We start from the raw sequence: 54,821 nt of genomic DNA on the forward strand, positions 1-54,821 counted from the left end.
GAGGGCCCATTGGGGGTGCCACTGCGTGCTGATCTTGCGGCTTTGCGTGCCGTTGGTGAGCGGCAGGCTGACACCATTGGTCAGCACGCCTGAGCACGTGGCCGTGTTGGGCAGGCCTTCTACTCGGGTGATCTCCAGGTTACCCACGCTGGTGGCACTGGCCGTGCTGTGGGCATAACACGTGCGGTGGCCGTTGAAGTCGTCATAGAACCGCACATTGCCGTTGTTGTCGTAACTCGTGTTGCTGGTTGCCTGATCACAGCCCGATCCTGCAGGCTGACTGTAACCAGCGAAGCGCAGCGAACTGCACTTGCCTGAGCCGTTAGCGCTGACATCGCCTGGAATTGAGAAAAACAGCAGGCCCAAATTGCTCCCGTTTGGTTGCATCACTTGTGCATTTGCTGGCGCCGCCCACTCATGGCAACGCCATATCACCTCAGCTTGATAATCAGGATATTCATTTACAACAGGCTTCGGCGCGCTATCGTAGCTTGCAACAAAAGAATACACAGAACCTGATTCAATATTGTACTGAGTGCTCTTTGCCCACCCATCAGGCATATATGAAAAAGTCGCGTATCGCTTGCCAACTTCGTCTTTAACGCCCGTCAACGCCCAGGCTTGACCAAGGTTGGGGCTGTCGTAAATAAACTGCCGTACGTTGCCATCCTGCCAGGTGAGCGACGTCAAATTGGCATTTAAGTCATAGTTGCCAACAATAGAACGTCCATCGGGAAGTGTGGCCGTATCAAGAACCACCATTGCAGGACTGACGCTCAAAATGGTTTTGTAGGTAAAATTGATCTTTCTACTGAACTGATCACTTAACGAAAGCACATAACCACCCGCAGGCGCAGCCGTGGACGAGGTTGTACTAATTTCGGTCTTCAGGAAGGCCCCACTAGCAAACTGAGTGGCCTTCAACGGGCCCAGACGAGCCTTATAAGAACCCCGATCAAAATACTCCAGCGCCAGATTGGATTGGTTTCGCAATATGTACTGATATTGATAATAAGTAAGCGAATCTTTAGCCCCCCTTGCTGGAGTCCATGACGTTGAATCAGAGCCGCTGAACGAAGCTACTGCTCCGTTTGGCTGCGTGATACTCAAAGAATTGATACTCGCGCCTTCTGTGAAGGTGACTGTGGGATGAAGCGAGCTATACCACAGAGTACCTAGCACCCCTTGGGCGGAGGCATCTCCAGGAGATCCATCCACGTTGGCGCCCCAAGGTGCTCTCTGGGTGTCATATGTCAGCTCAAAAGGAACGCCGGCCAAACTCACGCCCGTGCTCACCGTCTCTCGCTTAGTTCCGGTTATAGGGTAAATAGGGTTGCCTTGCCCCCCTTTACAAACCTTAGGGGGATGCGCGTACGCATCTACGAACCCGACGCACTTTTGGAGAAAATTATCGAATACTTGACCTACAGAACAAACGGACTCGTAAATTGTGTGATTATATGTTTGATTCCAAGGCGAAGATCCATTTATAAATGTTGCTGTTTCTACGCAAGTTCTTTTGTAGTAATGATTGTACGTATTGACGTCCGTGACAATGTGATCCAACACAAACGGCGGACAGGTGACCGTATAATTAAAAGAGTTACCAGAAGCGTAAACGCATGCATTCAAATTGAATTCACACGCTTTTTTTGCGCTATCGGCGACAAAAGCTTGCTGCGCATCCTGAACGGTTTCAAATTTCTTGTTTCCAAGCTCAATGCTTCCACCTGATGCCGTAAAGTAACTTCTCTGACGGGTTGCAGCCCCCCCGCTAACAGAGAAGAATATTGCCAGAACAGCAATTGAAGTTACTCGCATTATTTCAATCATTGTCACACCAAAATTTAATAGAAACCAAAGCCAATATATAACAGTTAAACCAATCGGCTTGCTTAAGCAGCGCAGAGCAAACCACGCCAACCAGACCCAAAACAAAAGATCACCAGCGCGGTCGATCAATTTACTCACCCTGCACGCCGCAACACCAAACGGGGCAGTAATTTAGGCATTCAAACGTCAATTCTGAGAGTAATCAGAGATATCAGATCGTCATCACGACGGCTACTTGGCCTTCAACCACAAGAAATCCATCGAGTCAGCTGACAGTGTTCCGCCACGATCGTCCGGCATCAACGTAACGGTAGCCCCAGCGCACACCGAATTTGTAGAAGCTTGAAATGAACCTAAAAGAAAGCCATCTGAAGGCGGTGGTGTAGTTTGATTCACCTTCACAATCTGTGTCACCGGATAGCATACAGTTTGATATACCCATGCCCCACCCACGAGTCTGTGTTCTTGTGTCGCAAATTTGGTATTTACCAGGTAAGAAACATTCGAGGATCTAGACGTATCAGTAACCCAATTTGCATATATATCTACCAATCCGGTTGTGGTTGGCGAACTCCATGCAGCAGTAGGAAGCGTACCGGAAGGTACATAAGCGATTGCATCGGCAAGTAGATACCCGCCGCCAGAAAAATGTTCTAGTTGAACAAAGTTCTTCTGAGATCCATTGGCATCCAATGACCCAACATATCGCCAGTGCCCGCTGAACTCTCGCTCTGACACTGTTTCTACAATTTTGCCGCCAGTGCCACCAACGAGAATCCATGCAGGATAGACCTCGGCATAGTCCACCTTGGGCCAGCGAGCATAGATGTCATATACACCTGTTAAGTTGGCGGGCAAGGTCCAGCGAGCCAAATTGGATTGCGCCAAATTGGCGGATTCAATTTTTACTGCATCTGCAGCAACAACGCCGTCAGCCCCTGTAGCATCGAATACGATGGAGCCTGCTTGGGCGCTCGTCAACTCACCCAAAAAATACCATTCACCAGACGCAAGTTTCTGATTAACCGTGTATGTCGCCCTGACATTGTTGTATGCATCTTTGACATAGACTCGGGCATTGCTCGCATGGGTAGCGCTTGCTGGCCAATGTGCATAAAAGCGCACTGGATAATCCCCGGCTGAGTTTGCCGCCATTTTTGTTACATACGAGAATTTGCATGTGGTGGCAGACGAATTGGGCACTAATCGAACATAGTTTTGGCCATACATGTCCGGAAGCGTCGTCGATGACGGTGTGCCACACCCTTGAGCTGCCGAGCCCTGCTGAGTGGTGTTGTCTATGATAATTGAGGCGTAGACGCCAAGCGTTGGCGAAATGGGATTTGCAATTTTGTAATTACCACCCAATGCCGACTCCAGCGCTGAAGTCCCTGACTGCCAATTACCTTGCGAATAAAACTGTGGGGACGTGTTATCAATCACATTGAGCACAATTGTGCTGACCTGATGATTTGCACCCACAAACTGGCCACTGGTCGAGTTGGTCCACTTTCCGGTCGACTGAAAGCCGCTCGCCCCGTTATCAACAAGGTTTTCTAGAACTTGAGCCTTAGCGCCACCTGCGGCCAGCGTTGCGCAGACAAAAGGCGCAACCAGACGCCCACATCCAACTTTAGATGTCATCTGATTTCCCGTAATTTAATATTTGATGAAATGAATCAAGAAAGTTGGCATTGAGTTCAATGCTGCCCATCTTGGTCGCAACTGAATTGTGCATGACCAGAGGCACTCAGCCCTGATTTCCCGCAAAAAATGCAAGCTGTTTGCCGGCCGGTCGCACGCATGAACTGATCCACAATGGCAGCAGCAAATGGAAGCCATCACCCAACTACCCAAGGGCGCGCCAACGCTTCGTGACCAAGACGCTACGAAACGTACTGGCCCGAGCGGCCAACCGCTAAAAGAAAAGAGGGCTGTCATGACGACATTGGAAGTCAAGCTCGACTTGCCCGACCGTCTAGCCCACAACCGAGGCGGGTGATTGAAACGAATGCCCTGGTGTCGGCCTTCTTGATCGGCTTGCAGAAGAAGCCGCCCTGCGGCACATTGGTCACGCGCATGGCGTTGCGCTGGCTGCAGCCAAACAATCACATCAGCTCCGGCACCAGTTCGCGCCGCCGCGAAGGCCCTAGGTATTTTTTGAGGTGAGGTGTTGCAGCATTGCCTTGCCCAGACTCAGATCGGCCACGATCTGTTTGAGCTTGCGGTTTTCCTCCTCAAGCTGACGCATGCGCCACAACTCAGATGAACCACCCCCCCGCGTACTTCTGGCGTCACTTGTAGAACGTGGCACTACTGATGCCCATCTTGCGACAGACTCCATAAACGCTAATGCCCAACTCCGCTTGCTTCAGCGTATAGGCCATCTGCTCCTCGGTGAACTTGCTCTTCCTCATGGCATGCCCCCCCTGGCCCTCTAATGGCCCATCATGCCGGGCCATTCTATTACTGAACGGTACGGAAACCTGGAACAGGGTTAAGGTGAAGATGGGATCCATATAACCCGTGTTCTGCTCAGCCATGACATGCTTGACCAGAAGCATCCCAAGCAGATAGATCGCGTACCTTTTGAAGGTAGTGAATCCCATGCATTCAAATTGTGATGGCCTTACCGTGCAAATCAATATCGCAAGGAACAGTTACACCAATTGTGACCAACATATTTCATGGCATCTAGTTTACATTTGATTTTCACCGAACCAAGCACACCCATCTTTCAGCATACATGATACGACATACCCCCCCATTGAGAGGGGACTGATCATATTCAGCTTGCTGCCATGACGGCCCTACCTAATACTGCTATATGCAGCGCTCAAGCGTCGCATATTGACAAACATCAAGAGGACTCATTTATGGCTAGAGATTTCGCTTCTCGCAAACTTATCCCAGCAACGGCAACCTTGCTCTGCATGCTGGGAGTCGCCGCAAACACGCAGGCACAGGTTCTGCAATCAACCATTGACAACGATAGCCCCAACTTCCATACAACCGGCGCTTGGGCGAACTCCCTGACCGGCTTATTTGTTGGTGGCAATCACATCATCGCGCAGTCTCTGAGTGTCGTTGACAACGCTTCGGCGTCGTTCACCAGCAACGGTAGCTGGTCAACATCCACGAGCATGCCAGGCTTTTTCGGGGCTAATTACGCGACAACACCCATGCCCGCCTATCATGCCCCTCAAAATTACTACAGTGTAATTATCGATAATAAGACATCTCTGGCAGGCGTCAGAGGATGTATGCAGCAAACATCGAGCCAAGTTCCTGGCTACTACGGGGCCAACTATGTTCCCCTTGATCCCAAAAGCTATGCCACGGCCAAGTCATGCACCTTCCTGTTCTATGGCAGCAATTTGCCTGGCAACTGGGGTGGGACTTTTTCAATAAATATATATGCACACTGGCCTTCTAGCCAACAAAACGCCAGCAACGCCAAGATAAAAGTTACAGACTCCTCAGGACAAACAGTGTATGCAACGTACTCGGTTAATCAGAAATCACCCTCAGGCGAGTGGTATTTTCTTGGGGCAATACCATACAATGGATCGTCATTACAATTCATCTTTGATTCAAATGGCGCAGACGGTGTTGTCATGGCTGACGCCATTAAAATGGAGGCCACCAACCTCTCTTCAGACAACACGGCAAAATGGTCACTGCCAAGCGGCCTTAGCGGCAAATACGATATATACGCAAGATGGCCGGAATCATCCAATACTGCAGAGGCGTCCCCTGCATGGATCGTAGTGGGAGGGGACGGAAGTGTCCCTATCACAAACAAGTCGCAGCGAGAATCCACCGCCCGCTGGAATCAGCTTGCCACCATTGACACAACTGGCACACAAAAGAACTACGTGCAGCTAGAACAATTTAGCTCGACGGGCTATTTACTAGCCGACGCCATCGCCTATGTGCCCACCTCAATGTTTCCCAGCGCCACATGGATCAATCCCGATGTCGTTGGCGCCGTTGATATATATCTGACCTGGTCTGCCGACAGTTCTCGCGCATCCAAAGCAAGCTATATCATAGAAACACGAAAACTAGCCGCGAACGGCTATTGCGACACGACCAGCACATTAGTTTCCGTCAATCAAACGATACAACCCTCGCTCGACGGATATCTGCTTGGCAGTTTCAATACAGCTTCCAGCAGCCTATGCAAAGGCGTGTCCGTCACCCTTGTTCCAGACGGAGCAGGGACCTTGTCTGCAGACTCAGTAACCTTCATGTGGCTCAAGCCTAAAGGCAACTAAATTTGCCGTGCGCCCAATGGTTCACCTATCGAACTCATTGGGCTTCTTCCTACTTGCCCTTGCGCTTGTCTTCCAGCGTCCTGCGGCTGCGCTCATTGATCATGCGCAGCTCGGCCAGGGAGGCGTCGATCTGGGCGCGCTTGGCCTCCAGCTCGGCAATGGCCCGGTCGGTCTTCTCGACCACATAGGTCAGCTGCTGGATGCGGCCCTCGCCATGCTGGCCGTACATGTCCAGGTAGTGCTTGATCTCCGACAGCGGCGAGCCCAGTGACTTGGCGCGCAGGATGCGCTTGAGGCGCGCCCGGTCGATCTTGCTGTACACGCGGGTGCCGTTGATGCGGCGCGGTGCCAGCAGGCCCTTGGTCTCGTAAAAACGCAGCGCGCGGGGCGAAACGCCGTAACGCTCGCAGACCTCGGCGATGCCCATTAGCGAGTCGGCCGCGTGCTCGTCTTCGTCGGCCTCGAACGCCCAGGTTGGCACCGGCCCGGTGTCGTCACCGTACTCGTCCAGCATTTCTTCTTGGGGTTTGGCTTTCACTTGGGACACGGCAGCACCAGCAGGCTAGATAAGGGCAAAGGGAGGCGGTGCAGTGCACGACACGTGACTGACCACTGGCCGCATTATCGCCGAACGCTGACGTTTGTCATAGGGGATTCACCCATGCATCATTCAGTTGACGTTAACGTCAAGCAAGATTACAGTGCGCTCAGTGGCCTCATGGCTGACGTCCAAGGATTCGACTCCACATGCCCGCTCTGCGCACCGCCCTCAACACCAAATCCGAGTCTTACCGCGCCGCCGTGGCGCGCATGACCGAGCGCCTGGACCAGGTGCGCGCCCTTGAAAAACAGGTGCGCGATGGTTCGGCCGACAAACGCGCCAAGTTCGAAAAACGCGGCCAGTTGCTGCCCCGTGAACGCGTGGCCCGCCTGCTAGACCGCGACTCGCCCTTCCTCGAAATCAGCACCCTGGCCGGCCTGGGCATGCACGACGACGACGGCAAGAAGAGCGTGCTGGGCGGCGGCACCATCATCGGCGTTGGCCTGGTGGCTGGCAAGCGTTGCCTGGTCACCGCCAGCGACAGCGCCCTCAAAGGCGGCACGATTTCACCGATGGGCTTGAAGAAGGGCCTGCGTGCGCAAGAGATTGCCCGCGAGAACAAGCTGCCCCTGGTCTGCCTGGTCGAATCGGGCGGCGCCAACCTGATGTACCAGGCCGAGATCTTCGTGGACGGTGGCCGCAGCTTTGCCAACCAGGCGCGCCTGTCGGCCATGGGCATCCCGCAGATCGCCGTGGTGCACGGCTCGTCCACCGCGGGTGGCGCCTACCTGCCCGGCCTGTCTGACTATGTGATTTTGGTGAAGGGCCGCTCCAGCATCTACCTGGCCGGCCCGCCCCTGGTGAAAGCCGCCATCGGCGAAGACGCCACCGACGAAGACCTGGGCGGTGCCGAGATGCACGCCAGCGTCACCGGCCTGGGCGAGTACCTGTCCGACAACGACGCGCACGCGATCGCCATGTGCCGCGACCTGGTGGACAAGCTGCAGTGGGACACGGTCGAGACCGAAGGCAAGAAGCCCGTCATCGCGCCGCTGTTCAATGAAGAAGAACTGCTGGGCTGCGTGCCTGCCGATGACCGCGAGCCCTTTGACAGCCGCGAGATCATCGCCCGCATCGTCGACGGCTCGGACTTCCTCGAATTCAAGGCCAACTACGGCAGCGAGACCTTGTGCGGCCATGCCCGCATCAACGGCCACCTCGTCGGCATCCTGGGCAACAACGGCCCCATCCAGCCGCAAGGCTCGACCAAGGCCGCGCAGTTCATCCAGTTGTGCGACCAGTCCGGCACGCCACTGGTCTTCCTGCAGAACACCACGGGCTACATGGTGGGCTCGGCCGCTGAACACGGCGGCGCCATCAAGCATGGCTCCAAGATGATCCAGGCCGTGGCCAATGCCCGTGTGCCCAAGTTCACCATCACGCTCAATGGCTCGTTTGGCGCCGGCAACTACGGCATGTGCGGCCGCGGCTTTGACCCGCGCTTCATCTTCTCGTGGCCCTCGGCCCGTACCGCCGTGATGGGTGGCGCGCAGGCCGCCAAGGTGATGGAGATCGTCACGCGCGGCAAGATGGAACGCGCCGGCATGCCCGTCAACGACGCGATGCTCGAAGGCATGTCTGCCGAGATCAAGAAGCGCCTGGACGCCGAATCCAATGTGCTGTTCGGCACCGCCCGCCTGTGGGACGACGGTGTCATCGACCCGCGCGACACCCGCCGTGTGCTGGCCATGTGCCTGGACATGGCCCTGGAAGCCGACAAGCGCCAGCTGCGCGGCAACACCTTTGGCGTGGCCCGCATGTAAGCCGCGCCGCACGCCTGGCCCAACCCCACACACACCCCACACCGCATCCCGAGGAGACCACCATGCAATTCACCGCCGAACACCGCCAGATCGCCGAGACCGTCAAGCGCTTCTGCGAAGCCGAGATCAACCCCTACGTCAAGGAATGGGAAGCCGCCGAGACCTTCCCCGCCCATGAAGTCTTCAAGAAGATGGGCAACCTGGGCCTGCTGGGCGTGAAGTACGACACCGCCTACGGTGGCCTGGGCCTGGACTTCTCCTACTCGATGGTGGTGGCCGAAGAGCTGGGCGCCATCCCCTGCGGCGGCGTGCCCATGGCCATTGGCGTGCAAACCGACATGTGCACCCCCGCCCTGCACCGCTTCGGCACCGATGAACTCAAGCGCGAGTACCTGGCCCCGGCGATTGCCGGCGACATGGTGGGTTGCATCGGCGTGTCTGAAACCGGTGGTGGCTCCGACGTCGCCGCGCTGAAAACATCGGCCCGCATCGAAGGCGATGACTACGTCATCAACGGCTCCAAGATGTGGATCACCAATGCCACGCAAGCCGACTGGTGCTGCCTGCTGGCCAACACCTCCGAAGGCCCGGTCCACAGCAACAAGTCCATGATCATCGTGCCCATGGATGCCAAGGGCATCACCACGCAGAAGATCAAGAAGATCGGCATGAACTCGTCGGACACGGCGCAGATCTTCTTTGACAACGTGCGCGTGCCCCGTCGCAACCTGGTCGGCACCGAAGGCGCGGGCTTCATGATGCAGATGATCCAGTTCCAGGAAGAGCGCCTGTACGGTGCGGCCAACTCCCTGAAGATGCTGGACAAGCTGATCGACCTGACCATCGAGTACTGCAAGGAACGCCACACCTTCGGCCAGCCCTTGATCAACAACCAGGTCATCCACTTCCGCCTGGCCGAGCTGCGCACCGAAGTCGAGCTGCTGCGCTCGCTGGTCTACCGCGCGGTGGACGAATACGTGCAAGGCAAGGACGTGACCCGCATGGCCTCGATGGCCAAGCTCAAGTGCGGCCGCCTGATCCGTGAAGTGGCCGACAGCTGCCTGCAGTACTGGGGCGGCATGGGCTTCACGTATGACAACCCCATTTCGCAAGCCTACCGTGACGGCCGCCTGGTCTCCATCGGAGGCGGTGCCGATGAAATCATGCTGGGCATCATCTGCAAGTTCGAAGGCACGCTGCCCAAGAAGGCCCGCAAGTAAACAGCCCAGGCGCCACACGCGATGACCACCTCCACCATCCAGGTCCAGCTCGACAAGGGCATCTGCACCATCACGCTCAACCGGCCTGAAGTGCGCAATGCCATGTCCCTGGCCATGATCAATGAGCTGCTGACCACGCTGCGTCAGGCAGAAGAAGACGCCAGCGTGCGCGTGATCGTGCTGCGCGGCGCGGGCGGGCACTTCTGTGCTGGCGGCGACATCAGTGACATGGCCCAGGCCCGCATGAAGCTGGCTGTGCAACAAGCCGAAGAAGCCAAGACCGGCGTCAAGACCACAGGCCCCAGCCCGGTGGCCGCGGTCAACGCGCAGTTCGGCCGCTTGTGCCTGGCCTTTGCACGCACCACCTTGCCCGTGGTCACCGTGCTGGAAGGCACCGTGATGGGTGGTGGCTTTGGCCTGGCCTGCGTGTCCGACGTCACCCTGGCGCTGGACAACGTGAGCTTTCGCCTGCCCGAGACCTCGCTGGGCATCATTCCTGCGCAGATCGCGCCCTTCCTGGTCGAGCGCCTGGGTTACGCCGAGGCCAAGCGCCTGTCGGTCACCGGCGCCAAGGTCAATGCACAAGAAGCGCTGACCATCCGCCTGGCGCACGAGGTGCATGGCAGCGTGGACGCACTCAACGATGCGCTATCCAACACCATCGCCAGCATCATGGCCTGCGGCCCCCAAGCCATTGCCACCACCAAGAACCTGCTGGCCCACGCCCGCCTGACCACGCCCGAGAACCTGATTGATGACGCGGCCGACATGTTCGCCCGCGCCGTGCTCAGTGACGAAGGGCAGGAGGGCACCAGCGCCTTCATGCAAAAGCGTAAGCCCTCCTGGGTTTCGCAAGCATCTTGAAGCGCTTGAGTTGACATCACCATGATCAAAAAAATCCTGATTGCCAACCGCGGTGAAATCGCCTGCCGCGTGATCCGCACGGCACGCAAGCTGGGCTACCGCACCGTGGCCGTGTTCAGCGAAGCCGATGCGCAAGCCCCGCACGTCAGCCTGGCCGACGAAGCGGTGTGCATCGGCGCCGCGCCTGCCGCCGAGTCCTACCTCAAGGTCGAGGCCCTGCTGGCCGCTTGCCACCAGACCGGTGCCAATGCCATCCACCCGGGCTACGGCTTCCTGTCCGAGAACGCGGGCTTCGCACAAGCTTGCTTGGACGCTGGCGTGATCTTCATTGGCCCCTCGCCCGAAGCCATCCGCGTGATGGGCGACAAGGCCGGCGCCAAGAAGGAAATGATCCGCGCCGGCGTGCCCACCGCCCCCGGCTACCTGGGCGCCGATCAAAACGACGAAGTGCTGATTGCCGAAGGCAAGCGCCTGGGCTTCCCGCTGCTGGTCAAGGCCGTGAGCGGCGGCGGTGGGCGCGGCATGCGCCTGGTCCATCAGGCCGACGAGCTGCAGCAAGCCATCACCAGCGCCCGCCGCGAAGCACAAAGCGCCTTTGGCGACGGCACGCTGATGCTGGAACGCCTGGTGCTGGACGGCCGCCACATCGAGATCCAGGTCTTCGCCGACAGCCACGGCAACGCCGTCTACATCGGCGAGCGCGACTGCACTGCCCAGCGCCGCCGCCAAAAGGTGATCGAAGAGTCCCCCTCGCCGGTGGTGAGCCCTGCCATGCGCGAGGCCATGGGCCGCGACGCGGTGCTGGCCGCCAAGGCCATCAACTACTGCGGTGCCGGCACCATCGAGTACATCGTCGACCAGGACCTGAACTACTACTTCCTGGAGATGAACACCCGCCTGCAGGTGGAGCACCCCGTCACCGAAATGATCTCGGGCCTTGATCTGGTCGAGTGGCAACTGCGTGTGGCCGCCGGCCAGCCGCTGCCGCTCAAGCAAGACGAGATCAAGCTGCAAGGCCATGCCATCGAAGCGCGCCTCTACACCGAAGACCCGTATGCCGGCTTCGCCCCGCAGACCGGTGACATCGCGTGGTGGCGCCCTGCCCAGGCCATCCATGAGGGTGTGCGCATCGACGATGGCATCGTGGAAGGCGGCACCGTCACGCCGCACTACGACCCCATGGTGGCCAAGCTCATCGTGCACGGCCGTGACCGCGACGACGCCATCCGCCGCCTGATCGCCACGCTGGACGACGCGCCGCTGCTGGGCCTCAAGAACAATTCGCGCTTCCTGCGTGATCTGGTGGACCACCCGCGCTTCCGCGCCGGCACGATGACGACCACGCTCATCGACCAATGGCAGACCGACAACGAAGCCATCCTGCAGCGCCCCGTCGCCACCGACGAGGCCTGGCTGGTGGCCGCCGCCGTGATCGCCGCCCGCGCCCAGACCCGTGATGTGGGCATCCAGGCACCAGCCCTGCGCGCCGACAGTGTCAGCGGCTTTGATGTGCCTCTGACTTGTGATGGCAGCCAGCGCACGCTGCGTGTGCAAGGCCAGCGCAACGGCCGCTTCCTGGTCGGCCTCACCCCCACCGATGTGCAACACGATCTGCGCCTGATCAGCCATGACACCAACGCGCGTGGCGGCGTGCTGAGCTACGAGCTCGATGGCGTGCAACGCCGCCTGCTGGCCGTGTGGTGCGAGACAGTGCAAGGCAGCGAGCTGCACGTGGTCCAACAAGCTTCAACCTTCGTGTTCAGCGAGGTCTCGGCCTGGCCCGATGCGGGCAATGCCGCAGACCCCAGCCGCGCCCTGTCTCCCGTGGCGGGCACCGTGGCGCAGGTCCTGGTCAAGGCCGGTGACACGGTGGTGGCGGATCAGCCGCTGCTGAGCATCGAAGCCATGAAGATGGAAATGTGGTTGTCCGCTCAGGCCCCGGGCGTGATCAAGGCCGTTTACGTGCAAGCGGGCGAACAAGTGCAGGCCAAGACCCTGCTGATCGACATCGAACTCACAACGAAGGAATCGTGATCATGGACAAGGCCATTCTGACCTGCGCCCTCACCGGCGTGCTCACCGACCCGGCTCAACACCCCGTGCCGGTGACGGCCGCCCAAATGGCCGCTGCCGCACGCGAAGCCTTCGATGCCGGCGCGTCCATCATGCACGTGCACCTGCGCCGCCAGGAGCCCGGCATGGGCCGCTTCCCCAGTTGGGACCCGCAAGTGGCCTCCGAGATCGACACGGCCATCCGTGCGGCCTGCCCCGGTGTCATCATCAACCTGACGACCGGTGTGGTTGGCCCGGACATCTCCGGCCCTTCGGCCTGCATCCGCGCTGTGCGCCCCGAGATCGCAGCCTGCAATGCCGGCAGCCTGAACTACCTGAAGATCAAAGAGAACGGCCAGTGGGCCTGGCCCCCGATGCTGTTCGACAACCAGGTCGACAAGGTCAAGGCCATGATCGACGTGATGAACGAAACGGGCACGCGCCCCGAGTTCGAGTGCTTTGACGTGGGCATCGTGCGCTCGGTCGAGATGTACCAGAAGGCCGGCATGGCCGACTACCTGGAGTACAACTTCGTGATGGGCGTGGCCTCGGGCATGCCGGTGGACGCCGACCTGCTCAAGCTGCTGGTGAAGTACCGCAAGCAGGGGACGACCTGGCAAACCACGCTGATCGGCCGCGAAGAGATCTGGGCCGTGCACCAGGCCACGGCCGAGCTGGGCGGCATGCTGCGCACGGGCGTGGAAGACACCTTCTACTTGCCGGGTGGCGAACGCACATCAGGCAACGGCCAGTTGATTGAAGCGCTGGCGCAGTGCGCGCGCAATGCGGGGCGTGAGGTGGCATCGCCTGCTGAAGCCCGTGCAATGCTGGGCTTGAAGGCGGCGTCGGAGCATGGCGTCAAGGCTTGATGGTTGATTGAGCGGGACAGGGACGCGGGGCGGCCAACTTCGCTCATGTCATCCGGATCGGGCTCTGCCCGATCCTCCTTCTTTACTTCGCTGCGTTGGCCACCCCGCGTCCCTGTCTGGTGAGTGAGGTGGTGCGCCACAACCCTGTGGCCGAGCCGCTCCCCTCGCACAAGGCATGGGCGTTGGCAGACCAACGCAGCGAAGTCAAGGGGGAGGGACCGGCGCAGCCGGTCACGGAGGACATGAGCGGAGTTGGTCTGCCAACACCCATGCCTCGCTCATCCCTCAAGCTCACGCGCGAGGCGCCATCTGCAAACGCCGCGCCATGCCCGGCGTCATCCACCGCGACTGATCCCGCTCGAAGATCAGCACATCGGCCTGGCCTTTGAGCTCACGCAAGATCACATCCCGCTGGGCCGTTTGTGCGCCCATCAGGGCTGCACCCCGACCATTGACCACCTCGGTGCCACGCGCCACCAGCACCACGCCATGCGGCCCCTGTGTCGGCAGGCCGCTTCGGGGATCGAGGATGTGGTGATAGTGCCGCCCATTGCGCTCGAAACTGCGTTCGTAGTCACCCGATGAGGCCACGATGCCATCGCGCATGGCCACCACGCCCAGCAGCCGCGCGGGCGCGTGCGCATCACGGATGCCAATGCGCCAATCGCGGCCATGCAGTGAACCCGCCGTGATCACGTCGCCACCACCATTGATCATGGCGTTGCACACGCCGTGTGATGTCAACACCGCCATGCCCGCTTGCAAGATGGGTAATTTGGCGATGCCGCCCAGGTCCAGCCGCATACCCGATTGCTTCAGGCTCGCCTGGCTGTGCACCGTGTCCAGCAACAGATGCCGGTGGTTGACCAGCGCACGCTCGGCGGCCAGCTCGGCCGGTGTCGGCATGTCAACATGGCCGGGCTCGAACCGCCATTGCGCATAAGCCCCCACAGTGACGTCGAAAGCGCCGTCGCTCAAACGGGCCACCTGCTGGGCCTGCCGCAACACCGCCATCAATTCAGCTGGAACAGGCACCGGCACACCACCTGCCGCGCGCTGCAGCATTGCCACGCCACTGCCCGCTTCATAGCGGCTCATCATGCGCACCAGCCGCGTCATCTCGGCCCACGCTGCTTGCAAGGCGGCATCGCGCAGTATGGCGTCGTCATGCTGCAAGGTGATGTCCACCTGCGTGCCCATGAGCGTGCGGCTGTCTTGCTGCACATCCTGCGAGCCCGGCATGCCTGAGCGCGCCAAGGCCATGCCCGGGATCGGGCTCAACAAGCAGGCGATCAGGGCCGAGCCCAGCACCTGACGGCGGTTCATGCAAGCACGCGCAGCCATGATCTGCATCAACGCGATTGGTCGGCCATGTAGTCCACGGCGGCCTTGACCTCGTCATCCTTGAGCGCCGCGCCGCCACCACGCGCCGGCATCATGCCCTTGGCGCCGGTGAAGCCTTCCAGTGCATGCTTGTAGAGCGTGTCCTTGCCCTGTGCAATGCGTGGCGCCCAATCGGCCTTGTCGCCCGGCTTGGGCGCGCCGCCCGCGCCAGAGGCATGGCACATCGAGCAGGTCTTGCCGAACACGCCCTTGCCCACGGTGTTCTCAGCAGCGGGGGCAGCGGCCTGCGTGTTGGCAGGCGCTTGCGTGCTGGTGGCATTGGTCGCTTCGGTCTGCGTTGAAGCGGCAGGGGCTGGTGGGCCCTCCTTCTTGCCGCAAGCCATCAGGCTCAACGCGGCCACGGCCACCAAAGTAAGTTGACGAAGGCGCATTGCAGTCTCTCCAGAATAGGTTGATTGACCTGATTCTAGGAACCAGACCAGCACACCGCCAAGCCTTCTCAGGCTGATGAACAGGGGCTTGTGTTGGGTCTTGGCCAATATTGACCTCCTTCAAGGACACCACATCGCAAGGCTCGCACGATCCCTCTCGATTGCCTTTGAGACCACGTCATGTTCCTCCTTCGCCTCACACGTCGCCTGCCCGCATGGGCCCTGGCCATCGTGCTGATGGCATGGAGCATTAACATGGTTGCGCCCTTGTTCAAGCCCTTGACGCTCAGCACCCTCTGTCGAGGCGGTGGCGCCGTCGTCACCGTTGTTGCGCCAGATCAAGAAGGCCTCACATCGTCGGCAGGCCATCAACACGGCCAGTGCGGCCAATGCATGCCAGCAGACGGCAGCCCACCAGACCTGACTCAGATCAAGACAACGCCGCAGCGCCTTGCTGATGCCACCGTGCACGCAGCGCCGACGTCCCCTTTACCCAAGCACCGCCCCGTGCCGCCACCGGCGCGCGGGCCGCCCTCTGTCTGAGCAAAGCCAAAAGAAGGTGAACACCATGAAAGACCAAGATACCAAGAAGCCGGCCAACCCCGAGGCCATCGGTCAGGGACGCCGCCTGTTCATGAACCGCGCCGCTGTCGCAGGGCTGGCACTGGGTGCCGTGGCCTGTACCGACAAGGGCGCCGGTGCGGGCTCCAGTGCGCCCGCCGCATCAGGCTCCGGTGCCGCACCCGCCGCCCATGCACAAGGCGACAACGCCACGCACCTCAAGCCGGGCGAGCTCGATACCTACTATGGCCTGTGGAGTGGCGGCCATACCGGTGATGTGCGTGTGCTGGGCATGCCATCCGGGCGCGAGATCCTGCGCATCCCCGTGTTCAACCCCGACGCGCTCGTGGGCTGGGGCATCACCAACGAATCCAAGAAGGTCATGGGCACCAAGCCCGATGGCTCGCTGCGCTACACCGTGGCCGACACCCACCACGTGCACGCCTCCTACAAGGACGGCAACTACGATGGCCGCTATGCATGGGTCAATGACAAGATCAACTCGCGCATCGCCCGCATCCGCCTGGACTACTTCATCTGCGACAAAATCACCGAGTTGCCCAATGTGCAGGGCTTCCACGGCATCTTCCCGGACAAGGCCGACCCGGTCGACCCCAAGATCAACTACACCACCCGCGTTTTCTGCGGTGGCGAGTTCGCCATCCCCCTGCCCAACAACGTGGGCACCGATGACGGCAGCAAGTACCACTCGCTGTTCAGCTGCGTGGACGCAGAGACCATGGAGGTGCGCTGGCAGGTGCTGATCGACGGCAACTGCGACCTGGTCGCCACCTCGTATGACGGCAAGCTGGCCGCCACCAACCAGTACAACACCGAGATGGGCGTGCATTACGAGGACATGATGTCCGCCGAACGCGATGCCTGCCTGTTCTTCAATGTGGGCCGCATTGAGGCCGCCATCAAGGCCGGCAAGTTCAAAACCTTTGGCGACGCCAAAGTGCCGGTGGTCGATGGCACACGTGAAGCCAACAAAGACCCCAAGACCGCACTGACCGCCTATGTGTCCGTGCCCAAGAACCCGCACGGCGTGAACGCCAGCCCGGATGGCAAGTACTTCATCTGCGCGGGCAAGCTCTCGCCCACGGCCACCGTGATCGAGCTGGCCAGGATGCTGGACTACTTCGATGGCAAGCTGGCCGAGCCCGACAAGGCCATCGTGGCCGAGGTGGAGCTGGGCCTGGGCCCCCTGCACACGGCCTTTGACGGCCGGGGCAACGCCTACACCACCCTCTTCCTGGACAGCCAGGTGGTGAAGTGGAACGTGGACGCCGCCATCAAGTTCCATGCTGGCGACAAGGCCGCCAAGTACGTGGTGGACCGCCTTGATGTGCAGTACCAGCCAGGCCACTTGAACGCCAGCCAGTCCGAGACCAAGGCCGCCGATGGCAAGTACCTGGCGGTGGGCTGCAAGTTCTCGAAGGACCGCTTCCTGCCTGTGGGCCCGCTGCACCCTGAGAACGAGCAAATCATCGACATCTCCGGCGACAAGATGAAGCTGCTGGGTGACCACCCCGTGCGCGGCGAGCCTCATGACTTCATCATCTTCAAGCGCGAGCTGGTCAAGCCCAAGCAGATCTACTCGCACGATGACTTCCCGCTGGCCATCAAGGACCCCAAGGACACGGGCGTGGTCCGCCAGGGCAAGAAGGTCACGGTCAAGCTGACATCACAAGCGCCGGCCTTCAGCATGCGCGAGTTCAAGCTGAAGAAGGGCGACGAGGTGACCCTGATCCTCACCAACCTGGACAAGGTCGAAGACCTGACCCACGGCTTCGCGATCCCGAAGTACAACGTGAACTTCATCGTGAACCCGCAGGAAACGGCCTCCGTCACCTTCATCGCCGACAAGCCGGGTGTGTTCTGGTGCTACTGCACGCACTTCTGCCACGCCCTGCACCTTGAGATGCGCACGCGCATGATCGTCGAGGCCTGATCTTGCAAACCCTTCGTTCCGCTTGGGCCCGTCTGGTGCAGCGCGCATGTGCTGCACTGGCCCTCATCACCCTGGTGTCCGTCGCACAGGCCGCGACGGGCGCCTACGAGGCCGCCCTGCCGGACGATCTGGCCACCGCGCGCGACCTGTGCGCGCGCGTGCCTTGCCATGAGGTCTTCCCCGGCGCCCGGAGCTTTTCCGAGCGCATGGGGCAACCGCCTTATGTCGAGGCTTATGGTGATGCCGTGGCAGGCAAGAAGACGCTGTTGGGCTACGTGATGCTGTCCACCGACATCACGGACACCCCAGCCTATTCAGGCAAGCCCGTGGTCACCTTGATCGGCATGGATGTGCAGGGGCGCTATGTGGGCGTGAAGGTGCTCAAGCACTCCGAGCCCATCCTCCTGCTGGGCATCCCTGAATCGGCGCTGATCAAGTTCAACAAGCAGTACATGGGCAAGTCCGTCAAGGACAAGATCGAGGTCGGCCCCTCTCGACCTGAAGAAGGCGTGCTGGGTGTCGATGCCATCTCGGGCGCCACCGTCACCGTCATCGCCCAGAACCAGGTGATGCGGCTTTCGGGGGCGACTGTGGCCAGGCAGGTGGGCATCCTACCGCCCGACGTGCGCCCCGCGGCGCGTTTTCGCAGCGGGGGCCAACGCTGGTCATGGCCAGAGCTGGTCAAGATGGGTGCAGTGCAGCGCCTGCTGGTCCAGCCTGAACAGGTCGGGCTGGAACGTGGCCCACAACCTTTCATCGAATTGTGGTTCGGTGACCTGAACCACCCGGACCTGGGTGCCAGCCTGTTGGGCAACGACGGCTGGGCCAGCCTGCACGCGCAACTCAAGGAAGGTGAACAAGCCTTCTTTGTCATCCGCACCGCGGGCGACGAATCCTTCAAGGGCTCGGGCTTTGTGCGCGGCGGCATCTATGACCGCGTCCAGATCAAGCAAGGCCCCGATGCCTACACCTTCCGCGATCTGGACTACCTCAACCTCTATGGCCTGCAGGCCCAAGGCGCGCCTGAGTACAACGAGTCGGCCATTTTCATCGTGCGGGCCAAAGGCTTCTCGGCCGCCTACCCCTGGAAGCTGAGCTTCCTGGGCAACCGGGTGGACCGCGCCACCGGTACCCGCAGCTTTGCCAACTTCGACGCACGCTACTGGCTGCCCGCCGCCTTGCTGGAAGGTGGCCGCCCCGAAGTCACCGAAGACGAAGCACCATGGCAACGCGTGTGGCGCACCCGCGCCCTGCCCATCGGCTTGTTTGTGGCCCTGCTCCTGGCCGTGACCATCGTGTACGCACTGCGTGAACGGCTCACCCGCCTGTCCACCCACAAAAACAAGTGGCCCGTCAACGCCTTCAAGTACAGCGCATGGGCCTTGAGCATCGCCTTCGTGGGCTTTGGCGTCATGGCCCAGCCCAGCATCACGCAGGTGCTCACCTGGTTCCATTCGGTGCTGTTCCAGTGGACCTGGTCGCTGTTCCTGTCCGACCCCTTCATCTTCGTCTTCTGGGTCTTCATCATCCTGACCGTGTTCCTGTTTGGACGCGGCTTGTTCTGCGGCTGGCTGTGCCCCTTCGGCTCCCTGTCGGAAGCGCTCTACAAGATCGGCGGCAGGCTGGGCCTCAAGCGCTGGCAAGGGCACCTGCCGCGCGCCGTGCACGACCGCCTCAAGTGGCTGAAGTACGCCATCTTCTTTGGCCTGCTGGCGGTGTCCATGTTCTCCATGGGCCTGGCCGAAATGCTGGCCGAGGTCGAGCCCTTCAAGACCACCTTCCTGGTGGGCATCCCCAACCGGGCCTGGCCTTATGGCCTGTTTGCCTGCACGCTGCTGGGCCTGTCGATCTTCATCGAGCGCCCGTATTGCAAGTACATCTGCCCATTGGGTGCGGCCTTGGCCATGCCCAGCACCTTCCGCTGGTTCGGCCTGCGCCGCAAGCAGGACTGCAACAAGTGCAAGGCCTGTGCGGTGGGCTGCGGCTCCCTGGCCATTGACGCGCATGGCCGCATCGACCACCGTGAGTGCCTGCACTGCCTCGATTGCATGGTGCTCTACACCGACCAGACCGGCTGCCCGCCGCTGGCCAAGGAGCGCAAGCGCCGCGAACGCGATGGCCTGTTGATCACGCCGATTGGCCGCGACGGCTACTACATCCCCATCCAGCCCGTGCCGATGCCGATGCCGACTCAGGCGAAGGCCACCCACGCCGCGCCCGGCCCCGATCCCCGCTGGCCAACTGATGCAGTGGCACCTGCGCACCTGGCCGGCGCCACGGGCCTGAGCTGGCTGCTGCTGGAGGTACGCGATCACCTCTGGCCCTGGAGCACCGAGGGCTGGCGCAGCCAACGTGCCCTGCAGATGGCCGGCTTGTCTCTGGCGGTGGCCGTGAGCGTGGCCTGGGTGCTGGCGGCCACAGGGCGCCTGCCTTCTGGCGCCGTCATCGGCTGGTGGTTTGGCTGGAGCGTCTATGAAGTCCTGATCCGCATGAGTGGCCGCCGCTACGTCAAGGACGGCCCCTGGTGGCAAGGTCAATACCGCGAAGCCAGCTGGATGGACATGCTCAGCTATGTCGGCTTCAAGAACCTGCTGATTGGTGCAACGCTGTTCCTGGTGCTCAAGGCACTGGGCTGGCTGGGGTGAGATCATGCCCAGCACCGGTCACTTACGCACCCGACATCCATCCTGCCTGACCCTGATCGAGCGCCTGGTAGGGCTGGCCTGTGCCGCCTGCCTGGGGTGCATGCCGCTGCACGCGCAGGCCGCCACCTGGCATGTGCATGCCGGCCAGGCGATCCAGGACGCCATCAACCAGGCCCAGCCCGGCGACGTCATCGAGATCGACAAGGCCGTGTACAAAGGCCTCTTGCGGATCGACCGTCCGCTGACACTCAGAGGCCTGCAGCGGCCCACCATCAGCGGCGAGTTGCGGGGTGACAGCATCCGAGTGGCGGCGCCTGACGTCACCATCGAAGGCCTGATCGTGCGGGACTCCGGCAGCAGCCTGAAGGCCCAGCATGCCGGCATCTACATCCAGCCCGGTTCGCACCGCGCCATCGTGCGGCACTGCGACCTCACCTACAACCTCTTTGGCTTGTGGATCGAGAAGGCCAATGACGTGCACATCGAGCACAACACCATCACCGGCAAGCGGGACCTGAACTCGGCCCAACGCGGCAACGGGATCCAGCTCTACAACACCGACGGCGCACGCATCCTGAACAACAACATCAGCTTCGTGCGCGATGCCTTGTACATCGATGTCTCGCACCACGCCGAGTTCAAAGGCAACCGCCTGCACCACAGCCGTTATGGCAGCCACTACATGAACTCCTACTACAACCTGTGGGAGGGCAATGACAGCTATCACAACCGCGGCGGGCTGGCCCTGATGGAAGTGCGCGACCAGACCGTGCGCGGCAACCGCACCTGGGGCAACAGCGACCACGGCATCATGCTGCGCACCCTGCAGGATTCGGTCATCGAGCACAACATCGTGGCCGACAACGAGCGTGGCCTCTTCATCTACGACGTCGAGTACACCCAGATCATCGGCAACCTCGTGATCGGCAACCGCACGGGCGTGCACCTGTCTGCCGGCTCCACGCGCAATGTGGTGCAAGGCAATGACTTCATCGGCAACCGCGAACAGGTCCGCTACGTGGGCTCGCGTGACGAGCCCTGGGGCCCCGGCCCGAACGATGCCGCCAAGCTGGGCAACCACTGGAGCAACTACCTGGGCTGGGACCGCGATGGCGACGGCATCGGCGATGTGCCCTATGAAGCCAATGACCTGGTGGACCGCCTGCAATGGCGCTACCCCAGCATGAAGCTGCTGCTGGGCAGCCCCGCCGTGGCCGCCCTGCGCCTGCTGGGGCAGCAGTTCCCCGTGTTGCGCGCGCCCAGCGTGGTGGACCCCAGCCCGCGCATGCAACCCACCCATACCGACTGGAGCCACTGGCTTGAACACCCCTGACCCCATTTCCTTGCGCCAGGTGTGCAAGCACTATGGTGCCGTGCGTGCCGTCGATGGCGTCGACCTTGATGTGCAACGCGGCGAGCTGTTCGGCCTGATCGGCCACAACGGCGCGGGCAAGAGCACGCTGTTCAAGATGATGCTGGGCCTGATCGCGCCCACATCGGGCGAGCTGCGTGTGGCCGGCAGCCCGGTGCATGGTGCGGCCTTTCGCGCAGCCCGCCGCCGCATCGGCTACCTGCCTGAGAACCTGGTGCTGTACGACAACCTCAGCGGCCTGGAAACGCTGCGCTTCTTTGCCCGCCTGAAAGGCGCCGCCTTGAGCCAGTGCGCCACCTTGCTGGAACGCGTGGGGCTGAGTGCCGCAGGCCAGCGCCCCGTGCGTGAATATTCCAAGGGCATGCGCCAGCGCCTGGGCTTTGCCCAAGCCCTGCTGGGCGAGCCGCAACTGCTGTTCCTCGATGAGCCCACCACCGGCCTGGACCCGGCCGCCACCCGCGACTTCTACGCCGTGCTGGGTGAGCTGCGCGCGCAGGGCGTCACCATGGTGATCACCTCCCACATCCTGGCCGAACTGCAAGCCCGGGTGGACCGCCTCGCCGTCATGGCCAATGGGCGCGTGCTCGCCTGTGGCAGCGTGGACGAGCTGCGTGATCAAAGCCATCTGCCCTTGACCATCACGGTGTGTGTGCCCGCCAGCCTCGCCCCAGCCGTACAAGCCAGCCTGTCAACCCTGGCGAGCGTTCAAACCAGCCCGCATGAAGAAGGCCTGACCCGCGCTGCCCGCGCGCGCTCAAGATGGCCATGCTGCACGCCCTGGCCACACAGGACGAGGCCATCAGCGACATCCAGATCGCCGAGCCCACGCTGGAAGACCTCTTCTTCGGCCTGAGGAGCACCCCATGAGCCTGCACACCTGCCTCATCGAATGGCGCCAGGTTCGCACCTTGGCCCACAAGGAGTTCAGCGACCGGCTGCGCAACCGCTGGGTACTGGTCGTGGCCCTGGTCTTCACCATCGCCTCGCTGCTCATCACCTACTTCGGTGGCGCCGCGCAAGGGCGCGTGGGCCCAGGCTCCATCGAGCTCACCATTGCCAGCCTGGTCAGCCTGGTCATCTACCTCGTCCCCTTGATCGCCTTGTTGCTGGGCTTTGATGCCATCGTGGGCGAACGCGAGCGGGGCTCGCTGGATTTGCTGCTGGCCTTGCCCATCACACGGCAGGAATTGCTGCTGGGCAAGTACCTCGGGCTGGCCATGGCCTTGAGCCTGTCGACGCTGGCTGGCTTTGCGCTGGTCGGCCTGTTGATGGCGCAACAGTTCGGCTGGGCGGGGCTCTACCACTACGCCGGCTTCGTCCTCAGCGCCTGGATGCTGGGCCTGTGCTTCCTGAGCCTGGCGGTGTGGCTGTCCGTGCTGGCGCGCGACCGCACACGCGCCTCGGGCCTGGCCATCGCGCTGTGGTTCGGCTTCGTGCTGGTCTTTGACCTCTTGCTGCTGGGCGTGCTGGTGGCCAGTGGCGGCCAGCTTGGCGGCGACGCCCTGCCCTGGCTGCTGCTGTGCAACCCGGCCGACATCTTTCGCATCCTCAATGTGTTTTCGCTGGACGACATGCGCAGCCTCTACGGCCTGACCAGCATCGTGCCGCCTGCCCTGGCCAATCCCTGGCTGCTGGGCGGCGCCATGCTGGGCTGGATGCTGCTGCCGCTGGGTCTGGCCTCCTGGAGATTCCGACCATGATCCCTCGCCGCCACTTCCTCCTGTTTGCTGGCACCGCCGCCTTGCTGAGCGCCTGCGGCCGCGAAGCCGAAGCGCCGCCCACGCCTGCCGAGATCGAGGCCGGCGCCACCTGCGACCTCGACGGCATGTTGCTGTCGGACTACCCCGGCCCCAAGGCCCAGCTCCACTACCGGGGCGACAAGCAGCCCCACTGGTTCTGCGACACCGTGGAGATGTTCGCCACCCTGCTCAAGCCCGAGCAAGCCCGCCCCATCCAGGCCGTGTTCGTGCAGGACATGGCGCAAGCCGATTGGGACCAACCGCGTGGCCACTGGTTTGACGCCCGCAGTGGTTTCTACGTGCGCGGCAGCACACGCCCCGGCTCCATGGGCCCGACCTTCGCCAGCTTCCGCAGCCAGGCTGACGCGCAAGCCTTCGCCAAGCTGCATGGCGGACAAGTCCTGCGCTTTGCCGAGGTCACCCCCGAGATGGCCGACCTCAGCGGCGGCGCCCACCACGACGGCAGGATGTGATGCGCTCCTTCGGCTGGTGGCTGCGTTGGGTGGGCGGTGCGGCCCTGACCCTGGGCTGTGCCGCCTTGCTGATGGCTGCCGCGCGCCCCACCGGCATGGCACCGCAAGAGCAAGCCGCACGGCAGACGCAACCCCAACCGCCGTTGCAGGCAGAGGTCTGCCGCACCATTGCCGCCCACCCGTATGACCCGGCTTCGGGCTTGCCCATGCAGGCCGCGCGCCCCGTGCCCGATCAAGCCCGCTGTCCGGTATGCGGCATGTTCCCGGCGCGCTTCCCGCGCTGGGCCGCCCAGCTCATCTTTGACGATGGCGACGCCTACTTCTTCGACTCACCCCTGAGCCTGCTGCTCTACCTGCAGGACGTACCCCGCTATAGCAAAGGCCGCAGCCTGGCTCACGTCACCGCCAGTTATGTGCAGGACTTCCAAACCGGCCAATGGCTACCCTTGGCCCACGCCTGGTTCGTCCATGCCTCGGACGCCAAGGGCCCGATGCGGGCCGGCAACCTGCCGCCTTTCGCCACGCAGGATCAAGCTCTGGCTTTTGCGCAGGCCCATGGCGGCGCGGTGTGGTCGGCCGCGCAACTGCAGCAGGCGCTGCCCGACAGCCTGTTGAGGCAAGCACCCCATCGGCACACCAGTCTTTGACTATCTTTACGCTTGCAACAACACGCAAGTCTTCCCCTGATTCACACGCGGCGCGCCCACCTGCACACGCAGGCCGCAACCATTTGAAGGGCCAGAAGCATCTCCTTACCCAAGCCCCTGCAACGAGGCCGACACTGCGCTCCCGTCAGCAAGGAACCCAGTTCTAAGGAGCAGCAAGATGAACGACGTTCGCCCTGTGATTTACGCCGGCCACGACTCCGTGATCGTGCGCCTGCCCGTTGGCCTGCGCCTGGTGCGCGCCATCATTTCCCGCGAGGCCCTGGAGACCCGCTTTCAGGCCGGGCACAACCGGCAGGACTGGGTCGACACCTACCTGGCCAATGCCAGCCAGATCGAAGCCGTGGTGCAGGACAAGATTGCCAAGGCCTGCCCGGAGCCCATCGTCGTGTCCAAATACGACTTCTGATCAGGCCCCGCACCGCCAAGGGCTCAGGGCCGCGCCACCACGGGATTGGGCACCGCATTCGGCACCTCATACAGGCGCCCCGAGTGCGACATCAGGTACAGGCTGGCTGGGTCAAAGCCCTGCCCGGCCCGCCCAAGCACCGGCGCACTGGGCAAGCTCAGCCCGCTCGCCAGACGGCACAGTGCGCCCCCCGGCGAAGCCCGCCAGACCTCACCACTGAAATACGCCACCACATACAGATTGCCCTGCTCATCGATGTCCAGGCCATCCAGACCGGCCAGGGCGCGTTGCACCGGCACCTTGGCAAAGGTGCTCACGGCACCGTCCGGCAAGCTCACCGCCTTGATGCCGGCCGCAGAAACTGGTTGACGAACAAGGTCCGACCGTCCTTGCTCAGCGCCAGGCCGTTGCTGTTGAGGCTCAGCCATTTGCGCTGGACCGTGCCATTGGGCAGGACACGGTCCAGGCTGGTGGCCAGGTCGTCAGACGCGTAATAACTGCCGTCCGCCCCCCGCACCAGGCCATTGGCCATGGACAGCCCTTTGATGACCGGCGTCACCTTGCCCGTTTGCAGATCCACCTGCGCGATGCCTGCGGCACCGGCGGAAGGGAACAAGCCACCCAGGCCATTGCCCGTGCCCACCATGACGCTTTGCTCATCGTTCACCACGATGCCGCCTGGCGTGCTGAGGCCCGAGGCCACCTGCACGGGCACCGCCGCCAGGCTGTCCTTGCGCAACAGGGTGCCCTTCAGGTTGGCGGCCATCACCAGCTTGCCCGAGGGCAAGAACGCCGCCGATTCGATCGCGCCCAGGCCTTCGTGCAGCACCCGCACGGCCCCCACGCCCGCGCAATCGGGCATGCCGGGGTCAGCGGCATGCGCGCCCCCCGCGAACATCAAGGCAGCCAGAACAAGGGGTCGACAACGCAGTTTCATGAAGGGTCTCCTCGGTATGCACCGCCTGATTGGCGTTAAGTGATATTCAAATCACATATGCATGCTACCCAGGTCACCACGCTCATGGCCAAGGGGTTTTCACCAAGCGTTATCCGACCAACGTGTTGGCGCAGTGGGCATTCAAGCCCTGGCCATCACCTGCGCCGAATAGGCCTCTGACGCCATCACCGGGTCGCCGGTGCGTTCATAGGCCTTCAGCCAGGTGTCGTAGTGGCCCATCTCGGTGTGCTGCCAGGGGTGGAAGCCCGGCTTGTAGTACGAGAGGTAGTAGCCCAGTGCCGGCAGGAAGACGCCACCGGGTTTGTACAACCACCATGCGCCCTTGAGCAGCATCTTCGCGCGCTGGAAGAAGCCGAAGCCATCATCCTTGAGCAGGCGGTTGACCATGAACCAGTTGCCAATCGGGTACTCGATGCTGAAATAGATCAGCCCGGCAATGCGCGTGAAGTAGTTGGCCTTGGCCACCTTGGTCAGCACATCGAAACACACCGCCTTGTGCTCCACCTCTTCGATCGAGTGCCAGGTGTAGACCGCCCGCATGCGCGGGTCGAAGGGCTCGATGATGTCGGGGCGCTCCATGAAGGTCGTGCACATCATCGCCGTCATGTGCTCGGCCGCGGCCGTGTACGACAGGTTGAAGGCCTTGGACCAGCTTGACAGCTGCCACTTGAACTTGCTGTCCAGAAACCGCTGCGTCCAGCCCACGTTCAGGCCCTGACCTTCCAGCATGGCGTTGAACTCGGTGTGCACCATGCCGTGCTGCGCTTCCTGGCGCGTGAAGTCCTTGACCTCCTGCAGCAGGTGCGGATCCTGGATCTGGTCGCGGTAGGCGCGCACCGTGCTGATGAAGTAGCGCTCGCCGATCGGAAAGGTCAAGGACATCGCGTCAAAAAAACGGGTCTTGAACGGGTCCCCCCCGTTCCAGAAGCGGGGGATGCCGCCGCCCAACTGAAAGTCGAGCTTTTCGCGTGGCTGGATCGGGCGGACTTGTGTGTCGTGCGTCATGGGCTTGTCTCCTCGGTAGATCGCAGGGCCGATTGCATACAGCCTGGCTTGATCCGTGCCGCCAAAGCTGTGCCCGATTGGCCAAACCTGCACGCTGACGCATTGGGTTCCCCGCGGCATATCAAGCTCGCCGAGGGCTTGATGTGGGTCATATCTGACAGATCCGGACGCCTCATCCGCACCGCGCAAATCCTCAGCATGACGACAACCCCGGCTGATATGCTGGCGCGCATGGGAAAGCCTGCGCGTCAAGACGGGGCGTCATCGCTCACACCTTCCATTGCCAGCGACTCGTTCAAGCTGCTGCTCAGCAGCGGCTGTTTGCTGGCGGGTGTCACGCATGTGGCGTTTGGCGTGCTGTTCTACCAGGCCAAGGTGCTGGCCATGGCGCAGGTCAACGTCGCCAGCGTGCTGACCTACCTCCTGGCCGCCCTGCTGCTGCGCCACAACAAGGTGGCCCTGGCCATGTTCATGATGATCGCCGAGGTGGCCGCCCATGCCATCCTGGCCGTGATCACCGTGGGCTGGGAAAGCGGCTTTCACTACTACCTGCTCATCGTCATCCCGGTGTTCCTGGCCAACCAGCTCAACAAGTGGCCCTTCAAGATCGGCTTTGCCACCTTGATCGCCGGCGCCTATGTGGCCCTGGACTGGTACTGGCGCAAGGCCGATCCCGCCTACCAGATGGACCTGGGCACACTGGCCTACCTGCACCGCTTCAACCTGGTCACCACCATCGCCATCCTCAGCGGCCTGACCGTGCTGTACGTGCACCTCATCACCCAGGCTGAAGAACGCCTGCACGAGCTGGCCACCACCGACAGCCTCACCGGCCTGATGAACCGCCGCAGCATGCTGGCTTCGCTGGTCCATGAACAGGCCGTTCGCCAACGCCAGCCCCATGACACCTGCGTGCTGCTGGTGGACATCGACCACTTCAAGAAGCTCAACGACACCTTTGGCCACAACATGGGCGACTGGGCCTTGAAAGCCGTGGCCGACGTGCTGGAAGCGGGCGTGCGCGAGATGGATTTCGTGGCCCGCTGGGGCGGCGAAGAGTTCCTGATCGTGCTGCCCTTCGCCAATAAGAACGTCGCCTTGCCGGTGGCCGAACGCCTGCGGCAAGCCATTGCCGACCTGCGCTTCCCGTCCAAAGACCACGCCCTGCGCGTGAGTGCCACGCTGGGCCTGGCCGAGTTGCGTGCCGACGAAGCGGTCGACCAGGCCATCCAGCGCGCCGACGCCGCGCTCTACAAAGGCAAAGACGCCGGCCGCAACCAGGTCGTGGTCGGCTGAGCCCGCCCAGGGCAGAACCACGGGCTTCCCCTGCCCCTCACATCGGGTAACAAACAGGGTCTGTCCTCCCCCTCTCAAGCGGGAGGGAAAGCAAAATACGCGGGTCTCATAATGCCCTGCATTCAAAAATACCAGGGTTCACATGTCTTCCTCACTCGCCCACGAAGGGGCGGATACCCCCATTCCGCCCACGCCCGACACCGCTCGGCCGCCCCAACCCTGGCGCGCCCTGTGTCTGCTGGCACGCCTGCACCACATCGCCGCCGACCCTGAATCCCTGGTGCACACGCGCGGCCTGAGTCCCAGCGTGCCCGCCACCGACGACGAGCTGCTGGGCGCCGCCAAGGAACTGGGCCTCAAGGCCAAGATCAGCCGCACGGCCGCTGACCGCCTGTCGCTGGCCCCCCTGCCCGCCCTGGCCCGCCTGCGTGATGCGGAAGGCAGCACCCGCTGGGTCCTGCTGGCCCAGTGCGACGGCCAACGTGTGCTGTTCCAGGACCCGAACGCCGAAGGCGGCGGGCGCCCCACCATCGAGCCCATCGAGGTCTTCCTCCAGCAGTGGGCGCCATCGGGCACAGGCGAGCTGCTGCTGGCCACCAGCCGCGCCAGCCTGGCCGGTGCGCTGGCCAAGTTCGATTTCACCTGGTTCATCCCCAGCATCGTCAAGTACCGCAAGCTGCTGGGCGAGGTGCTGATGGTCTCGCTCTTTCTGCAGATCTTCGCGCTCATCAGCCCGCTGTTCTTCCAGGTCGTGATGGACAAGGTGCTGGTGCACCGCGGCCTGACCACGCTCGATGTGCTGGTCGTCGGCCTGACCGTGGTCGTGGTGTTCGAGAGCCTGCTCACCGGCTTGCGCGCCTATGTGTTCAGCCACACCACCAGCCGCATGGACGTGGAGCTGGGCGCGCGCCTGTTCAGGCACCTGGTGCAACTGCCCCTGGCCTACTTCCAGGCCCGCCGCGTGGGCGACTCGGTGGCCCGCGTGCGCGAGCTGGAGAACATCCGCAGCTTCCTCACCGGCCAGGCGCTCACGCTGGTGCTGGACGTGGTCTTCTCGGTGCTCTTCATCGGCGTGATGCTGCTCTACAGCGTGCCGCTCACCCTCATCGTGCTGGTCAGCCTGCCGCTGTACGCCGTGCTGATCCTGAGCGTGGTGCCCGTGCTGCGCGGGCGCCTCAATGAGAAGTTCGCGCGTGGTGCCGAGAACCAGGCCATGCTGGTCGAGACCATCACCGGCATCCAGACGGTCAAGGCCAATGCCCTGGAGCCGGCCATGGCCCGCCGCTGGGACAACCAACTCGCCGCCTACGTGTCCGCCAGCTTCAAGACGCAGACCCTGGCCACCTGGGCCAACGAAGGCATCAACCTCATCGGCAAGCTCATCAATGCCGCCACGCTGTGGTTCGGCGCCAAGCTGGTGATGGACCATGAGCTGTCGGTCGGCCAGTTCGTGGCCTTCAACATGTTTGCCGGGCGCGTCTCCCAACCCATCATGCGCATGGCCCAGATGTGGACCGAGTTCCAGCAGACCGGTATCGCCATGGAGCGCCTGGGCGACATCCTCAACACCCGCACCGAAGTGCCCCCCAGCACCGCCGCGCAACTGCCGCCCATCAAGGGCCGCATCACGCTGGACAAGGTCACCTTCCGCTACCGCCCCGAGGCCGCCCCGGTGCTGCACGACGTGGGCTTTGACATCCGCCCCGGCGAGGTCATCGGCATCGTGGGCCGATCGGGCTCGGGCAAGAGCACGCTGACCAAGCTCGTGCAACGCCTGTACACGCCCGAGCAAGGGCGCGTGCTGATCGATGGCATCGACATCAGCCTGGTGGACGCCGCCCAGTTGCGCCGCCAGATCGGCGTCGTGCTGCAGGACAACTTCCTGTTCAACCGCAGCGTGCGCGAGAACATCGCCATTGCCGACCCGGCCGCCCCGCTGGAGGCCGTGATGCACGCGGCCCGCCTGGCCGGTGCGCACGACTTCATCAGCGAGCTGCCCGAGGGCTACGACACCATCGTGGGCGAACAAGGCTCGTCGCTGTCAGGCGGCCAGCGCCAGCGCGTGGCCATTGCGCGCGCCCTGTTCACCAACCCGCGCGTGCTGATCTTTGACGAAGCCACCTCGGCGCTCGACTACGAATCCGAAGCCATCATCCAGCGCAACATGGCGTCCATCTGCAAGGGCCGCACCGTGATCATCATTGCCCACCGCCTGAGCGCCGTGCGCCACGCGCACCGCATCGTCGCGATGGAGCGCGGGCGCATCGTCGAGGCCGGCCCGCATGACGAGCTCGTGCAGCGCCCCAAAGGCCTGTACGCCTATTTGTGGCGCATGCAACAAGGCAACAACCCGCTGGATGGGCCGGCCGCTGGCCACCCCCACTTGCCCCCCGTTGGCGACACCCTTCAAGGCCGTGCCCCTGACCGCAAGCCTGACGCGGAGGGCCAGCCATGAACCGCACCTCCACGATGCACAGCGCCAACGAGGCGCCTGCCCACCCAGCTCCAGCCAAGCCCGGCCACCCCTTGGCCGACCTGCTGCGCCACTACAAGGCCGTGTTCCAGGCCGCCTGGCAGCACCGCCACGAGCTGGCCGGCCCCGCCCGCCTGGCCGACGAAGCCGCCTTCCTGCCTGCGGCCTTGAGCCTGCAAGCCACCCCGCCTCACCCTGCGCCTCGGCGCGCCATCTGGGCCATCTGCAGCCTGCTGGTCATCGCCATCGTGTGGGCCTGCTTCGGCCAGGTCGACATCGTGGCCGTGGCACCGGGCCGCATCGTCGTGAGCGACGGCACCAAGCTCATCCAGCCGCTGGAAGCCAGCGTGGTCAAAGCCATCCATGTGCAAGACGGGGACAAGGTCAAGGCCGGCCAGCTCCTGATCGAGCTCGACCCCACCACCGCTGCCGCTGACAACAGCCGTGTCACGCAAGAACGCGCGGGCGCCCTGTCTGAAGCCTGGCGCACGCAAGCCTTGCTCGACGCGTTGGACAAGCACCACAAGAAGCCAGGCAAGGCCCCTGAGTTGCCGCCCGAGGCCACCCGCGAGGGCAGCGAGTTGAGCGCCACCGAGCTGCGCCTGACGCGCAACCAGCTGGATGCCGAATGGCAGAACATCCAGGCCCAGCAGGCCAAGCTGCAAGCCGACATCGACACCAAGAAGGCCGACCTGGAGACCGTGCGCGAGCAGGTCGCCAAGCTCAAGGCCACCTTGCCCATGGCGCAAAAGCGCGAAGAGGATTTCAGCAAGCTGGCCAAGGAAGGTTTCGTGGCCCAGCACGCCGGCGAGGACCGCACCCGTGCCCGCGTCGAAATGGAGCAGGACCTGGCTGCCTACCGCGCCCGCCGCGAAGAGACCAAGGCCGAGATCACCCAGGCCGAGCAGACCTTGCTCGCCTTCAAAGCCGACACGCTCAAGACCTTGAACGAGCGCCATGCCAAGGCCGACCTGCAAGCGCGCCAGCTGGTGGCCGAAGGCGCCAAAGCCAGCCAGCGCGAGAAGCTCACCACGCTCAAGGCCCCGGTGGACGGCACCGTGCAGCAGCTCGCCATCCACACCACGGGCGGTGTGGTCACGCCCGCGCAGGTGCTGCTGGTGGTCGTGCCCGAGCAGGCCCATGTCACGGCCGACGTCACCCTGGAGAACAAGGACGTGGGCTTCGTGAACCTGGGGCAAGAGGCCGAGATCAAGCTGGAGACCTTCCCCTACACGCGCTACGGCACCGTGCCCGCCAAGGTCACCACCATCACGGCCGATGCCGTCATGCAAGAGCCCAACAAGGCCCAGCAAGACCGTGAAGGCAAGGAGGCCCCGCCCCCTGGTGGGGCCGTCTTCCCCGCTACCTTGACCCTGGCGCAAAACACCATCAACGTGGACGGCAAACCCATCCGCCTGACACCCGGCATGAACGTGACCGCCGAGATCAAGACCGGCAAGCGCCGCGTGATCGAGTACCTGCTCAGCCCGGTGCAGAGTTATGCCAAGGAAAGTTTGCGGGAGCGTTGACCAGCATGAGCAGTCCGGTCCGCCAGCGCATCCTCCTCATCCACCAGAACTTCCCCGGCCAGTTCCGCCGCATCGGCCACACCTGGGCGCAGCAACCCGGCTGGGAGGTGATCGGGCTGGGGCGGCGCACGGCGCCAGGCATGAGCTCGGTGCGCTGGATTCCTTATGACCTGGCGCGCCAGCCGCACAAACAGCAGCACCCGTATCTGCGGCAGATGGAAGACGCCGTGCTGCACGGGCAGGCGGCAGCGCGTGTGCTGCTCAAGCTCAAGCAGCAGGGCTACAAGCCCGACGCCATCCTGGCCCATCCGGGCTGGGGTGAGACGCTGTATGTGCGGGACATCTTCCCCGACACGCGCCTGATCCATTTCTGCGAGTGGTACTACGGCACGCCGGATAGCGATGTGGGCTTCGACCCGGAGTTCCCCGCCACCTTCGACACCGTGGCCAAGCTGCGCACCTGGAACGCGCTGCACACGCTGAACCTGGCCAACTGCGATGTGGGCGTGAGCCCCACGCAGTGGCAGCGCAGCCGCCACCCCTCGCTCTACCTGCCCAAGATCCACCTGGCGCACGAAGGCATCGACACCGAGCTGTTGCGCCCCGATCCCCATGCGCAGCTGACCCTGCCGAGCGGCCACACCGTCAAGGCGGGGGACCCGGTGATCACCTATGTGGCGCGCAACCTGGAGCCCTACCGGGGTTTTCACACCTTCATGCGCATGCTGGAGAAGGTGCAGAAGGCGCACCCGCGTTGCCACACCATCATCGTGGGGGGCGACGACGTCAGCTATGGCCAGAAGCCCACGGACGCGCCCAACTGGCGCGAGAAGATGCAACGCGAAGTGCAACTGGACGCCACGCGCACGCACTTCATGGGCAAGCTGCCATATGACCAATACCGCAGGGTGCTGCAGGTATCGGCCGCGCACGTCTACCTGACCTACCCCTTCGTGCTGTCGTGGTCCATGCTGGAGGCCATGGCCTCAGGGTGCCTGGTGATCGGCTCACGCACAGGGCCGGTGCAGGAAGTGATCACCGACCGCGAGAACGGCCTGCTGGTGGACTTCTTCAACACCGCCGAGATGGCCGACCGCGTGGTCGAGGCGCTGGACAACCAGGCCGCCATGCGCCCGCTGCGTGAGGCAGCGCAGCGTTGTGCGCGCGAAGGCTACAGCCTCGTGGAAGGCGAAAAAGCCTTCAGGCGCTTGCTGACGCCCGACGGCGGCGCGTGACACCGATCAAGCCAAGGCCACCCAGCAGCATCATGCTCAGCGTGCCCGCTTCGGGCACGGCGGTCGGTGTGCCAATGAGGTCAAAGCTCAGGAAGTAGTCATTGACGTTCACATTGCCGGTCTTGAACTCCATGCAAGACAGCGACGAGCACAGCACATCGGTTGTAGATGGATAGGCCCAACGCGCGCCATCAAGCTGGGTGGAAAACATCCAGGGGAATTCACCGTCCGAGCCATACACGCGACCGGACTCATCAAGCGTGCTCACACCCGATACACCAGGCCCGACATTCACCGCGCCGGCCTGTGTCAGCCCCAACACGGCTGTTTCCTTGATCTTGCCAGCAACGGCCACGGGTGCGTTGACGCTCCAGGTCGGCACCACGCCCGTGCGGCGAGCTGTGTAAGAGAACTGTCCATAAGCCGTGGCGAACTGGGCATCGCCAGCAGGTTTGCCTTGCGAGGCGATGTCCACGCCGATGGCCCACTTGCCCAGATCGGCCGAAACGACGCCCCAACTGTTACCCAATGGGTCCACGATGTTGTCAACCGTCTTGGGCAACACCGAGAGGTTGAAATTCAAGGCCTGCGAGGTCACGCTCACCGGCTGGCCATTCGCCGCGCTGAACACCACCGCCGCGCTCAAGGGCCCGGTCAGCGAGCAAGACACATCGGTGCAAGCCCAGTTCAAGGCCGACTCGCGCAATTGCACCTGGCCAAAGCCTGCCGGCAGCAAGGCATCGTCATAACTGACTTGCAAATACTGACCCTCCAGGGTCTGCATGGTGGCGTGGGCAGAGCCCGCAGTCAGACCCAGCACAGCCGACACGGCCAGCACAACACGACGATGGCGCAACAACATGAATCTCTCCCTGATGAACCTGATCCGCCCGGGCTCACGACACAAGCCGGGCGCTTATTGGCAACATTATCCGGGGCAACCCGCGCCTTGAGCACCCCGCCAACAAGGGGCGAGACCATGAAACGACACCCAGTTCTGCGCCCATAAAACAAAACCGGACACAAGGTCCGGTTTTGCGGGGTGAGCGCGATCCTTTCGGATCACAGCCAGGCGGTCACTCCACCGCCTTGACCATGTCTTCCACGACCTTCTTGGCGTCGCCAAAGACCATCATGGTCTTGTCCATGTAGAACAGCTCGTTGTCCAGGCCGGCGTAACCGGAAGCCATGGAGCGCTTGTTCACGATGACGGTCTTGGCCTTGTAGGCTTCCAGGATGGGCATGCCGTAGATCGGGCTGCCCTTGGTGTGCGCGGCGGGGTTCACCACGTCGTTGGCACCCAGGATGATGGCCACGTCGGCCTGGCCGAATTCGCCGTTGATGTCTTCCATTTCGAAGACCTGGTCATACGGCACTTCGGCTTCGGCCAGCAGCACGTTCATGTGACCCGGCATGCGGCCGGCCACCGGGTGGATAGCGTACTTGACGGTGATGCCCTTCTCGGTGAGCTTGGCAGCCAGTTCCTTGACGGCGTGCTGGGCGCGGGCCACAGCCAGGCCGTAACCGGGCACGATGACCACGGTTTCGGCGTTGCCCAGGATGAAGGCGGCGTCGTCGGCCGAGCCACTCTTCACAGGGCGCTGCTGCTGCGCGCCACCGGCAGCGGCGCCACCAGCCTCACCACCAAAGCCACCCAGGATCACGTTGAAGAACGAGCGGTTCATGGCCTTGCACATGATGTAGCTCAGGATCGCGCCCGAACTGCCCACCAGCGAGCCGGCAATGATCAGCATGGAGTTGTTCAGCGAGAAGCCGATACCGGCCGCCGCCCAGCCCGAGTAGCTGTTGAGCATCGACACCACCACGGGCATGTCTGCGCCGCCGATGGGGATGATGATCAACACACCCAGCACAAAGGCCAGCGCGATCAGGGCGACGAACACGTCCATGCGCTGCGTGGCCATGAAGGTGCCGATCAGGCCGATCAGGGCCAGGCCCAGCACCAGGTTCAGCATGTGCTGGCCAGCGAAGTTGACAGGTGCGCCCTGGAACAGGCGGAACTTGTACTTGCCCGACAGCTTGCCGAAGGCAATGACCGAGCCCGAGAAGGTGATGGCACCGATGGCCGCGCCCAGCGACAGCTCCAGACGGTTGCCCACCGGGATCTGCGCGATGACGTCACCGATCGGCTTGGCCACGATCTGGAAGGCATACGGCTCGGCCACCACGGCCACGGCGATGAACACCGCGGCCAGGCCGATCATGCTGTGCATGAAGGCGACCAGCTCGGGCATCTTGGTCATCTCGACGCGCTTGGCCATGATGGCGCCGGCACCGCCGCCCACCACCAGGGCGCCCAGCACATAGGCCAGGCCCGTGCCGAAATCAATGCCCAGGGAAGCGGCTTGCCCGTGGATCAGGCCCACGGTGGTCAGCACGGCGATGGTCATGCCGGTCATGCCGAAGAAGTTGCCACGGATGGACGTGGTCGGGTGGCTCAAACCTTTGAGCGCCTGGATGAAACACACCGAGGCGAACAGGTAGAGCAAAGCGATCAGGTTCATGCTCATTTACTTGGCTCCTGCTTTCTTTTCCTTCTTCTTGAACATCTCCAGCATGCGTCGCGTGACGAGGAAACCGCCGAACACGTTCACCGCCGCCAGGGCCACGGCGAGCAGGCCCATGGTCTTGCCCAACGGCGTCACGGTCAGCGCGGCAGCCAGCATGGCGCCCACGATGACGATGGCGGACACGGCATTGGTCACGGCCATCAAGGGGGTGTGCAGAGCGGGGGTCACCGTCCAGACCACGTGGTAGCCAACATAGATGGCCAGCACGAAGATGCTCAGGTTGATGACGACGTGGCTGACGGGCTCTAAAGCTTCCATCGTGGTCTCCAGAAATTAAGAAATCGGTCTGTCGGGTGATCAGTCGAACTTGCGGATCTCTTTGATCGCATTGCGCTCGTCGAGCAGCACGACCTTGGGCTTGTAGCTGGCCACTTCTTCCTCGTTCATCGGCGCGTAGGTGCAGATGATCAGCAGGTCGCCCACATGGGCGCGACGGGCCGCGGCGCCATTGAGCGAGATCGTGCCGGTGCCACGCGGCGCCTTGATGATGTAGGTGGCAAAGCGCTCGCCGTTGTTGACGTTGTAGAGCTCGATGTACTCGAACTCCTTCATGTCAGCGGCGTCCATCAGGTCTTCATCGATGCCACAGGAGCCTTCGTAGTCCAGGATGGCTTCGGTGACGGTGGCGCGGTGCAGCTTCGCGCGCAGCATATTGCGTTGCATGGCTTTCTCCTCAGGGCTCACTGACGCGCGCTTCACGCGCGCAGCAGCTGGCCGTCACGACACATCAGGCAAGCCTTGACGATGTCGTCTTCCAGATCGACGTTGAACTGGCCTTCCTTGTTGAAGACCAGTTTCAGGAAGTCGATCACGTTGCGGGCGTACAGGGCAGACGCGTCAGCGGCCACCAGCGCGGGCAGGTTGGTTTCGCCCACCAGCGTCACGCCGTGCTTGACCACGGTCTTGTTGGCTTCGGTCAAGGGGCAGTTGCCGCCTTGGGCCGCGGCCAGGTCGACGATGACGGAGCCAGGCTTCATGGCCTTGACCATGTCCTCGGTGACCAGCACGGGGGCCGCGCGCCCAGGGATCAGGGCCGTGGTGATGACGATGTCCGCAGCGGCCACTTTCTTGGCCACTTCGGTCTTCTGGCGGTCCAGCCACGACTGCGGCATCGGGCGGGCGTAACCACCCACGCCTTCAGCGGCTTCTTTTTCTTCGGCGGTCTCGTAGGGCACGTCGATGAACTTGGCACCCAGCGACTCGACCTGCTCCTTCACGGAGGGGCGCACGTCGGACGCTTCAATCACGGCGCCCAGGCGCTTGGCGGTGGCAATGGCCTGCAGACCAGCCACACCCACGCCCAGGATCACCACGCGGGCGGCCTTGACGGTGCCAGCTGCGGTCATCAGCATGGGGAAGATGCGCTGGTACTTGTCAGCGGCGATCATCACGGCCTTGTAGCCAGCCAGGTTGGCCTGCGAAGACAGCACGTCCATGCTCTGGGCACGGGTGGTGCGTGGCGCGGCTTCCAGGGCGAAGGCGGTCAGCTTGGCGTCGGTCATGGCCTGCAAGCCGTCCTTGTCGAACGGGTTGAGCATGCCGATCAGCACGGCGCCGGGCTTCATCTGGGCACGTTCATCGGCCTGGGGGGCACGCACCTTGAGCACCATGTCGGCGCCCAGGGCGCCCGCGGCGTCGGTGATCTCTGCACCAGCGGCCACATAGGCGTCATCGGTCACGCTGGCGGCGATGCCGGCGCCAGACTGCACACGCAAGGTGTGGCCTTGAGCCTTCAATTTCTTGACGGTCTCCGGGGTCACGGCCACGCGGGTTTCGCCCGCGAGGGTCTCCATGGGAATGCCTATCAGCATCCGAGTCTCCTACACATGTGGATGATGCAGCCGCAGTACGCTTGAAAGTGCGCGGCCGGCGTGAACTTTGCCTAACCCACCAGCATACACAAAGTTCACGTCTTTCCTAGGGTTTTAACCGACCAAGCGGACGTTTAGGCCTGTCCGGAACACCAAAACCCCTCAATTTGATGCCTTGCGTTGTCAAATTTGCCCGCCTGGAGCCGGATTGCCCTCCCCCGGGTATCCCACGAGGGCGTTTGGTCATGCATGTGACAAAACATTAGCGGATAATGCCGGGCTCATGAAGACCGCCGATATGCTCCTCGAGCCCGCGCCACAACCTGAGGCTCTCCACGCACCCAAAGTGCGCTGGAAACCCAACGTCACTGTCGCTGCGCTGATCGAGCGTGACGGGCGTTTTTTGCTGGTCGAGGAACAAACCTCGGACGGTCTGCTGCTGAACAACCCGGCGGGCCACCTGGACCCCGGCGAGTCGCCCATCCAGGGCGTGATCCGCGAAACCCTGGAAGAAACCGCCTGCGCTTTCCAGCCTGAAGGTTTCCTGGGCATGTTCATGTCGCGCTTTCGGCGCACCCGCACCGGTGAAGACATCACCTACCTGCGCCTGGCCTTCTTTGGCTCGGTGGGCGAGGCTGACCCCGACCTGGAGCTGGACGAAGGCATCGTGCGCGCCGTGTGGATGACGGCCGACGAGATCCGCGCCTGCCCCGAGCGCCACCGCAGCCCCCTGGTCCTGGAGTGCCTGGAGGCCTACCTGGCCGGCGAGCGCTACCCCCTGTCCATCCTGACCGTGCACGAAAGCGTGTTCTCGGCCCCGGCCTATAACCGTGCGTCCTGAGCGCCGCGCATCCTGATTTTTGGATCGATACCGATATGTCTCAACGCCAACGCGTGGTCGTGGGCCTCAGTGGCGGCGTTGATTCGGCCGTGACGGCCTGGCTGCTCAAGCAACAGGGCCACGAGGTCATCGGCATCTTCATGAAGAACTGGGAAGATGACGACGACAGCGAGTACTGCTCGTCACGTCAGGACTTTCTGGATGCCGCCTCGGTGGCCGATGTGATCGGCATCGAGATCGAGCATGTGAACTTCGCGGCCAACTACAAGGACCGCGTCTTCGCCGAGTTCCTGCGCGAGTACCAGGCCGGCCGCACGCCCAACCCCGACGTGCTGTGCAACGCCGAGATCAAGTTCAAGGCCTTCCTGGACCACGCCATGCGCCTGGGGGCCGAGAAGATCGCCACGGGCCATTACGCCCGCGTGCGCGCGGTGGCCGATGCCGCTTATGAGAACGGCCAGCGCTTCGAGTTGTTGAAAGGCCTGGACCCGCTGAAGGACCAGAGCTACTTCCTGCACCGCCTGAACCAGGCGCAGCTGAGCAAGACCATGTTCCCCGTGGGCGAGTTGCCCAAGACGGAGGTGCGCCGCATCGCCGCCGAGATCAAGCTGCCCAATGCCAAGAAGAAGGACTCGACCGGCATCTGCTTCATCGGCGAGCGCCCTTTCCGCGAGTTCCTCAACCGCTACCTGGCCAACGAGCCCGGCCCCATCAAGGACGACCGCGGCCGCAAGCTCGGCGAGCACGTGGGCCTGAGCTTTTACACCCTGGGCCAGCGCAAGGGCATCGGCATTGGTGGCGTCAAGGAAAAGGGCGCACCCCGCGGTGGTGGCGAGCACGACCCCTGGTTCGTGGCCCGCAAGGACATGGCCAGCAACACCCTGTATGTGGTGCAAGGCCACGACCACCCCTGGCTGCAACAACACACCCTGGTGGCCGATGACCTGAGCTGGGTCGATGGCAAGGGGCCCGCCGTGGGCCAGGCCGGCGTGGGCGCCAAGACGCGCTACCGCCAGGCCGATGCCCCGTGCGCGGTGCAAGCAGTGGATGCGCAGACCATCAGCCTGCGCTTCCCGGATGCGCAATGGGCCGTGACCCCCGGCCAATCGGCCGTGCTGTATCAGGGCGACGTGTGCCTGGGTGGTGGCGTGATCGCCAGCGCCGAATGAACGAGCGCCCCTCAACGGCGCCCCAGCGCGACACGGGCAACCACGTCCCCATCGTCATCCTCGACACCAACGCCCTGCTGGACTGGCGGGTGTTCAAGGACCCGGCCGCCCAGCCCATTGCCCAAGCCATCCTGGCCGGGCGCCTGCGCTGGCTGGCTTGCCCCTCGATGGAGCAGGAATGGCACCAGGTCTGGCCGCGCAGCTACCTCAAGGCCTGGTTGCCCGACCCGATGCGGACGCTGACGGTGTTCCAGCACGCTCAGTTCGTGGACGAGCCCCCGCGTGGGCCCTACCGCTGCAAGGACCCGGATGACCAGGTCTTCATCGACCTGGCTTTGCATGTGGGCGCGAGCTGGCTGTTCAGCAAGGATGCGGCGTTGCTCAAGCTGGCGCGGCGTGCCCGGCCGCATGGCTTGCAGATCATGAGCTTGCAGACCTTTATGGGCGCTCAGTTGACCTTGGACGCGCCCTGTACGGCGGGCGGCGCTTCAGCCGCTGCCAACACACCCAGCGCCTGAGCCACCCGCTCGATCACCGGCGCCCATTGGCCCGCATGTGGCCCGCTGGCGTCCTGCCTGAACAGGCGCATCACGCCGGGGTACCAGGGCGAGTCGGTGCGCTGGTTCAGCCAGCGCCAGTCGGTCTTGTAGTCACTCAGGAGCACCCACACGGGCTTGCCCAGCGCCCCCGCCACGTGGACCATGGACGTGTCCACGCCGATGAGCAAGTCCAGGTTAGCCACCACAGCCGCGGTCTGAGCGAAGTCGCCCAATGGTTCGGCCAGCACTTCCAGTGGCTGGCCGGCCGGCGGGTGCAAGGCGGCTTCGCTGCCTGCGCCACTTTGCAGGCTGAAGAAGCGCACACCCGGCACACGCCACAGCGGCGCCAGCGCAGCCAGTGAAGGCAAGGAGCGCTGCGCGTCGTTTTCATGCAGGGGGTTGCCGCGCCAGACCAGGCCCACGCGCAAAGCGCCATCTGCCCCGCGCGCCATGCCTTGTGCGGCGCGGCGGGCAGCCCATTGCGGGTCAGCCTGCAGATAGGGCAAGCCGGCCGGGACGGCGTCCACCGTGCTGCCGCACAAAAAGGGCAGGCTCATCAAGGGGGCCCAGCAGTCCCACTGGGTTGGCGCAAAGGCCTCGTCAAACGCGATGTAGCGGTCCAGCCCTTCGGCCGTTGACAACCAGGTCTTCAAGGCCGGGTGCCCCCAGATGGCCACGCGGCTGGCGCCCATGGCCTTGAGCAGGGGCACATAACGCACCATGTGGACCAGGTCGCCATGCGCGGCATCGGTGGCGATCAGCAGGGAGCGGCCCACCAGGCTGTCGCCGCTCCAGCGGGTCAGGCCCAGCTTGCCTTGCAGCACGGACGGGAAGTCGCGCCCTTCATTGCACAGGAAGCCTTCTGCCCAGCGCCCTTGCCGCATCCACAGGTAGCCCAGGTTGAAGCGGGCCTTGTCGTAGCCCGGGTCCAGGCGCAGGGCCTGGACCAGGCAGGCCTGGGCGTCGTCCTCACGGCGCATGCAGGTGAGCATGGCGCCCAGGTTGGACCACACTGCGGGGTCGTCCGGGCGCAAGGCAATGGCCCGCCGGTAGCTGGCTTCGGCCGCGTCGAACTGCTGGCGCTGTGCCTGCAAGGTGGCCAGGTTCAGGTGCGCCGCATACAAGGTGGCGTCGCAGCGCACCGCCTTCTGGTAGCAGGCCGCGGCCTCGTCCATCAGGCCATCGTCTTCCAGCAGCAGGCCCAGGTTGGACCAGGCTTCGGCCAGATCCGGCTGGAGCACCAAGGCGCGCCGAAAGCTCATCTGGGCGGCACGCTGATCGCCATCGGCTTGTTGCTGCACGCCCAGCAGGAAAGCCGACTGTGCCTGGCCGATGCGGTCATCGGTCAGCGCAGCAGGGCGGCTCAAGGTGGGCGTGGCGAGTGTCATCTCGGGTTGACCAGGCTGGAGAGAAAGGCGCGGCAGTCTGCTTGAGCTTACCGGGCAGACCCTGAGCCCCATGCCTGAAATACCGGTACCCGACGGGCGCATACTGCAGCTTTCCAGGATGGACTGCCCAACACGCCATGTCTGCCATGTCTCGCCTCACCCCCCCTTCTCCCGGTACTTTGCGCAGACGCACCCTGTTCATGGGCATGGCCCTGGCCGGGCTTGTAGCGGCCTGCTCCACCCTGCTGGGGCCACGCACGGTGGAGATCTCGCGCGAGGAACTGCAGGCCAGGCTGGGCAAGCAGTTCCCGACCACCAAGCGGGTCATGAAGCTGCTGGACGTGAGCACTGGCCTGCCCCGGCTGGACCTGCAGGGCGACAAGAACCGCGTGGCCCTGGCCTTCGACCTGACCGCCAAGGAACTGATCATGGGCGGAGAGCACAAGGGCCAGGTGGCCCTGAGCTTCGGCCTGCGTTTTGAACCCAAGGACCTGACCATCCGCCTGACGCAACCCAAGGTTGAGCAGGTGATGGTCGAAGGCTTGCCCGCTGTGTACCAACGCGCCCTGAGCACGATGGGCGCGCAGCTGGTGGAAGACAGCCTCAACGACTACCCGGTGCACCAGTTCAAGCCCGAAGACCTGCGCACGGCTGACCGCATGGGCTACGAAGTCAAGGACATCCAGATCACCTCCACCGGCCTGGCCATTCACCTCGCGCCCCGCCCCTGAGCCTCTCGCCCCCGCCGTCATGGCCTCTGTCGCCAAAAGGCGCTGAAGAAGCGCCCGTGCTGTCCGATATCTCCGAGACAGTACGCATCACAGAGAAGATCCATGACAGGACGTTTCACACTCAGGCAGAAATTCGTGGCGGGCTTGTGCACGGTGGTGGCCGTGTCACTGCTGGTCTTGCTGGGGGTGCGCCTGCTAGGCAAGAGCGCGCGCTTTCATTACCTGGAGCGCGAGCACATGGCCCTGGTGATGCACATGTCCAACGACCTGCAGCTCAGTGCCGCGGCGCCCCAGGCCAGTACGCTCACGCGCGAGGCGCTGCTGCAGACCATCGGCCAGGCCCATGCGATCGCCGCCCATGTCGATGTCGAGCTGTTCACCATCGAGCAGTGGGCGTTCCGGCTGATCGGCTTCGGCCCAGTGATCGACCTGCCGCACAAGGACATGGTCGACCTGGACCACATGCGCGGCATCGTTGAAGCCGGCAGCGGCCCGGTCACCCCCGAGCTGGTCAAGCAGTTGCAGCCCGACATGGAGCAGGTGATGGCCAACTCCGACCACTTCGGCCCGATGGTGGCGGAGGCGGTGGAGGTCATCAAGGTCATCGTGATCGTGGTCAACCTGCTGGGCATTGCCGCGCTGTGCGCCAGCTTCTGGCTGATCCGCCAGGCCACCCTCAAGCCGCTGGAAGCCGCCTTGCAGGCCGCCCAGCGCATCCAGAGCGGGGACCTGGCCAGCCCGGTGCCGGTGCATGCGCAAGACGAGATGGGCCAGTTGATGCAGGCCCTCGATGACATGAAAGACAGCCTGGCCCGTGTGGTCGGGGATGTACGCCAACGCTCGCAAACCGTCGCGCACGCCATGAACGAGGTGGCCCATGGGCACGGTGACCTGTCGCACCGCACCGAGGAGCAGGCCTCCACCATCCAGCAGACGGCCTCCAGCGTGGTCCAGTTGACGGCCTCGGTGCAGCAAAGCGTGCACAACGCGCAGACCGCCGATCAGCAGGCCTCGTCGGCCGCGCAGATCGCCACGCAAGGCGGGCAGACCGTGGACGAAGTGGTGGCCAGCATGTCCCAGATCCTGGCCTCGTCCAAGAAGATCTCGGACATCACCAGCGTGATCGACGGCATCGCCTTCCAGACCAATATCCTGGCGCTCAATGCCGCCGTGGAAGCGGCCCGCGCCGGTGAGCAGGGCCGTGGCTTTGCCGTGGTGGCCGGTGAGGTGCGGGGACTGGCCCAACGCAGTGCCTCGGCCGCCAAGGAAATCGCCACGCTGATCCGCGCCTCGGTGGAGCAGGTGGAGTCGGGCTCGCACCTGGTCACGCAGGCAGGCCAGACCATGAGCGAGGTGGTGTCCGCCGTGCGTCAGGTCTCGGGCCTGATCTCCGAGGTGAGCAGCTCGCTGGGCGAGCAGGCCTCGGGCATCAGCCTGATCGACCAGGCCATGAGCCAGCTGGACCAGGCCACCCAGCAGAACGCCGCGCTGGCCGAACAATCGGCGGCGGCCGTGGACGCGGTGCGCCAGGAAACCACCTCGCTGGTGCAGACGGTGGGGCAGTTCCGCCTGGCCTGATGCGGCCGTCATGCGGGCGTGGCGAGGGCACTGCTCGCCACAAGCGGGCGAAGTGGCGGACAATGGCGCTTCTCCGCGTTTCTACCTAGTTCCTTCTAGCCTCCCTTGGATTTTTCGCATCATGAGCATTTTTTCAGGTGACATCCGCCAGACCTGGGCCGACGCGTTCATCGCCGGCATTCCTTATGCCGCGGCTTCGGGCATGAAAGTGACCGAGCTGGGCAAGGGCACGGTGAGCCTGTTCCAGCCCGCACGCGACACGTGGACGGGTGACTCGGAACTGCAAATGATCCACACCGGCTGCCTGAGCGTGCTGGCCGACACCGCCTGCGGCCTGGCCGTGGGCGCCGCCATGGACACCCCCGAGCCCATCGCCACGCTGGACCTGCGCATGGACTACCTGCGCCCGGCCATGGCCATGACCGATCTGGTGTGCAAGGCCGAGTGCTACCGCCTGTCGCGCAGCATCGGTTTTGTGCGCGGCCAGGTGTTCCAGATCGGGCAGGATGAGCCGGTGGCCACGGTGAACGCGACCTTCATGCGCGCCACGGCCAACACCCGCCGCAAGGACATGGGTGCACCCGGCGTGGATGCCAAGGCCTCGTTGACACCGACCCAGGCTGCGGCCAGCCTGAGCGCGCCGGCCAGCATCGAGCCCAGCCCCGTGTTTGTCAGCCAGCGGGCTGATGTGCCTGAAGCGCTGGCGCTGCCACCCGGCCGCTCGCCGTATGTGGAGTTCCTCGACATCCGCCAGCAGGCGCAGATCGACGCGGGGCCGGTGTTCCGCCTGCCCTTCAAGCGCGAGTTGATCGGCAACCCGGTGCTGCCGGCCTTGCATGGCGGCGTGCTGGCAGGCTTGGGCGAGACGGCCATGATCCTGCACCTGACCAACACCAACCCGGCCATCAAGGGCGTGCCGCGCGGCATTGACTTCGCGATTGCCTACATGCGCTCGGCCAAGCCGGTGGACACCTTTGTGCAGGGCACCACGGTGCGCCAAGGCAACCGCGTGGCACTGGTGCAGGTGTCGATCTGGCAGGACGACCCGCAGCGGCCCGTGGCGCAGGCGCGGGGGCATTGCCTGATGCCGCGCGACGAGGGCTGACCAGGCCTTGCGCGGCTACAGGCCGCGCGCCTGGATGTCCTTGGCCAGCGCCAGCAGCATCTGCCCGTAAGAGACTCTGGGCGCCCAGCCCAGTGCACGGGCCTTGCCTGTGGGGAAGCGGCTGTCCCAGGCGATGAGGTTGAGCGCCTCGCGCGTGACCGGTGGGCGCTGACGCTGAAAGAGGCGCCTGAACAGCGGCTCGACCACGCTGGCACCCAGATAGGCCAGCCAGCGCGGGATCGAGCGCGGCAGCGGCGCCCCCATCAACACGGCCAGATCGTTGAAATAGCGCACCCAGGTCACCGGCAGGTCATCATGGATGTTGAAGGCCTGGCCATACGCTGCCGGGTTCTGTGCCGCCAACAACAGGAAGTCGGCCACGTTGTCGACCACCGTGAGCGCGGCATGGCCCTGCCCCCCGCCAATGAGCGCAGGCAAGCGCTGGCGCAAGGCATGGGCCGCATCCAGCAACCAGGGGCCCGAGCCCGGGCCGACGATGTTGGCCGGGCGCACCACACACACCTGCCCACCCTGAGCGTTGAAGCGCCAGGCCAGGGCTTCCTGCCCTTGTTTGGCCTTGCCGTATGGCCCTTGCGCCCTGCCCAAAGGCGTGTCTTCCGCGCACACGCTGTGCTGGATCGCATCCCCATACGCACAGATGCTGGTCGTCAGCACCACGATGGCCTGGTGCCGCAAGGCCGACTCGAACACATGGGCCGTGCCCCCCACGGTGACGCGATCATGTGCGGCATAGCTGCCGGCGTCCCCCACCAGCGCGGCCAGATGGAAGACATGCGAGCAACCTTTGACGGCGCGCTCCACATCGTCAGCCCGCGTGATGTCGCCACGCAGGATCTGCACCCGCTCACCCCACCCCGCCGGCACGGCTTCATGTGGCAAGGCGAGCACGCGCACAGCCCAGCGCGTGCGCTGCAGAATCAGCCCGACCAGCGCCCGGCCCAGAAAGCCGCACCCGCCGGTGACCAGCACGGTCTGCTCATGCCCGTTCATGCTGGCGCTCATTTGGTCTGCCTCTGCACCTGGCCGAAATGCGCCTCGCCAAACAGATGGCTGGCCACATCGCCCGGAAAGGCCCAGAACGGCGTGCGCTCGCTGGAGGTGGCGCAGTTCGGGTAGTCCGGGTTGGCCGATCGCCCGGCCAGGGTCTTTTCCAGCACCATGGAGATGTACTGGTCGTTGCTGCCCTCCAGCGTGTTGCCATTGAGGATGACCTCGACCCCCGTGTGCTGCGCATACCGCCTGACTGCATTGATGCGCGAGTTCAAGGGCTCGTAGGCATCGACGCCCACGCCGTTTTCGCTGGTCACGCGGATCCCATCGGGCACACGCGCCGCCATGGCGTGGTTGCCTTCGGTGTGGCCGGGCGTGTGGATCAGGGCCAGGCCGGGGCCCAGGCTGAGGCTGCCTTCAAAGGTGATGACCCGATCGGGTGCGATGCCGTCGATGCCGCGCGGGCAATACCAGTCGGCCTGGATGGGCAGCAAGGCTTGCGTCGAGGCCCATTCCTGGCGGTGCACCAGCAGCTTCGCTTTCGGGAAATAACCGGGCTGGCCATGTGAGCCCAGCCACTTGCGCACATCATGCGTGTGCAGGTGGTCGTAGCTGATGTAGTCCACCTGATCGGGCGTGATGCCGCACTCCGCCAGCGCGCCTTCCACCGTGTTGTACTGCGGCGCGATCACATTGATCAGGCTGCGCGGCACGCCCTGAGCCAGGCGCTTGAAGAAGGGCGTCTCGCGGTTGGCCTCGTGGTCCGTGGGGGACAGCATCAAGGTGCGCAGCACTTTGTCGTGGTCACGGTACTGCACCACGAACAGCTTGTTGAACAGGTGGATCAAGGGGAACTTGAAGCCCCGGTGCGCAAACACCCCGGAGAACGCATAGTAGGTCGGGTACGGCGCGCGGATGAGGTTGAAGCTGCGGTAGAACAGCACCTCGGGCTCGGCCATCATGCGCTCGCGCAAGGCCTGCGCGCGGCTGCGCACCTCCTGCAATCGCACCTGCGGGCTGCTTGAATGGCGCGCATGGTCGAAGTCGCCCAGCGCCTGCATGCCTGCCGGCATGGGCGTCGTCATCATGTTCATGGGAACTCGCTACAAAACGGGTAAGGATGGGGGCTGAAAGAGACTCACTGCCCGGCCATGCGGGCCGTCACGAAACGGTTGACCGCATCAGGCGAGAGCTTGGACAGCAAGGCAAAGAACCGCGTCTGCAGGCCCACCGGTGTGTGCACCGGCAAACGCCCCGGCGCCCCTTGAGCCAGCTTCCAGATGCTCATCGCCACGTCGTCCGCGCTCAGGCGCACACCGAGCGTCTGCACGGTCTTCATCTTGCTGACGTCATTGGCCACCATGGCCGTGTTGACGAACAAGGGCAGCACGTCGACCACGCGGATGCCAAAGCGCTGCCATTCGATGTCCAGCGCCTCGGTGAAGCTGCGCACAGCCGCCTTGGTGGCCGAATACGTCGACAGCATGGGCTGGCCATACAGGGCCGAGGCCGAGCACAGGTTGACCACCCGCGCAGCCGGCGTGCCGCGCAGATAGGGCAAGGCCGTGTGGCAGCCGTTGACCACGCCCTTGAGGTTGATGTCGATGAGGCGATGGTGGCGCGCCAGTTCGGCCTCTTCAAACGGGCTGGTCACCGCGATGCCGGCGTTGTTGAGCAGCACGTCCAGCCTGTCACCGGCCGCTTTGTGGAAGGCCCGCAATTGCGCAGACCAGTCCTCGACGCAGCTGACATCCAGCCGCCCGGCGTGGCAGTTGGCCTCGCCCAACTGGCGGCGCAAAGCCTGCACCCCAGCCTCGTCCACGTCATACAGGCCCACGAACCAGCCGGCCTTGGCAAAACGCTCGGCCACGGCCCGGCCAATGCCAGCCGCCGCGCCGGTGATGAAAATGCTCTTGCGTGTTGTCTGGTGTGCTGTGGTGGCCATGGATGCTCCTGTCGTGATCGCCAGCATAGAGGGTCAGGGTTGTCAGGTCTTGACTACATCGACCGTGTTTTTGACAATTTCGTCCATGCCCCCTCAACCCTTGCGATCACCGGCGCGCACCACGCCTGCCCTGCCTGCCCGGCTGTATGAGCGTGACGCCATCCAGGGCATGGTGCCCCTGAGCTTTCTGCGCGTGCTGGCGGACTACCTGCAAACCCAGGGCGTGCCGCCCCACGAGCTGATCCCCCGCCGCTTCAGCCTGGATGCCGCGCAGCACTTTGGGCGCATGCCCGCCGAGGCCTATTGCGGCCTGCTGATCCGCGCGGCCGAGCGCCTGCATGACCCCTTGCTGGGCCTGCATCTGGGGCAATTCATGCAACCCAGCCAGTTGGGCGCGTTGGGTTATGTGCTGCTGGCTTGCGAGAACCTGGGGGCCGCACTGATGCGCATCCAGCGCTACCACCGGCTGGTCCACGACATCAACCCCATCGAGCACGAGTTGCGCGACGGGCAACTGATCCTGCGCTGGGGCGTCGCCCATGGCAAGCCTGGCGCCTTGTTCGATGAGGTGGGCATCACCGGCATCGTGCAGTTCGGGCGTGACCTGTGCGGGCAGACCCTGGCCCTGCATGCCGTGGACTTCGTCAACCCGCCGCCGCCTGACATCCGGCCGTACACCGCGTACTTTGGCTGCCCGGTCCGGTTTGGGCAGCCCGTGACCCGACTGGTGATCCCGGTCGAGTCCCTGGCCGCCCCTTTACGCCAGCCCGATCCCACCTTGCTGAAGTTGATGGAAGCACAGGTGGACGCGGCCATGGCCGAGTTGCCGCAAGCGGGCGACCTGGCAGAAATGGCACGCCGCGTGGTGGCGCACCTGGCGCCGCAGGGCATGCCCGAGCTGGAGCAAGTGGCGCATGAACTGCGCCTGTCACCCCGCGTGTTCTACCGGCGCCTGGCCGAGCAAGGGCTGAACTTTCGCGAGCTGCGTGAAGCGGCCTTGCAGCAAGTGGCCGAGTTGCACCTGCGTGACCAGCGCCTCACGCTGGCCGAGGTCAGCGCCCTGCTGGGTTACGCCGAGCAAAGCGCGTTTTCACGGGCCTTCAAACGCTGGACGGGCCTGGCGCCGCTGCAATGGCGGCAACAGGCCATCGGCTGAGCACGCATGACATGGGTGACGGCGCCGGAAGACGCGCAGCCACTCAGCGGCCCGACTCAACGGCCCAACTCAGCGGCTCATGGCGCTGTGGTGAAAGCCCTGCTGCCCCACCTTGGTCTGCGCTGCGAACCAGTCGGCCACGGCCTGACGCTGCTCGGGTGTGTAGTGCAGGCCCAGCTTGCTGCGCCGCCACAGCACGTCGTCGGCCGTCATCACCCACTCGTGGCGCTTGAGGTAGAACAGCTCCGCCTCGTACAGATCGGGCGCCACCTCGGCACCCAGGTCGCTGCGTGAGCGCACGCCGTCGAGCAGGCGCAGCACGCGCCCGCCATAAGCACGCGTCCAGCGGCGCATCAGGCCCAGGTCCATCCAGGGATGGCGGCGGCGCAGGCGGGCCTGGAACTCGGCCATGTCGGCCATCGGGTTGCTGGTCTCTTCGATCAGGTCACCCAGGAAGCCACCGGGCAGCGTGGCGTCGCCCGTCCAGTGGTGGCGCTCGTCACCCAGCATCCGGCCGACCTCATCGGCCGCCTCTTCAGACAGCAGGCGGAAGGTGGTGAGCTTGCCGCCCCACACGGTCAACCAGGGCGCGGGCCGCGCATGCGCTTGCAGGCGGTAGTCGCGCGTCACGGCCGAGGCCTTGCCGCTGGCATCGTCCAGCAAGGGGCGCACACCGGCATAGCTCCACACCACGTCACCGGGCTGCACGGGGCGGCGCAGGTAGCGGCTGAGCTCCTGGCACAGGTAGATCACCTCTTCGGTGTCAATCTGCACATGGCCCGGCGGGGCCTTGTGTTCGATGTCGGTGGTGCCGATCAGCGTGAAATCGCGCTCGTAGGGGATGGCGAAGATGATGCGTTTGTCGCGCCCCTGGAAGATGTAGGCGTGGTCGTGGTTGAAGATGCGCGGCACGACGATGTGGCTGCCCTTGACCAGGCGCAGCTTTTCATTGGCATCCCCGCCCTTGCCCGGCGTGGTGGGCACGGCCATGACCTGGCGCAGCATCTGCTCGGCCCAGGGGCCCGCGGCGTTGACGACCAGGCGCGTTTGCACCGTGAGGCGATGGGTGGCGGCCTGCGTGGCCGGGTCCAGATGAGCCAGCGTGGCGCGCCAGCCGCCAGCATGCGCCCGCATGGCTTCGCAGCGCGTGCGCGTGAGCACCTGGGCGCCCTGCTCGGCGGCGTCCTGCGCGCACAAGGCCACCAGGCGGGCGTCGTCCACCCAACCATCCGAATACACAAAGCCCTTGGTCCAGCCTGGCTTGAGCGGCTCACCCAGGGGCGACTTGTTCAGCGCCACCGACTCGCAACCCGGCAGGAACTCGCGCGGCGCCAGGTTGTCGTACAGCCACAGGCCCAGGCGGATCATCCAGGCCGGGCGCATGGACGCGTCATGCGGCAGCACAAAGCGCAGCGGCCACATGATGTGCGGGGCCGAGCGCAAGAGCAATTCGCGCTCCATCAGCGCCTTGCGTACCAGGCCGAACTCGCCATACTCCAGATAACGCAAGCCACCATGGATCAACTTGGTGGACGACGACGAGGTGTGGCTGGCCAGGTCCTCCTGCTCGCACAGCACCACGCGCCATCCGCGCCCGGCCAGGTCGCGGGCAATGCCCACGCCATTGATGCCGCCACCGATCACCAGCACATCGCAGTGATAGTCCGCTTCGCTGGTGTGATCGTCGGATTTCTGCGGGGGTGGGGGGCTTGCCGGCTGCAAACGAGGCTCCTTCAGTGGTGCAATGTCGTGTTTTACGACACGAGAGCGTACAACACAAGCGCGTTTATATTCTTTTGTGTTTGTTTTTTTTCGTATACGCTTCGCATATCCCGGAAATTTGCGCGAAAACAGTCAATGGAGACCCGGTATGAACCCTGAATCGGCATGGAGCCCCAACCCGCGCCAGCTGGCTTTGCTGGAAGAAGTGCGTGCGCGCGGCGCGGTATCGGTCGAACGGCTGGCTCAGCGCCTGGACGTGACCATGCAGACCGTGCGCCGTGACGTGCAGCGCCTGGCCGACGCCGGCCTGCTGCAGCGCTTTCACGGTGGCGTGAGCCTGCCGCGCGTGGCCCCGCAGGTTGGCGCCTGGAAAGAGCGCCAGGCCCTGCGCGCCGACGCCAAGGCCCGCATCGCCCGCTCGGTGGCCGCCGCCATCCCCGATGGCAGCTCGCTGATGATGGGCATCGGCACCACGGTGGAGGCCGTCGCGCGCGAGTTGCTCAAGAAGTCCGGCCTGCGCGTCATCACGCACAACCTGCACGTGGCCAGTTTGCTCAGCGAGCACCCCAATTGCAAGGTCCACGTGGCCGGCGGCGTGCTGCGCTCGCGTGACAGCGCCCTGGAAGGCGACAGCACCGTGGCCTTCCTCAAGCAGTTCAAGGTGGACTACACCATCATGAGCACCATGGGCATCGACGAAGACGGCACCCTGCGTGACCGTGATCTGCGTGAACTGCCTGTGGCCCAGACCCTGGTCGAACAGGCGCGCGAGACCTGGCTGGTGGCCGACGTCAGCAAGTTCAGCGAGGCCGAGCTGGCCAAGGTGGGCCACCTGCAGACCATGAAGCGCGTCTTCACCGATGCCTTGCCGCCTGCGCCCTATCCCAAGATGCTGCAGGAATGGGATGTGGGCCTGACGATCGCGTCCTGACGCGTCCCGCTTCGCACCGCCATCCCGCCCCCTCATCACCAGAAAAACCATGGCACTGATCCTCGCGCTTGACCAAGGCACCTCCAGCTCGCGCAGCGTCGTCTTCGATGAACAAGGCCAGATCCTGGCCAGCGCCCAGCTGGAGATCCGCCAGCACTACCCGCAACCCGGCTGGGTCGAGCACGATCCGCTGGAGTTGTGGGCCACGCAGCGCGACACCGCGCACGCCGCACTCGCCCAGCTGCACCAGGCAGGCCATGATCTGCGCCAGCTCAAGGGCATCGGCATCACCAACCAGCGCGAAACCACCTTGCTGTGGCGCCGCGACACGGGCCTGCCCGTGCACCGCGCCATCGTCTGGCAAGACCGCCGCACCGAAGCCCAATGCGCCCAATGGCGCGAGCAAGGCCTGGGCGAGACCATTCGCGCCAAGACCGGCCTGGTCATCGACCCCTACTTCTCGGGCAGCAAGCTGCAATGGCTGCTGGACCATGTGGACGGCGCCCGCGAGGCCGCCCAGCGTGGCGAGCTGGCCTTTGGCACCGTGGACAGCTGGCTCTTGTGGAACCTCACCGGTGGCCGCGTGCACGCCACCGATGTCAGCAATGCCTCGCGCACCATGCTGTTCAACATCCACACCAATGACTGGGACGACGAGCTGCTGGCGCTCATGGGCATCCCGCGCGAGGTGCTGCCTGAAGTGCGCCCGTCCAGCCACCTGTTTGGCGAAGCCGCGCCCGCCGTGTGGGGCCCGGACAAGGCCGCCCTGCCCGGCTTGCCGGCACTGCCCGTGGGCGGCATCGCGGGGGACCAGCAAGCGGCGCTCTTCGGGCAGGCCGGCTTTGAAGCGGGCCTGGCCAAGAACACCTACGGCACCGGCTGCTTCATGCTCATGCACACCGGTGCGGACGTGCGCACCTCGGCCAACGGCCTGCTGAGCACGGCCGCAGCGCAACTGCCCGGCCAGCGCGCCTATGCGCTGGAAGGCAGCGTGTTCATCGGCGGCGCGGTGGTGCAATGGCTGCGCGATGGCCTGCATGCCATCAAGGCCGCCAGCGAGGTGCAGTCCCTGGCCGAAAGCGTGCCCGATTCGGGCGGTGTGATGTTCGTGCCCGCCTTCACCGGCCTGGGCGCGCCTTACTGGCAAAGCGATGCACGCGGCGCCATCGTGGGCCTCACACGCGGCAGCACCGTGGCGCACATCGCGCGCGCCGCGCTCGAATCCATCGCCTTCCAGAGCGCGGCCCTGCTGCAGGCCATGAGCCGCGATGCCGTGGCCGCCGGTGGCCGCCCGGTGAGCGAGTTGCGCGTGGACGGCGGCGCCTGCGTCAACAACCTCCTGATGCAGTTCCAGGCCGACCTGCTGGGCATCCCGGTGGTACGGCCCGAGGTGGTCGAAACCACGGCCCTGGGCGCGGCCTACCTGGCCGGGCTGGCCACCGGTGTCTATGCCGACACCACCACCATCGCCCGCCTGTGGCGCGCCGAGCGCACCTTCTACCCCACGCTGTCACGCGAACGCGCCGACGAGTTGATGGGCCACTGGGAACACGCCGTGCGACAAGCCTGTCAACACTGACGCAGCGAGGGCTTGCGTCGGGCTGATGCCGTACTAACCCGCAAGGGCAACGGCATCGTCGGGTCTGCCCGACAGGAAATCACCCCAATCCAGGAGACGATCCCCCTAGCCCTAGGGGCATAACGTAACGCGTTAAAGCCTAAATTGGTCGCCGGCCGAACACGCTTCGAGCCGTTATTCGATAAACATTATCAAATCACCAACTGGAGCTTTTATGCGTACTCTGACTCAACAAGAAGTGGCCGTGGTCAACGGCGGCAGCGCTTTCTCTGACTTCCTGGCCCAGATCGGCAAGACCCTGGTGAACGTGAGCGTGGTGGGCAAGCCCGAAGGCTCGACCAACGTCACCGTGAAGAACAACCTGGTCGACGTGCTGGTCAACGTGATCTGGGGCAAGAAGTAATTCTCGCCTGATGCAGACCGCCTTGGGGCCTTGTTCCAAGGCGGTTGTTGTTTCACCCACCCCGGAAAGCACGCACCATGCGCACACTGTCTCAACAGGAAGTCAACCAAGTCGCGGGCGGTCAGCCCCAACTCGCGGTTGACGTCAACATCCCCGCCGGCTACGTCCACGTCAACATCGTGGACGGCGCCAAGGTGATCCTCAAGCTGTTCAACCTCGACTGGAGCAAGTTGGGCACCAAGGCCTGAGGTCTGTGCCCTCTTTTGCTCATGGATAGGCCAGGCTTGCGCCCTGGTCGATCTCCAGGCCGCTTTCATGCGGCCTTTGCCTTTTGGTCGCCTTGGCTTGATGTCTTCGTTGTCCCTGCCCTCCCCGGTGCCGGCTGCGGCCCTTGCCAGTGCAAGGCGCCCAGGCTGGCCGCTGCTGTTCGTGGCCCTGCTGTGCCCATGCGCACCGTGTGCCCACGCCGACTCAGGCCTGGATGTGCCACTGCGCTGGTCACTCAGCCTGGGCGCCTTGCAGGCCCAGGCCCCCGCATTCACCCCAACACCCTCGGCCATGGCGGGCGGCACCGCGCTGGCCAACCCGGGCGTGGCGGCTGGGCAGAGCCCCATTGCCACCCCCTGGCCCCAGCTGCTGCAACGGGCTGAGCAAGCCGCCAGCAACCGCGCGGCCGACGCCCAGGCGCAGGCCACGCAGGCCCAGCATCAGCAGGCCTGGGCCAATGCCTGGATGCCCCGGCTGGATGCC

The 54,821-nt window shown here is 63.8% G+C and carries 47 protein-coding genes and 2 pseudogenes; 30 read left to right on the top strand and 19 right to left on the bottom strand.

All coding sequences use genetic code 11. The features are described 5' to 3' along the window. The 3 genes and pseudogenes from HY019_RS21250 to HY019_RS21260 all read right to left on the bottom strand — a co-directional run. Positions 1 to 1,971, bottom strand: a 1,971-nt coding sequence (locus HY019_RS21250) for a hypothetical protein (protein ID WP_290695973.1), incomplete at its 3' end; no start/stop codon positions are given. A 93-nt stretch (positions 1,972 to 2,064) separates the two neighbouring features. Next, positions 2,065 to 3,477, bottom strand: a complete 1,413-nt coding sequence (locus tag HY019_RS21255) for a hypothetical protein (protein ID WP_290695974.1) — start codon at positions 3,475 to 3,477, stop codon at positions 2,065 to 2,067. 467 nt (positions 3,478 to 3,944) lie between these two features. Continuing rightward, positions 3,945 to 4,250, bottom strand: a pseudogene (locus HY019_RS21260) (transposase); the annotation flags it as partial. A 459-nt stretch (positions 4,251 to 4,709) separates the two neighbouring features. Between HY019_RS21260 and HY019_RS21265 the strand changes: the two are divergent. Beyond that, positions 4,710 to 6,113 carry a hypothetical protein gene (locus HY019_RS21265; RefSeq protein ID WP_290695975.1) on the top strand — a complete coding sequence of 468 codons (1,404 nt, stop codon included), beginning with the start codon at positions 4,710 to 4,712 and terminating at the stop codon, positions 6,111 to 6,113. Positions 6,114 to 6,162: 49 nt separating this feature from the next. On the opposite strand, the gene HY019_RS21270 is transcribed toward HY019_RS21265, so the two are convergent. Continuing rightward, a complete protein-coding gene (locus HY019_RS21270; protein WP_290695977.1) occupies positions 6,163 to 6,660 on the bottom strand; it encodes a MerR family DNA-binding transcriptional regulator in 498 nt (165 codons plus the stop codon). 200 nt (positions 6,661 to 6,860) lie between these two features. On the opposite strand from HY019_RS21270, the gene HY019_RS21275 reads away from it, so the two are divergent. The 5 genes from HY019_RS21275 (at position 6,861) to HY019_RS21295 (ending at position 13,482) form a co-directional block, all read left to right on the top strand. Continuing rightward, positions 6,861 to 8,477, top strand: coding sequence for a carboxyl transferase domain-containing protein (locus HY019_RS21275; protein ID WP_290695979.1), 1,617 nt, complete (start codon positions 6,861 to 6,863; stop codon positions 8,475 to 8,477). A 62-nt stretch (positions 8,478 to 8,539) separates the two neighbouring features. Further along, positions 8,540 to 9,697, top strand: coding sequence for an acyl-CoA dehydrogenase family protein (locus HY019_RS21280; RefSeq protein ID WP_290695981.1), 1,158 nt, complete (start codon positions 8,540 to 8,542; stop codon positions 9,695 to 9,697). 21 nt (positions 9,698 to 9,718) lie between these two features. Next, positions 9,719 to 10,561: an enoyl-CoA hydratase/isomerase family protein gene (locus HY019_RS21285; protein ID WP_290695983.1), complete on the top strand. Its 843-nt coding sequence runs from the start codon at positions 9,719 to 9,721 to the stop codon at positions 10,559 to 10,561. A 21-nt stretch (positions 10,562 to 10,582) separates the two neighbouring features. Then, positions 10,583 to 12,595 carry a biotin carboxylase N-terminal domain-containing protein gene (locus HY019_RS21290; protein WP_290695985.1) on the top strand — a complete coding sequence of 671 codons (2,013 nt, stop codon included), beginning with the start codon at positions 10,583 to 10,585 and terminating at the stop codon, positions 12,593 to 12,595. Between the two features lie 2 nt (positions 12,596 to 12,597). Then, a complete protein-coding gene (locus HY019_RS21295; protein WP_290695987.1) occupies positions 12,598 to 13,482 on the top strand; it encodes a 3-keto-5-aminohexanoate cleavage protein in 885 nt (294 codons plus the stop codon). A 291-nt stretch (positions 13,483 to 13,773) separates the two neighbouring features. On the opposite strand, the gene HY019_RS21300 is transcribed toward HY019_RS21295, so the two are convergent. Both HY019_RS21300 and HY019_RS21305 read right to left on the bottom strand, forming a co-directional pair. Continuing rightward, complete coding sequence (locus HY019_RS21300; RefSeq protein WP_290695989.1) at positions 13,774 to 14,826, bottom strand: FAD:protein FMN transferase; 1,053 nt, start codon at positions 14,824 to 14,826, stop codon at positions 13,774 to 13,776. An 8-nt stretch (positions 14,827 to 14,834) separates the two neighbouring features. After that, positions 14,835 to 15,257 (bottom strand): c-type cytochrome, encoded by a 423-nt coding sequence (locus tag HY019_RS21305; RefSeq protein WP_290695991.1) that lies wholly within the window; start codon positions 15,255 to 15,257, stop codon positions 14,835 to 14,837. A gap of 568 nt (positions 15,258 to 15,825) precedes the next feature. Between HY019_RS21305 and nosZ the strand changes: the two genes are divergently transcribed. The 8 genes and pseudogenes from nosZ to HY019_RS21345 all read left to right on the top strand — a co-directional run bounded on the left by nosZ (position 15,826) and on the right by HY019_RS21345 (position 25,075). Beyond that, on the top strand, positions 15,826 to 17,772 hold the full coding sequence (gene nosZ / locus HY019_RS21310; protein WP_290695992.1) for a TAT-dependent nitrous-oxide reductase: 1,947 nt from the start codon (positions 15,826 to 15,828) through the stop codon (positions 17,770 to 17,772). 56 nt (positions 17,773 to 17,828) lie between these two features. Continuing rightward, entirely contained in the window at positions 17,829 to 20,417 is a 2,589-nt protein-coding gene (locus HY019_RS21315; protein WP_290696048.1) for a NosR/NirI family protein, read from the top strand. Positions 20,418 to 20,517: 100 nt separating this feature from the next. After that, a complete protein-coding gene (locus HY019_RS21320) occupies positions 20,518 to 21,750 on the top strand; it encodes a nitrous oxide reductase family maturation protein NosD (RefSeq protein WP_290696050.1) in 1,233 nt (410 codons plus the stop codon). Then, a pseudogene (locus tag HY019_RS21325) lies at positions 21,737 to 22,656 on the top strand (ABC transporter ATP-binding protein). Before HY019_RS21320 ends, HY019_RS21325 begins: the two are co-directional and overlap by 14 nt. Next, positions 22,653 to 23,489 carry an ABC transporter permease subunit gene (locus HY019_RS21330; RefSeq protein WP_290695995.1) on the top strand — a complete coding sequence of 279 codons (837 nt, stop codon included), beginning with the start codon at positions 22,653 to 22,655 and terminating at the stop codon, positions 23,487 to 23,489. The pseudogene HY019_RS21325 and the gene HY019_RS21330 overlap by 4 nt, the downstream one beginning before the upstream one ends. Continuing rightward, the gene (locus tag HY019_RS21335) at positions 23,486 to 24,001 is read left to right on the top strand and encodes a nitrous oxide reductase accessory protein NosL (RefSeq protein ID WP_290695997.1); all 516 of its coding nucleotides are present in this window, start codon (positions 23,486 to 23,488) and stop codon (positions 23,999 to 24,001) included. Before HY019_RS21330 ends, HY019_RS21335 begins: the two co-directional genes overlap by 4 nt. Then, complete coding sequence (locus HY019_RS21340) at positions 24,001 to 24,648, top strand: nitrous oxide reductase accessory protein NosL (protein ID WP_290695998.1); 648 nt, start codon at positions 24,001 to 24,003, stop codon at positions 24,646 to 24,648. The genes HY019_RS21335 and HY019_RS21340 overlap by 1 nt, the downstream gene beginning before the upstream one ends. A 178-nt stretch (positions 24,649 to 24,826) precedes the next feature. Then, entirely contained in the window at positions 24,827 to 25,075 is a 249-nt protein-coding gene (locus tag HY019_RS21345; RefSeq protein WP_035037097.1) for a DUF1488 family protein, read from the top strand. A 23-nt stretch (positions 25,076 to 25,098) separates the two neighbouring features. On the opposite strand, the gene HY019_RS21350 is transcribed toward HY019_RS21345, so the two are convergent. The 3 genes from HY019_RS21350 to HY019_RS21360 form a co-directional block, all read right to left on the bottom strand. Next, positions 25,099 to 25,392 (bottom strand): hypothetical protein, encoded by a 294-nt coding sequence (locus HY019_RS21350; RefSeq protein ID WP_290695999.1) that lies wholly within the window; start codon positions 25,390 to 25,392, stop codon positions 25,099 to 25,101. A gap of 17 nt (positions 25,393 to 25,409) precedes the next feature. Continuing rightward, positions 25,410 to 26,012, bottom strand: coding sequence for a hypothetical protein (locus HY019_RS21355; RefSeq protein WP_290696000.1), 603 nt, complete (start codon positions 26,010 to 26,012; stop codon positions 25,410 to 25,412). A 141-nt stretch (positions 26,013 to 26,153) separates the two neighbouring features. After that, positions 26,154 to 27,038, bottom strand: coding sequence for a metal-dependent hydrolase (locus tag HY019_RS21360; protein WP_290696002.1), 885 nt, complete (start codon positions 27,036 to 27,038; stop codon positions 26,154 to 26,156). A 231-nt stretch (positions 27,039 to 27,269) separates the two neighbouring features. Between HY019_RS21360 and HY019_RS21365 the strand changes: the two genes are divergently transcribed. From HY019_RS21365 to HY019_RS21380, 4 genes are all read left to right on the top strand, one after another. Then, positions 27,270 to 28,334 (top strand): diguanylate cyclase, encoded by a 1,065-nt coding sequence (locus HY019_RS21365; protein ID WP_290696004.1) that lies wholly within the window; start codon positions 27,270 to 27,272, stop codon positions 28,332 to 28,334. A gap of 142 nt (positions 28,335 to 28,476) precedes the next feature. Further along, on the top strand, positions 28,477 to 30,789 hold the full coding sequence (locus tag HY019_RS21370; protein ID WP_290696006.1) for a type I secretion system permease/ATPase: 2,313 nt from the start codon (positions 28,477 to 28,479) through the stop codon (positions 30,787 to 30,789). Continuing rightward, complete coding sequence (locus HY019_RS21375) at positions 30,786 to 32,336, top strand: HlyD family type I secretion periplasmic adaptor subunit (protein WP_290696008.1); 1,551 nt, start codon at positions 30,786 to 30,788, stop codon at positions 32,334 to 32,336. Before HY019_RS21370 ends, HY019_RS21375 begins: the two co-directional genes overlap by 4 nt. A 5-nt stretch (positions 32,337 to 32,341) precedes the next feature. Beyond that, a complete protein-coding gene (locus tag HY019_RS21380; protein WP_290696010.1) occupies positions 32,342 to 33,571 on the top strand; it encodes a glycosyltransferase family 4 protein in 1,230 nt (409 codons plus the stop codon). On the opposite strand, the gene HY019_RS21385 is transcribed toward HY019_RS21380, so the two are convergent. The 5 genes from HY019_RS21385 to HY019_RS21405 all read right to left on the bottom strand — a co-directional run bounded on the left by HY019_RS21385 (position 33,537) and on the right by HY019_RS21405 (position 37,973). After that, positions 33,537 to 34,433, bottom strand: coding sequence for a PEP-CTERM sorting domain-containing protein (locus HY019_RS21385; RefSeq protein WP_290696011.1), 897 nt, complete (start codon positions 34,431 to 34,433; stop codon positions 33,537 to 33,539). The genes HY019_RS21380 and HY019_RS21385 overlap by 35 nt on opposite strands. A gap of 214 nt (positions 34,434 to 34,647) precedes the next feature. Then, positions 34,648 to 36,102 (bottom strand): NAD(P)(+) transhydrogenase (Re/Si-specific) subunit beta, encoded by a 1,455-nt coding sequence (locus HY019_RS21390; RefSeq protein ID WP_290696012.1) that lies wholly within the window; start codon positions 36,100 to 36,102, stop codon positions 34,648 to 34,650. Next, positions 36,103 to 36,420, bottom strand: coding sequence for an NAD(P) transhydrogenase subunit alpha (locus tag HY019_RS21395; protein ID WP_290696014.1), 318 nt, complete (start codon positions 36,418 to 36,420; stop codon positions 36,103 to 36,105). A 39-nt stretch (positions 36,421 to 36,459) separates the two neighbouring features. Beyond that, positions 36,460 to 36,825 carry an aspartate 1-decarboxylase gene (gene panD / locus HY019_RS21400; protein WP_035037116.1) on the bottom strand — a complete coding sequence of 122 codons (366 nt, stop codon included), beginning with the start codon at positions 36,823 to 36,825 and terminating at the stop codon, positions 36,460 to 36,462. 32 nt (positions 36,826 to 36,857) lie between these two features. Further along, complete coding sequence (locus HY019_RS21405) at positions 36,858 to 37,973, bottom strand: Re/Si-specific NAD(P)(+) transhydrogenase subunit alpha (RefSeq protein WP_290696016.1); 1,116 nt, start codon at positions 37,971 to 37,973, stop codon at positions 36,858 to 36,860. Between the two features lie 298 nt (positions 37,974 to 38,271). On the opposite strand from HY019_RS21405, the gene HY019_RS21410 reads away from it, so the two are divergent. From HY019_RS21410 to HY019_RS21420, 3 genes are read left to right on the top strand one after another with little or no spacing between them, the layout of a single operon-like run. After that, the gene (locus tag HY019_RS21410; protein ID WP_290696052.1) at positions 38,272 to 38,814 is read left to right on the top strand and encodes an NUDIX hydrolase; all 543 of its coding nucleotides are present in this window, start codon (positions 38,272 to 38,274) and stop codon (positions 38,812 to 38,814) included. 35 nt (positions 38,815 to 38,849) lie between these two features. Next, positions 38,850 to 39,983 (top strand): tRNA 2-thiouridine(34) synthase MnmA, encoded by a 1,134-nt coding sequence (mnmA, locus tag HY019_RS21415; protein ID WP_290696018.1) that lies wholly within the window; start codon positions 38,850 to 38,852, stop codon positions 39,981 to 39,983. Then, positions 39,980 to 40,501 carry a PIN domain-containing protein gene (locus HY019_RS21420; protein ID WP_290696020.1) on the top strand — a complete coding sequence of 174 codons (522 nt, stop codon included), beginning with the start codon at positions 39,980 to 39,982 and terminating at the stop codon, positions 40,499 to 40,501. The genes mnmA and HY019_RS21420 overlap by 4 nt, the downstream gene beginning before the upstream one ends. On the opposite strand, the gene HY019_RS21425 is transcribed toward HY019_RS21420, so the two are convergent. Further along, positions 40,432 to 41,910 (bottom strand): tetratricopeptide repeat-containing glycosyltransferase family protein, encoded by a 1,479-nt coding sequence (locus tag HY019_RS21425; RefSeq protein ID WP_290696022.1) that lies wholly within the window; start codon positions 41,908 to 41,910, stop codon positions 40,432 to 40,434. The genes HY019_RS21420 and HY019_RS21425 overlap by 70 nt on opposite strands. A 137-nt stretch (positions 41,911 to 42,047) precedes the next feature. Here HY019_RS21425 and HY019_RS21430 point away from each other — a divergent pair, with 137 nt between their 5' ends. From HY019_RS21430 to HY019_RS21440, 3 genes are all read left to right on the top strand, one after another. Continuing rightward, positions 42,048 to 42,641, top strand: a complete 594-nt coding sequence (locus HY019_RS21430; protein WP_290696024.1) for a DUF1439 domain-containing protein — start codon at positions 42,048 to 42,050, stop codon at positions 42,639 to 42,641. A gap of 102 nt (positions 42,642 to 42,743) precedes the next feature. Continuing rightward, positions 42,744 to 44,219 (top strand): methyl-accepting chemotaxis protein, encoded by a 1,476-nt coding sequence (locus HY019_RS21435; RefSeq protein WP_290696026.1) that lies wholly within the window; start codon positions 42,744 to 42,746, stop codon positions 44,217 to 44,219. A 121-nt stretch (positions 44,220 to 44,340) separates the two neighbouring features. Then, positions 44,341 to 45,324 (top strand): hotdog domain-containing protein, encoded by a 984-nt coding sequence (locus tag HY019_RS21440; RefSeq protein ID WP_290696028.1) that lies wholly within the window; start codon positions 44,341 to 44,343, stop codon positions 45,322 to 45,324. A 15-nt stretch (positions 45,325 to 45,339) separates the two neighbouring features. Here the strand turns inward: HY019_RS21440 and HY019_RS21445 are convergent, their stop codons facing one another. Genes HY019_RS21445 through HY019_RS21455 form a run of 3 tightly spaced genes read right to left on the bottom strand, consistent with a single transcriptional unit; the run spans position 45,340 to position 48,280 of the window. After that, on the bottom strand, positions 45,340 to 46,347 hold the full coding sequence (locus tag HY019_RS21445; RefSeq protein WP_290696030.1) for an NAD-dependent epimerase/dehydratase family protein: 1,008 nt from the start codon (positions 46,345 to 46,347) through the stop codon (positions 45,340 to 45,342). After that, entirely contained in the window at positions 46,344 to 47,429 is a 1,086-nt protein-coding gene (locus tag HY019_RS21450) for a hypothetical protein (protein WP_363302806.1), read from the bottom strand. Before HY019_RS21450 ends, HY019_RS21445 begins: the two co-directional genes overlap by 4 nt. 44 nt (positions 47,430 to 47,473) lie before the next feature. Next, positions 47,474 to 48,280 carry an SDR family oxidoreductase gene (locus HY019_RS21455; protein ID WP_290696032.1) on the bottom strand — a complete coding sequence of 269 codons (807 nt, stop codon included), beginning with the start codon at positions 48,278 to 48,280 and terminating at the stop codon, positions 47,474 to 47,476. Positions 48,281 to 48,365: 85 nt separating this feature from the next. Between HY019_RS21455 and HY019_RS21460 the strand changes: the two genes are divergently transcribed. Beyond that, the gene (locus tag HY019_RS21460) at positions 48,366 to 49,436 is read left to right on the top strand and encodes an AraC family transcriptional regulator (RefSeq protein ID WP_290696034.1); all 1,071 of its coding nucleotides are present in this window, start codon (positions 48,366 to 48,368) and stop codon (positions 49,434 to 49,436) included. A gap of 69 nt (positions 49,437 to 49,505) precedes the next feature. Here HY019_RS21460 and glpD read toward each other — a convergent pair whose 3' ends face one another. Beyond that, positions 49,506 to 51,158 carry a glycerol-3-phosphate dehydrogenase gene (gene glpD / locus HY019_RS21465; protein WP_290696036.1) on the bottom strand — a complete coding sequence of 551 codons (1,653 nt, stop codon included), beginning with the start codon at positions 51,156 to 51,158 and terminating at the stop codon, positions 49,506 to 49,508. Positions 51,159 to 51,306: 148 nt separating this feature from the next. Between glpD and HY019_RS21470 the strand changes: the two genes are divergently transcribed. The 5 genes from HY019_RS21470 to HY019_RS21490 all read left to right on the top strand — a co-directional run. After that, positions 51,307 to 52,089: a DeoR/GlpR family DNA-binding transcription regulator gene (locus HY019_RS21470; RefSeq protein ID WP_290696038.1), complete on the top strand. Its 783-nt coding sequence runs from the start codon at positions 51,307 to 51,309 to the stop codon at positions 52,087 to 52,089. 49 nt (positions 52,090 to 52,138) lie between these two features. Next, entirely contained in the window at positions 52,139 to 53,668 is a 1,530-nt protein-coding gene (gene glpK, locus HY019_RS21475; RefSeq protein ID WP_290696040.1) for a glycerol kinase GlpK, read from the top strand. A 214-nt stretch (positions 53,669 to 53,882) separates the two neighbouring features. Continuing rightward, complete coding sequence (locus HY019_RS21480; RefSeq protein ID WP_290696042.1) at positions 53,883 to 54,071, top strand: hypothetical protein; 189 nt, start codon at positions 53,883 to 53,885, stop codon at positions 54,069 to 54,071. Between the two features lie 77 nt (positions 54,072 to 54,148). Next, entirely contained in the window at positions 54,149 to 54,319 is a 171-nt protein-coding gene (locus tag HY019_RS21485; protein ID WP_290696044.1) for a hypothetical protein, read from the top strand. A 109-nt stretch (positions 54,320 to 54,428) separates the two neighbouring features. Further along, the coding region (locus tag HY019_RS21490) for a hypothetical protein (RefSeq protein WP_290696046.1) at positions 54,429 to 54,821 on the top strand (393 nt) is incomplete at its 3' end.

Source organism: Aquabacterium sp. (assembly GCF_016195855.1).
Taxonomy (GTDB): domain Bacteria; phylum Pseudomonadota; class Gammaproteobacteria; order Burkholderiales; family Burkholderiaceae_C; genus Aquabacterium.

Coding starts and splice junctions, on each gene's coding strand:
- HY019_RS21255 (WP_290695974.1), bottom strand. CDS start 3,477: ATGACATCTAAAGTTGGATGTGGGCGTCTGGTTGCGCCTTTTGTCTGC.
- HY019_RS21265 (WP_290695975.1), top strand. CDS start 4,710: ATGGCTAGAGATTTCGCTTCTCGCAAACTTATCCCAGCAACGGCAACC.
- HY019_RS21275 (WP_290695979.1), top strand. CDS start 6,861: ATGCCCGCTCTGCGCACCGCCCTCAACACCAAATCCGAGTCTTACCGC.
- HY019_RS21280 (WP_290695981.1), top strand. CDS start 8,540: ATGCAATTCACCGCCGAACACCGCCAGATCGCCGAGACCGTCAAGCGC.
- HY019_RS21285 (WP_290695983.1), top strand. CDS start 9,719: ATGACCACCTCCACCATCCAGGTCCAGCTCGACAAGGGCATCTGCACC.
- HY019_RS21290 (WP_290695985.1), top strand. CDS start 10,583: ATGATCAAAAAAATCCTGATTGCCAACCGCGGTGAAATCGCCTGCCGC.
- HY019_RS21295 (WP_290695987.1), top strand. CDS start 12,598: ATGGACAAGGCCATTCTGACCTGCGCCCTCACCGGCGTGCTCACCGAC.
- HY019_RS21300 (WP_290695989.1), bottom strand. CDS start 14,826: ATGGCTGCGCGTGCTTGCATGAACCGCCGTCAGGTGCTGGGCTCGGCC.
- HY019_RS21305 (WP_290695991.1), bottom strand. CDS start 15,257: ATGCGCCTTCGTCAACTTACTTTGGTGGCCGTGGCCGCGTTGAGCCTG.
- nosZ (WP_290695992.1), top strand. CDS start 15,826: ATGAAAGACCAAGATACCAAGAAGCCGGCCAACCCCGAGGCCATCGGT.
- HY019_RS21320 (WP_290696050.1), top strand. CDS start 20,518: ATGCCGCTGCACGCGCAGGCCGCCACCTGGCATGTGCATGCCGGCCAG.
- HY019_RS21330 (WP_290695995.1), top strand. CDS start 22,653: ATGAGCCTGCACACCTGCCTCATCGAATGGCGCCAGGTTCGCACCTTG.
- HY019_RS21335 (WP_290695997.1), top strand. CDS start 23,486: ATGATCCCTCGCCGCCACTTCCTCCTGTTTGCTGGCACCGCCGCCTTG.
- HY019_RS21340 (WP_290695998.1), top strand. CDS start 24,001: ATGCGCTCCTTCGGCTGGTGGCTGCGTTGGGTGGGCGGTGCGGCCCTG.
- HY019_RS21345 (WP_035037097.1), top strand. CDS start 24,827: ATGAACGACGTTCGCCCTGTGATTTACGCCGGCCACGACTCCGTGATC.
- HY019_RS21355 (WP_290696000.1), bottom strand. CDS start 26,012: ATGAAACTGCGTTGTCGACCCCTTGTTCTGGCTGCCTTGATGTTCGCG.
- HY019_RS21360 (WP_290696002.1), bottom strand. CDS start 27,038: ATGACGCACGACACACAAGTCCGCCCGATCCAGCCACGCGAAAAGCTC.
- HY019_RS21365 (WP_290696004.1), top strand. CDS start 27,270: ATGGGAAAGCCTGCGCGTCAAGACGGGGCGTCATCGCTCACACCTTCC.
- HY019_RS21370 (WP_290696006.1), top strand. CDS start 28,477: ATGTCTTCCTCACTCGCCCACGAAGGGGCGGATACCCCCATTCCGCCC.
- HY019_RS21375 (WP_290696008.1), top strand. CDS start 30,786: ATGAACCGCACCTCCACGATGCACAGCGCCAACGAGGCGCCTGCCCAC.
- HY019_RS21380 (WP_290696010.1), top strand. CDS start 32,342: ATGAGCAGTCCGGTCCGCCAGCGCATCCTCCTCATCCACCAGAACTTC.
- HY019_RS21385 (WP_290696011.1), bottom strand. CDS start 34,433: ATGTTGTTGCGCCATCGTCGTGTTGTGCTGGCCGTGTCGGCTGTGCTG.
- HY019_RS21390 (WP_290696012.1), bottom strand. CDS start 36,102: ATGAGCATGAACCTGATCGCTTTGCTCTACCTGTTCGCCTCGGTGTGT.
- HY019_RS21395 (WP_290696014.1), bottom strand. CDS start 36,420: ATGGAAGCTTTAGAGCCCGTCAGCCACGTCGTCATCAACCTGAGCATC.
- panD (WP_035037116.1), bottom strand. CDS start 36,825: ATGCAACGCAATATGCTGCGCGCGAAGCTGCACCGCGCCACCGTCACC.
- HY019_RS21405 (WP_290696016.1), bottom strand. CDS start 37,973: ATGCTGATAGGCATTCCCATGGAGACCCTCGCGGGCGAAACCCGCGTG.
- HY019_RS21410 (WP_290696052.1), top strand. CDS start 38,272: ATGCTCCTCGAGCCCGCGCCACAACCTGAGGCTCTCCACGCACCCAAA.
- mnmA (WP_290696018.1), top strand. CDS start 38,850: ATGTCTCAACGCCAACGCGTGGTCGTGGGCCTCAGTGGCGGCGTTGAT.
- HY019_RS21420 (WP_290696020.1), top strand. CDS start 39,980: ATGAACGAGCGCCCCTCAACGGCGCCCCAGCGCGACACGGGCAACCAC.
- HY019_RS21425 (WP_290696022.1), bottom strand. CDS start 41,910: ATGACACTCGCCACGCCCACCTTGAGCCGCCCTGCTGCGCTGACCGAT.
- HY019_RS21430 (WP_290696024.1), top strand. CDS start 42,048: ATGTCTGCCATGTCTCGCCTCACCCCCCCTTCTCCCGGTACTTTGCGC.
- HY019_RS21435 (WP_290696026.1), top strand. CDS start 42,744: ATGACAGGACGTTTCACACTCAGGCAGAAATTCGTGGCGGGCTTGTGC.
- HY019_RS21440 (WP_290696028.1), top strand. CDS start 44,341: ATGAGCATTTTTTCAGGTGACATCCGCCAGACCTGGGCCGACGCGTTC.
- HY019_RS21445 (WP_290696030.1), bottom strand. CDS start 46,347: ATGAGCGCCAGCATGAACGGGCATGAGCAGACCGTGCTGGTCACCGGC.
- HY019_RS21450 (WP_363302806.1), bottom strand. CDS start 47,429: ATGAACATGATGACGACGCCCATGCCGGCAGGCATGCAGGCGCTGGGC.
- HY019_RS21455 (WP_290696032.1), bottom strand. CDS start 48,280: ATGGCCACCACAGCACACCAGACAACACGCAAGAGCATTTTCATCACC.
- HY019_RS21460 (WP_290696034.1), top strand. CDS start 48,366: ATGCCCCCTCAACCCTTGCGATCACCGGCGCGCACCACGCCTGCCCTG.
- HY019_RS21470 (WP_290696038.1), top strand. CDS start 51,307: ATGAACCCTGAATCGGCATGGAGCCCCAACCCGCGCCAGCTGGCTTTG.
- glpK (WP_290696040.1), top strand. CDS start 52,139: ATGGCACTGATCCTCGCGCTTGACCAAGGCACCTCCAGCTCGCGCAGC.
- HY019_RS21480 (WP_290696042.1), top strand. CDS start 53,883: ATGCGTACTCTGACTCAACAAGAAGTGGCCGTGGTCAACGGCGGCAGC.
- HY019_RS21485 (WP_290696044.1), top strand. CDS start 54,149: ATGCGCACACTGTCTCAACAGGAAGTCAACCAAGTCGCGGGCGGTCAG.